General features: G+C 61.2%; 43 protein-coding genes and 1 tRNA gene. 12 read left to right on the top strand and 32 right to left on the bottom strand.

What is annotated here, in order from left to right; genetic code table 11:
* Positions 1 to 257: 257 nt before the first annotated feature.
* The 11 genes from ACK5NW_RS06640 to scpA form a co-directional block, all read right to left on the bottom strand.
* Positions 258 to 1,622 carry a TrpB-like pyridoxal phosphate-dependent enzyme gene (locus ACK5NW_RS06640; protein ID WP_416926305.1) on the bottom strand — a complete coding sequence of 455 codons (1,365 nt, stop codon included), beginning with the start codon at positions 1,620 to 1,622 and terminating at the stop codon, positions 258 to 260.
* Positions 1,623 to 1,744: 122 nt separating this feature from the next.
* The gene (locus ACK5NW_RS06645; protein ID WP_416926307.1) at positions 1,745 to 2,821 is read right to left on the bottom strand and encodes a serine hydrolase domain-containing protein; all 1,077 of its coding nucleotides are present in this window, start codon (positions 2,819 to 2,821) and stop codon (positions 1,745 to 1,747) included.
* A gap of 12 nt (positions 2,822 to 2,833) precedes the next feature.
* The gene (locus ACK5NW_RS06650) at positions 2,834 to 3,154 is read right to left on the bottom strand and encodes a DUF167 domain-containing protein (protein ID WP_416926309.1); all 321 of its coding nucleotides are present in this window, start codon (positions 3,152 to 3,154) and stop codon (positions 2,834 to 2,836) included.
* Positions 3,155 to 3,201: 47 nt separating this feature from the next.
* Positions 3,202 to 5,262, bottom strand: a complete 2,061-nt coding sequence (locus ACK5NW_RS06655) for an acetyl-CoA carboxylase biotin carboxylase subunit (protein WP_416926311.1) — start codon at positions 5,260 to 5,262, stop codon at positions 3,202 to 3,204.
* 128 nt (positions 5,263 to 5,390) lie between these two features.
* Positions 5,391 to 5,702, bottom strand: a complete 312-nt coding sequence (locus tag ACK5NW_RS06660; protein WP_416926313.1) for a cupin domain-containing protein — start codon at positions 5,700 to 5,702, stop codon at positions 5,391 to 5,393.
* Positions 5,703 to 5,712: 10 nt separating this feature from the next.
* Complete coding sequence (locus ACK5NW_RS06665) at positions 5,713 to 7,245, bottom strand: acyl-CoA carboxylase subunit beta (RefSeq protein ID WP_416926315.1); 1,533 nt, start codon at positions 7,243 to 7,245, stop codon at positions 5,713 to 5,715.
* Positions 7,246 to 7,322: 77 nt separating this feature from the next.
* Positions 7,323 to 8,135, bottom strand: coding sequence for a hypothetical protein (locus ACK5NW_RS06670; protein WP_416926317.1), 813 nt, complete (start codon positions 8,133 to 8,135; stop codon positions 7,323 to 7,325).
* On the bottom strand, positions 8,132 to 9,181 hold the full coding sequence (gene meaB, locus ACK5NW_RS06675; protein WP_416926319.1) for a methylmalonyl Co-A mutase-associated GTPase MeaB: 1,050 nt from the start codon (positions 9,179 to 9,181) through the stop codon (positions 8,132 to 8,134). Before meaB ends, ACK5NW_RS06670 begins: the two co-directional genes overlap by 4 nt.
* Positions 9,178 to 9,585 carry a type II toxin-antitoxin system VapC family toxin gene (locus tag ACK5NW_RS06680; protein WP_416926321.1) on the bottom strand — a complete coding sequence of 136 codons (408 nt, stop codon included), beginning with the start codon at positions 9,583 to 9,585 and terminating at the stop codon, positions 9,178 to 9,180. Before ACK5NW_RS06680 ends, meaB begins: the two co-directional genes overlap by 4 nt.
* Positions 9,582 to 9,875: a hypothetical protein gene (locus tag ACK5NW_RS06685; protein WP_416926323.1), complete on the bottom strand. Its 294-nt coding sequence runs from the start codon at positions 9,873 to 9,875 to the stop codon at positions 9,582 to 9,584. The genes ACK5NW_RS06680 and ACK5NW_RS06685 overlap by 4 nt, the downstream gene beginning before the upstream one ends.
* A gap of 83 nt (positions 9,876 to 9,958) precedes the next feature.
* A complete protein-coding gene (scpA, locus tag ACK5NW_RS06690) occupies positions 9,959 to 12,124 on the bottom strand; it encodes a methylmalonyl-CoA mutase (protein WP_416926325.1) in 2,166 nt (721 codons plus the stop codon).
* Positions 12,125 to 12,296: 172 nt separating this feature from the next.
* Here scpA and ACK5NW_RS06695 point away from each other — a divergent pair, with 172 nt between their 5' ends.
* Entirely contained in the window at positions 12,297 to 12,944 is a 648-nt protein-coding gene (locus tag ACK5NW_RS06695) for a GntR family transcriptional regulator (RefSeq protein WP_416926327.1), read from the top strand.
* Between the two features lie 39 nt (positions 12,945 to 12,983).
* Here ACK5NW_RS06695 and ACK5NW_RS06700 read toward each other — a convergent pair whose 3' ends face one another.
* On the bottom strand, positions 12,984 to 13,493 hold the full coding sequence (locus ACK5NW_RS06700) for a bacteriohemerythrin (RefSeq protein ID WP_416926329.1): 510 nt from the start codon (positions 13,491 to 13,493) through the stop codon (positions 12,984 to 12,986).
* 179 nt (positions 13,494 to 13,672) lie between these two features.
* Between ACK5NW_RS06700 and ACK5NW_RS06705 the strand changes: the two genes are divergently transcribed.
* A complete protein-coding gene (locus tag ACK5NW_RS06705) occupies positions 13,673 to 14,554 on the top strand; it encodes a peptidoglycan DD-metalloendopeptidase family protein (protein WP_416926331.1) in 882 nt (293 codons plus the stop codon).
* Positions 14,555 to 14,769: 215 nt separating this feature from the next.
* On the top strand, positions 14,770 to 15,714 hold the full coding sequence (locus ACK5NW_RS06710; RefSeq protein WP_416926382.1) for a formylglycine-generating enzyme family protein: 945 nt from the start codon (positions 14,770 to 14,772) through the stop codon (positions 15,712 to 15,714).
* Between the two features lie 6 nt (positions 15,715 to 15,720).
* Here the strand turns inward: ACK5NW_RS06710 and ACK5NW_RS06715 are convergent, their stop codons facing one another.
* From ACK5NW_RS06715 to ACK5NW_RS06745, 7 genes are all read right to left on the bottom strand, one after another.
* Positions 15,721 to 16,377 carry an alpha/beta hydrolase gene (locus ACK5NW_RS06715; protein WP_416926333.1) on the bottom strand — a complete coding sequence of 219 codons (657 nt, stop codon included), beginning with the start codon at positions 16,375 to 16,377 and terminating at the stop codon, positions 15,721 to 15,723.
* A 42-nt stretch (positions 16,378 to 16,419) separates the two neighbouring features.
* Positions 16,420 to 19,212: a DUF1631 family protein gene (locus ACK5NW_RS06720; RefSeq protein ID WP_416926335.1), complete on the bottom strand. Its 2,793-nt coding sequence runs from the start codon at positions 19,210 to 19,212 to the stop codon at positions 16,420 to 16,422.
* A 101-nt stretch (positions 19,213 to 19,313) separates the two neighbouring features.
* Complete coding sequence (gene dut, locus ACK5NW_RS06725) at positions 19,314 to 19,763, bottom strand: dUTP diphosphatase (protein ID WP_416926337.1); 450 nt, start codon at positions 19,761 to 19,763, stop codon at positions 19,314 to 19,316.
* Between the two features lie 39 nt (positions 19,764 to 19,802).
* Positions 19,803 to 21,044 (bottom strand): bifunctional phosphopantothenoylcysteine decarboxylase/phosphopantothenate--cysteine ligase CoaBC, encoded by a 1,242-nt coding sequence (gene coaBC, locus ACK5NW_RS06730; protein WP_416926339.1) that lies wholly within the window; start codon positions 21,042 to 21,044, stop codon positions 19,803 to 19,805.
* Positions 21,045 to 21,099: 55 nt separating this feature from the next.
* A complete protein-coding gene (locus ACK5NW_RS06735; RefSeq protein ID WP_416926341.1) occupies positions 21,100 to 21,819 on the bottom strand; it encodes a nitroreductase in 720 nt (239 codons plus the stop codon).
* Positions 21,812 to 22,273, bottom strand: a complete 462-nt coding sequence (locus ACK5NW_RS06740; RefSeq protein WP_416926343.1) for an acyl-CoA thioesterase — start codon at positions 22,271 to 22,273, stop codon at positions 21,812 to 21,814. Before ACK5NW_RS06740 ends, ACK5NW_RS06735 begins: the two co-directional genes overlap by 8 nt.
* Positions 22,270 to 23,205: a histone deacetylase gene (locus tag ACK5NW_RS06745; protein ID WP_416926384.1), complete on the bottom strand. Its 936-nt coding sequence runs from the start codon at positions 23,203 to 23,205 to the stop codon at positions 22,270 to 22,272. Before ACK5NW_RS06745 ends, ACK5NW_RS06740 begins: the two co-directional genes overlap by 4 nt.
* A gap of 195 nt (positions 23,206 to 23,400) precedes the next feature.
* Here ACK5NW_RS06745 and ACK5NW_RS06750 point away from each other — a divergent pair, with 195 nt between their 5' ends.
* Together ACK5NW_RS06750 and ACK5NW_RS06755 are read left to right on the top strand one after the other, a co-directional pair.
* Positions 23,401 to 23,949: a phasin family protein gene (locus ACK5NW_RS06750; protein WP_416926386.1), complete on the top strand. Its 549-nt coding sequence runs from the start codon at positions 23,401 to 23,403 to the stop codon at positions 23,947 to 23,949.
* Between the two features lie 361 nt (positions 23,950 to 24,310).
* Positions 24,311 to 24,541 carry a hypothetical protein gene (locus tag ACK5NW_RS06755; protein WP_416926388.1) on the top strand — a complete coding sequence of 77 codons (231 nt, stop codon included), beginning with the start codon at positions 24,311 to 24,313 and terminating at the stop codon, positions 24,539 to 24,541.
* Between the two features lie 21 nt (positions 24,542 to 24,562).
* On the opposite strand, the gene pmbA is transcribed toward ACK5NW_RS06755, so the two are convergent.
* Positions 24,563 to 25,939 carry a metalloprotease PmbA gene (gene pmbA / locus ACK5NW_RS06760; protein WP_416926345.1) on the bottom strand — a complete coding sequence of 459 codons (1,377 nt, stop codon included), beginning with the start codon at positions 25,937 to 25,939 and terminating at the stop codon, positions 24,563 to 24,565.
* A gap of 169 nt (positions 25,940 to 26,108) precedes the next feature.
* On the opposite strand from pmbA, the gene yjgA reads away from it, so the two are divergent.
* The 4 genes from yjgA (at position 26,109) to ACK5NW_RS06780 (ending at position 29,768) form a co-directional block, all read left to right on the top strand.
* Positions 26,109 to 26,801, top strand: a complete 693-nt coding sequence (yjgA, locus tag ACK5NW_RS06765; RefSeq protein ID WP_416926347.1) for a ribosome biogenesis factor YjgA — start codon at positions 26,109 to 26,111, stop codon at positions 26,799 to 26,801.
* A 43-nt stretch (positions 26,802 to 26,844) separates the two neighbouring features.
* Entirely contained in the window at positions 26,845 to 27,450 is a 606-nt protein-coding gene (gene mog / locus ACK5NW_RS06770; protein WP_416926349.1) for a molybdopterin adenylyltransferase, read from the top strand.
* 149 nt (positions 27,451 to 27,599) lie between these two features.
* Positions 27,600 to 29,462: a DUF1963 domain-containing protein gene (locus ACK5NW_RS06775; RefSeq protein ID WP_416926351.1), complete on the top strand. Its 1,863-nt coding sequence runs from the start codon at positions 27,600 to 27,602 to the stop codon at positions 29,460 to 29,462.
* 93 nt (positions 29,463 to 29,555) lie between these two features.
* On the top strand, positions 29,556 to 29,768 hold the full coding sequence (locus ACK5NW_RS06780) for a hypothetical protein (RefSeq protein WP_416926390.1): 213 nt from the start codon (positions 29,556 to 29,558) through the stop codon (positions 29,766 to 29,768).
* A gap of 55 nt (positions 29,769 to 29,823) precedes the next feature.
* Here the strand turns inward: ACK5NW_RS06780 and ACK5NW_RS06785 are convergent, their stop codons facing one another.
* The 8 genes from ACK5NW_RS06785 to serS all read right to left on the bottom strand — a co-directional run bounded on the left by ACK5NW_RS06785 (position 29,824) and on the right by serS (position 36,371).
* Positions 29,824 to 29,988, bottom strand: a complete 165-nt coding sequence (locus tag ACK5NW_RS06785) for a hypothetical protein (protein WP_416926353.1) — start codon at positions 29,986 to 29,988, stop codon at positions 29,824 to 29,826.
* A 159-nt stretch (positions 29,989 to 30,147) separates the two neighbouring features.
* On the bottom strand, positions 30,148 to 31,758 hold the full coding sequence (locus tag ACK5NW_RS06790) for an ABC transporter ATP-binding protein (RefSeq protein ID WP_416926355.1): 1,611 nt from the start codon (positions 31,756 to 31,758) through the stop codon (positions 30,148 to 30,150).
* 82 nt (positions 31,759 to 31,840) lie between these two features.
* Positions 31,841 to 32,893 carry an ABC transporter permease gene (locus ACK5NW_RS06795; RefSeq protein ID WP_416926357.1) on the bottom strand — a complete coding sequence of 351 codons (1,053 nt, stop codon included), beginning with the start codon at positions 32,891 to 32,893 and terminating at the stop codon, positions 31,841 to 31,843.
* A complete protein-coding gene (locus ACK5NW_RS06800; protein WP_416926359.1) occupies positions 32,886 to 33,317 on the bottom strand; it encodes a type II toxin-antitoxin system VapC family toxin in 432 nt (143 codons plus the stop codon). Before ACK5NW_RS06800 ends, ACK5NW_RS06795 begins: the two co-directional genes overlap by 8 nt.
* A complete protein-coding gene (locus ACK5NW_RS06805) occupies positions 33,314 to 33,655 on the bottom strand; it encodes a hypothetical protein (RefSeq protein ID WP_416926361.1) in 342 nt (113 codons plus the stop codon). The genes ACK5NW_RS06800 and ACK5NW_RS06805 overlap by 4 nt, the downstream gene beginning before the upstream one ends.
* A gap of 160 nt (positions 33,656 to 33,815) precedes the next feature.
* Complete coding sequence (locus ACK5NW_RS06810; protein WP_416926363.1) at positions 33,816 to 34,847, bottom strand: microcin C ABC transporter permease YejB; 1,032 nt, start codon at positions 34,845 to 34,847, stop codon at positions 33,816 to 33,818.
* Between the two features lie 82 nt (positions 34,848 to 34,929).
* Positions 34,930 to 35,020: transfer RNA gene (locus ACK5NW_RS06815), tRNA-Ser, on the bottom strand.
* A 46-nt stretch (positions 35,021 to 35,066) separates the two neighbouring features.
* A complete protein-coding gene (gene serS, locus ACK5NW_RS06820) occupies positions 35,067 to 36,371 on the bottom strand; it encodes a serine--tRNA ligase (protein ID WP_416926365.1) in 1,305 nt (434 codons plus the stop codon).
* On the opposite strand from serS, the gene ACK5NW_RS06825 reads away from it, so the two are divergent.
* Positions 36,370 to 36,537, top strand: a complete 168-nt coding sequence (locus ACK5NW_RS06825; protein ID WP_416926367.1) for a hypothetical protein — start codon at positions 36,370 to 36,372, stop codon at positions 36,535 to 36,537. The genes serS and ACK5NW_RS06825 overlap by 2 nt on opposite strands.
* Here ACK5NW_RS06825 and ispH read toward each other — a convergent pair.
* A complete protein-coding gene (gene ispH / locus ACK5NW_RS06830) occupies positions 36,529 to 37,587 on the bottom strand; it encodes a 4-hydroxy-3-methylbut-2-enyl diphosphate reductase (RefSeq protein ID WP_416926369.1) in 1,059 nt (352 codons plus the stop codon). The genes ACK5NW_RS06825 and ispH overlap by 9 nt on opposite strands.
* Positions 37,587 to 38,030 carry an FKBP-type peptidyl-prolyl cis-trans isomerase gene (locus ACK5NW_RS06835; RefSeq protein ID WP_416926372.1) on the bottom strand — a complete coding sequence of 148 codons (444 nt, stop codon included), beginning with the start codon at positions 38,028 to 38,030 and terminating at the stop codon, positions 37,587 to 37,589. Before ACK5NW_RS06835 ends, ispH begins: the two co-directional genes overlap by 1 nt.
* A 53-nt stretch (positions 38,031 to 38,083) precedes the next feature.
* Here ACK5NW_RS06835 and radC point away from each other — a divergent pair, with 53 nt between their 5' ends.
* Both radC and ACK5NW_RS06845 read left to right on the top strand, forming a co-directional pair.
* Entirely contained in the window at positions 38,084 to 38,761 is a 678-nt protein-coding gene (radC, locus tag ACK5NW_RS06840; RefSeq protein WP_416926374.1) for a RadC family protein, read from the top strand.
* Positions 38,762 to 38,927: 166 nt separating this feature from the next.
* The gene (locus ACK5NW_RS06845; protein WP_416926376.1) at positions 38,928 to 39,587 is read left to right on the top strand and encodes a Smr/MutS family protein; all 660 of its coding nucleotides are present in this window, start codon (positions 38,928 to 38,930) and stop codon (positions 39,585 to 39,587) included.
* A gap of 67 nt (positions 39,588 to 39,654) precedes the next feature.
* Here ACK5NW_RS06845 and ACK5NW_RS06850 read toward each other — a convergent pair whose 3' ends face one another.
* Both ACK5NW_RS06850 and ACK5NW_RS06855 read right to left on the bottom strand, forming a co-directional pair.
* Positions 39,655 to 40,935, bottom strand: coding sequence for a heme biosynthesis HemY N-terminal domain-containing protein (locus tag ACK5NW_RS06850; RefSeq protein WP_416926378.1), 1,281 nt, complete (start codon positions 40,933 to 40,935; stop codon positions 39,655 to 39,657).
* Positions 40,936 to 40,940: 5 nt separating this feature from the next.
* On the bottom strand, positions 40,941 to 41,713 hold a 773-nt coding region (locus ACK5NW_RS06855; protein WP_416926380.1), incomplete at its 5' end, for a uroporphyrinogen-III C-methyltransferase.

Consider the following 41,713-nt stretch of genomic DNA (forward strand, 5'->3'; position numbering starts at 1 on the left):
ATCAGGGTCAAGCGAACCAAAAACAGCGCAAAACGATGAGAAATTCAACGCTCGTTTCGCCATGTGAACATTCACGCGTCACCTCGCCCTGCAGCGGGGGTTGTGCAGACCTTCCCTAACTTGATTTATATCGCATAACCGCATGATAACCGTTAACCCGACACCGTCCGTTCACACGCCAAGGCCGCGCAACCAATCGTCCGGTAAGAAAAAAAACGGTTCAACTGGTCAAACCACCAATTGAACCGCCACGCCCCTCACCCCGCCACCGCCGGCAACCCCGACAGCGCCTGGGCCAGTTCTTTCTCGTCGTATTGCTCGTCCTTAAGCTGGCCTGAGAAATAGGCCTGGTACGCCCCCATGTCGAAGTGGCCGTGGCCGCTGAGGTTGAAGAGGATGGTCTCGGCCTTGCCCTCGCGCTTGCAGCGCAGTGCCTCTTCGATGGCACCTTTGACGGCGTGGTTGGCTTCGGGCGCGGGGACAATGCCTTCGGTGCGGGCAAACTGCACGCCCGCCGCGAAGCATTCGCCCTGGGTGTAGGCCACGGCTTCCATCAGGCCCAGTTCTTTGACGTGGCTGATCAGCGGTGCCATGCCGTGGTAGCGCAGGCCCCCAGCGTGAAAGCCGGGCGGGGTGAAGGTGCTGCCCAGCGTGTGCATCTTGGTCAGCGGCGTCAGGTGGGCGGTGTCGCCAAAGTCGTAGGCGTATTTGCCGCGCGTTAAGGTGGGGCAGGCGGCCGGCTCAACGGCCACGATGCGTGGCTTGGCGCCACCGCGCAGGCCGTGGCCAATGAAGGGGAAGGCGATGCCGGCAAAGTTGCTGCCGCCGCCGGTGCAGCCAACCAGCACGTCGGGCCAGGCGTCGGCCATCTGCATCTGCTCCATGGCCTCCAGGCCGATGATGGTCTGGTGCAGCAGCACGTGATTGAGCACGGAGCCTAGAGCGTATTTAGTGTCGTCACGCTGGGCGGCGATCTCGACCGCCTCGCTGATGGCGATGCCCAAACTGCCGGGGTGATCGGGCCGCTCGGCCAGCACGCGGCGGCCGTATTCGGTCTCGTTGCTGGGCGATGCCACGCAGCGCCCGCCATAGGTTTCCATCAGCGCGCGGCGATACGGCTTCTGGTCGTAGCTGACGCGCACCTGATAAATCGTCACGTCCAGGTCAAACACTTGCCCTGCCAGCGCCAGCGAGCTGCCCCACTGGCCCGCGCCGGTTTCGGTGACCAGGCGTTTGATGCCCGCCTCGGCGTTGTAGAACGCCTGCGGGATGGCCGAGTTGGGTTTGTGGCTGCCTGCGGGGCTGACACCTTCATACTTGTAGAAAATCTTGGCCGGTGTGCCCAGCGCTTTTTCGAGCCGGTGGGCGTGGAACAGCGGTGCGGGACGCCACAGGCGCAACACCTCACGCACAGGCTCGGGGATTTCGATTTCGCGCTCGATGCTCACCTCCTGCATGATCAGGCTCATCGGAAACAGCGGGGCCAGATCGTCGGGGGTAATGGGCTGCATGGTGCCGGGGTGCAGCACGGCGGGGGCGGGCTGCGGCAGATCGGCCTGGATGTTGTACCAAAACTTGGGCAACTGGCTTTCTTGCAGCAGGTACTTGGTGGGGGTGTTCATGGCGGGTCTCCTTTATCAATGAAACAGGTGAATGTTTACTAACAAAACAAGCCTTCAACGCAACAACCACAAGCGCTGACAGCTATTAAAAATATAGTTGATTGTAGCTTGCCGCATGATCCCTACCGATTGCGTACGGCACGCACAATGTCTTTGCGAATCAGGGTGATGGCCTGCCCGCGCGCCATGCTGGCGGCTGTGGGGGCCGAGGTGGCGACCACCACCAGCTCCAGCGCCGGTTGCACCCAAATCCATTGCCCGCCATAGCCCGCCGCCACCGCCACGCCCTGCCCCACCCACCAGCCGTAGCCATACGGCATGCCGATGGGTGCGCCGCCTGCACTGTGGCGCGCCGTGGCGGTGGCCAAAAAGTTGGCAGACACCAGGACACGCCCTTGCCACACGCCGCCCAGCCGAACCAGCTCGCCCAGCCGCGCCATAGCGCTGGCGGACAGCCGCAAGCCCAGCGCACCCAAACTGTGGCCTCGCGCACCTTGATCCCACGCCCAATCGGCGGTGGCCAAACCCAGTGGCGCAAACAAGCGCTGCGCCGCCCATTGGGCCAGCCCACCTGGCTGCGGGCGCGGTTGCACCCGCCGCGCCAAACCCACGGCCAACAGGTTGTAGGCCCCGTTGTCGTAGGCAAAGCGCTTGCCGGGCGCGGCCACGAAGGGGCGGCTGGCCAAGGCCAGCACGTCATCATCGCGCAGGCGCTGCGCCGTGGCGTCAGCGCCCCACCCCGCCTGAAGCTCTAGCAGATGCGCCCAGCGCAAACGCCGCACCCGCGCGTCCAGCGGCGCGCGCAGCAGCTCGGGCAAAGCCTCAGCCACCAGGCCGTCAATGCGCGGCACGTGGCCATCATCCAAGGCCGCACCAAACAGCAGGGCAACCACGCTTTTGGTGACCGACTGCACGGCATGCAAACGCTGGTCGCCCCAGCCTTGGCGGTCGTAAGCAAACACGGGCGCGCCGCCTTGCCACACACGCACGCTGCGGATGTCGGTCAACGTCTGATCCAGACGCGGCCTGAGTGCGGTCCACGCGATGGCACCGTCTCGCACACCCTTGGCCTGACCCAGCCCAGCGGACGTACCCAGCACGCTGGCGACCCCCGCGCTTAATAAACCACGCCTTGGCACCGTGGGCCTGGCGTGGCTGGTCTGCATCACGATGGAGGTGGTCGGATCAGGCTTTCGCATCAAGCCCTTGCATCAAGACTTTTTATCCTGCTTTTCTGCACCCGTCATCCAGATGCTGACCTGAGCCTGGGCCGAAGCCAGCGCTGAAGCGCTGTCAAAGTGCACGGCCAGTATTTTTTGCCGCCCGGTCTGGCCATGCAGCAATTGCACTTGCGCTTTAGGCACGGCAAAGGCACGCGCTGCCCATTCCATCAACGCGGCATTGGCCTTGCCATCGACCGGTGGCGCGCCCAGGCGCACACGCAAGGCAGCGCCGTGAGCGCCCGCCGCTTCGGTGCGCTTGGCACCGGGCGTGGCGTGAATGGGCAGCTTGAGCACATGTGCACCAGCCATGCATTCACCTCATCCATCTCACCCAACACCGCCGTTGAGCGCGCGCGTTACTCAAACTCGACGATGGCCTGATCCACCGTCAGGCTGTCGCCCTGTGCGGCGCTGACGGACTTGACCACGCCGTCGGCGCTGGCGAACAGCACGTTTTCCATCTTCATGGCCTCGATCACCGCCACGCGCTCACCGGCCTTCACCTCCTGCCCTGGCTGGACGGCCACTTGCACCAGCAGGCCGGGCATGGGCGAGAGCACAAACTTGCTCAAATCAGGCGGGGCCTTGTAAGGCATCAGGCGGTGCAACTCGGCTGTACGCGGGTGCATCACCAGCACATCGGCTTGCGTGCCGTTGTGCGCCACGCGAATGGCCAGCGGGTTCTTGCCAAAGCCGCGTGACATCTGGGCCGTGAAAGGCGTGCCATTGACCGCGCCAGTTACGCGCGCATCGCCCAGCAGCTTGTTCACCAGCAGCTCATACACCTTGTCACCTTGCGGCGTTTTCAGCGTGATGGCGGTGGGCTGGCCGGGTGCGGTTTCACCCACCTGCACCGGCACATAGGTGTTCTGCCCGCCTTCACCCAGCACACACACCACATATTCGCGGCGCGGCAGGCGCTTGTAGCCCTCCCAGAACTGGCCTTGCAAGCCGCTGGCACGGTTGCGGTAATACATGTGCAGGTGCACCGCCAGCGCCTGCAAAAAAGCTGGGTCATCGTGCGGCACGTCTTCGGCCTTGAAGCCCTGCGCGTAATGCTCCGCAATAAAGCCGGTGTTGAAGTCGCCCGAGACAAATTTGGGATGCGCCAGCAGCGCCGCCTGAAACGGAATATTGCTTTGCACACCGCGGATCACAAAACCGTTGAGCGCCTCGCGCATGCGGGCGATGGCGTCATTGCGATCTTTGCCGTGCACGATCAGCTTGGCGATCATCGAGTCGTAATACATCGGGATCTCGCCGCCATCGACCACACCGGTGTCCACACGCACGCCTTGGTTGGTGGTGGCCTGGCCCTGAAACAGGTTTTGCTCGGGCGGCTGAAAGCGCACCAGCCGTCCGGTAGAAGGCAAGAAGTTGCGAAATGGGTCTTCGGCATTGATGCGGCATTCGATCGACCAGCCCTCGCGCTTCACATCCTTCTGCGCGATGGCCAGCTTCTCGCCCGCCGCCACACGGATCATCTGCTCGACCAGGTCGATTCCGGTGATCAGCTCAGTCACCGGGTGTTCCACCTGCAAACGGGTATTCATCTCCAGAAAATAAAAGTCCTGATCCTTGCCAACCACAAATTCGACCGTGCCCGCGCTCTGGTACTGCACCGCCTTGGCCAGCGCCACAGCCTGCTCGCCCATCGCCTTGCGGGTGGCGTCCGAGATGAAGGGCGACGGTGCCTCTTCAATCACCTTCTGGTGGCGGCGCTGGATCGAGCATTCGCGCTCGTTCAAATACACCACATTGCCGTGGCTGTCGCCCAGCACCTGGATCTCGATGTGGCGCGGCTGCTCGACAAACTTTTCGATGAAGATGCGGTCGTCGCCAAAGCTGTTGCGCGCCTCGTTCTGGCAGGCCGTAAAGCCGTCCAGCGCTTCCTGGTCGTTAAAGGCCACCCGCAGGCCCTTGCCGCCGCCACCGGCGCTGGCCTTGATCATGACGGGATAGCCAATGCCCTTGGCGATCTCCACCGCCTTGCTGGCATCAGGAATCGGGTCGTTGTAGCCCGGAATGGTGTTGACCTTGGCCTCCAACGCCAGCTTCTTGGACGCAATCTTGTCGCCCATGGCCGCAATCGAATGCGCCTTGGGGCCGATGAAGGCAATGCCCTCGGCCTCGCAACGCTTGGCAAAGGCTTCGTTCTCGCTCAAAAAGCCATAGCCGGGATGAACCGCTTCAGCGCCGGTCTGCTTGCAAGCTTCGATGATCTTGTCGGCCAGCAAATACGACTCGCGCGACGGCGGCGGCCCCAGGCGCACGGCTTCATCAGCCATCTGGACAAAGCGCGCGTCCTTGTCGGCGTCGGAATACACCGCCACCGTGGCGATGCCCATCTTCTTGGCCGTGGCAATGACCCTACACGCAATCTCGCCCCGGTTTGCAATCAGGATTTTGGTGAACATTCTTTAGCTCCTTAGGCGATGGGGTGGCGTGTAGCAACCCGCTGCGCGGGCTGCGGCAGGCGATTTATCGAAACGGCCGCTGCGCGACCGCTTTCACCACGATTGGCTATGAGGATTTTGTTGAACATTTAAACGCTTCCTTCTTTCTCGATCACCAACACACGCGCTGCGCCTTGCGGGTGCGCGACGTGCTCGGTGCCTATGTCGGCATAAAAAATATCGCCCGCTTGCAGCCGCTCGGTGCATTCGTGGCCGTTTTGCTTGAAATGCATGCAAACCTCGCCATCCATTACGGCGAACACCTCTTCGCCGTCGTTGACGTGCCACTTGTAAGGCTGATCCGTCCAATGCAATTTGACGGTCACACCATTCATGGAGGCAATCGCCAGACTGCCCCAAGCGCGATCGGCCGTGAACGCTTTGCTGCGTATCGTTTTCATGGTGTAGCCGTTAGAGCGGAATATTCCCATGCTTGCGCCACGGGTTGTCCAGCTTCTTGTCTTTGAGCATGGCCAGGCTGCGGCAGATGCGCTGGCGGGTTTCGTGCGGCAGCACCACGTCGTCGATGAAGCCGCGCGCGCCAGCGACGAAGGGGTTGGCAAAGCGGGCCTTGTATTCGGCTTCGCGCGCGGTCAGTTTTTCGGGGTCGTCCTTGTCCTGACGGAAGATGATTTCCACCGCGCCCTTGGCACCCATAACGGCGATCTCGGCGTTGGGCCAGGCCAGGTTGACGTCGCCGCGCAGGTGCTTGGAGGCCATCACGTCGTAGGCACCGCCGTAGGCTTTTCGGGTGATGACGGTGATTTTGGGCACGGTGCATTCGGCGTAGGCGTAGAGCAGCTTGGCACCGTGTTTGATGATGCCGCCGTACTCTTGGCTGGTGCCGGGCATGAAGCCGGGCACGTCCACGAAGGTGACCACGGGGATGTTGAAGGCATCGCAAAAACGCACGAAGCGCGCGGCCTTGATGCTGCTTTTGATGTCCAGGCAACCGGCCAGCACCAGCGGCTGGTTGGCGACGATGCCGACCACGTTGCCGTCCATGCGCGCCATGCCGATGACGATGTTGGCGGCGTAGTCGGGTTGCAGTTCAAAAAATTCGGCGTCGTCTACCACTTTGACAATGGCTTCTTTGATGTCGTAAGGCAAATTGGGGTTGTCGGGCACCAGGGTGTCCAGACTCATATCGGCACGCTGAACCGGATCTTGCGTGGGGCGGTGCGGCGGTTTTTCGCGGTTGTTGGCGGGGATGTAGTTGAAAAAGCGCCGCAGCATCAGCAGGGCTTCGACGTCGTTTTCAAACGCCAGGTCGGCCACGCCGCTTTTGGTGTTGTGGGTGATGGCACCGCCCAGTTCTTCGGCCGTCACGCTTTCGTGCGTGACGGTCTTGACCACCTCTGGCCCAGTGACAAACATGTAGCTGGTGTCTTTGACCATGAAAATAAAGTCAGTCATGGCCGGTGAATACACCGCGCCGCCAGCGCATGGTCCCATGATCATGCTGATCTGCGGAATGACGCCCGAGGCCATGACGTTGCGCTGGAACACCTCGGCATAACCGCCCAGCGAGGCCACGCCTTCTTGAATACGCGCGCCGCCTGAGTCGTTCAGACCGATCACCGGCGCGCCGACCTTCATGGCCTGATCCATCACCTTGCAAATCTTCTCGGCATGGGCTTCGGACAAGGCACCACCAAACACAGTGAAGTCCTGGCTGAACACGAACACCAGCCGACCGTTGATGGTGCCGTAACCGGTGACCACGCCGTCGCCGGGAATGTGGGTTTTGTCCATGCCAAAGTCGGCGCAGCGGTGTTCGACAAACATGTCCCACTCTTCAAAGCTGCCCGCATCGAGCAGCACCTCGATGCGCTCGCGCGCCGTGAGCTTGCCTTTGCCGTGCTGGGCGGCAATGCGCTTGTCGCCACCGCCTAGGCGTGCCGCGACGCGCTTGCCTTCGAGTTGTTCCAGGATTGCTTTCATGAATATGGCCTTTGGAAAAATTTGGATTTTGAAAACATGGGGCTTGGCTCCTCAGTGGTGCGGTTCAGTGATGCAGCTCAGTGCGCCGCGTGGCGCTGGGCATAGCGGTGCGCAAACGCCGCCGCCGCCTGCACGGCCACGGTGTCACGGCCCCAGCGCCTGCTGCGCGGCAGGTGGCGCAACAGTGCCAGCTTGCGGCAAGTACGGGCAAACAGTTGGCTGACCTCGATGTGTTCGGCTTGCACCCAGTGATCCACATGCCAGTCCACCGTTTCGTTGTTCGCGGGCAGGTTCCACAAGCTGCTTTGCAAATACAGCAACCAGTCGCGCACCTGGGCTTCGGCCAGACTCATGATCTGGCGTGGGTCATCTTCAAAGTCAATCATGCCTGCCACGCGGGGGGTGCCACCACGGTCGTCCACCACCACGTTACGGGCTACGCATTGGCTCAGGTACTGCTGCTTGGCATGCAAGGCGCTTAGCAGTTGTGCGCCTTTTTGCCACAAGCTGAGCGCAGCGGGGTGGTGTCGGTGAATCATCTCGGCCAATTGGGTATTGCCCAGCCAGGTCATGACAAAGTAGTCGCCAGCCACGTGCAGCACCCGCGGCACGGGCGCGCCTGCCGCGCCCAGCACTTGCAGGCGATCAATTTCGATGGTTTGCCCTTGCACACCTCCCAAAGCCGGAGCCGCTGCCAGCATGGGTGTGCCCAGCAACCTGGCCAAGCCGCTCATCAACCTGTAGCGTGCCGGGTGGCGTGCCGGGCGTTGCCCCTTGACAATGACGCGCCCCACTGACGTGTCAAACACTTCAATGCGGTGCGCGCGCCAGCCGGATGAACGGGTAATGCGTGCCAGATCATCGGCGCTCAGGCGGGTTGGTGGCGTCATGCCGCCACCTCCTTGACGGTGCCCGCGCGAAAACCCGCCGCATCCAGCAAATGGCGTGCAGCCGCGGATGCAGGCAACGCCCCTTGCGCCACGCGCGCTGCCGTGTCTGCCAATTGGCCTTGCACCTGCGGGTGGGCGCGAAAGGCAGCTTTCAGCCCGCCGTCGATCAGCGCCCACATCCAGGCCAGGTTTTGTTTTTCGCGTCGCGCAGCCAGCCGCCCGTTGGCCGTTTGCAACTGGTGAAAGCGCTGTACGCAGCCCCAGAACTTGTCCAGCCCATCGCCCTTCAGGCCGCTGATTTGAATCACCTCGGGGTGCCACACCGCCGCATCATGGTGCGCGTGTTCAGGGTTGCCATGCATGCCGAAGATGCGCAGTGCCGACTGGATTTGCGCCCGCGCGCGGGTGGCCGCCGCCGGGTCGATATCAGCCTTGTTGATGACCACCAGATCGGCCAGCTCCATCACACCTTTTTTGATGGCCTGCAAATCGTCACCCGCATTGGGCAGTTGCAGCAGACAGAACATGTCGGTCATGCCGCTGACGGCGGTTTCGCTTTGACCCACGCCCACGGTTTCGACCAGCACCACGTCGTAGCCCGCCGCTTCGCACACCAGCATGGCCTCGCGCGTTTTCTCGGCCACACCGCCCAGCGTGCCACTGCTGGGGCTGGGGCGAATATAGGCATTTTCTTGCAACGACAGCCGCTCCATGCGCGTCTTGTCGCCCAAAATGGAGCCGCCTGAGACGCTGCTGGACGGGTCCACCGCCAGCACCGCCACCCGGTGACCCTGGCCGATCAGGTACAACCCCAGCGCCTCGATGAAGGTGCTCTTGCCCACGCCAGGCACACCGCTGATCCCTAGGCGCAGCGCATTACCGGTGTGCGGCAGCAATCCGGTCAGCAAGGCATCGGCCTGCTGACGATGGTCGGTGCGGGTGGACTCCAGCAGCGTGATGGCCTTGGCCATGGCGCGGCGTTGGGCGGCCACCTGGCCGTTCACAACGGCGCTGAGCAACTGGTCCACGACAGTCACTGCGCTCATAAGATCTCGAAAGCACGCCCATCAGGCAGGCGGTAGCGGGAGAAGTCGCGCACGTCGGTGGTCATCACGCGCAGCAAATTGACATCTTGAGCCAGCCAAACCAGGGAAGCATCCGCAAAATCCATCCCGGTGCGCGGTGGCGTGGTGTAGCGTGCCATCAGTTCAGCCAGGTCGGGCAAGCTGGAAACATCAAGTGGGTACACAATGGCCCCGCCCTCCGACACCCACCGCAGATACCGCTGAACGGCACGCACACCGAGAAAATGGGTCACCTCGACCACGCACGGCCATGTGGTCGTCAACTGCCAGTTATCGGCCAGCAGCGCGGTGTAATGCTGGTGCGCAAAATCGTCTTCATCAAATAACGCCAGCATGGGGCCTGTGTCGATCAACGCCAGATTCACGAATCACCCGCTTCCTGTTCCGGTCCGGGCCATGTTTGGCCGCGCCGCCTAGCTTCCTGGTAAGCCAGCCAATCGGCTTGGCTGGCCTCGTGCTTGGCTTTCAGCTTGGCTCTGATCGCTGCTTTGGCTGGCGAAAGCTGGCTGCCGATGCTGACCGATGGTTCACGCACCACATGCTCCTGCGCCTTGATCTTGAGCAGCAACTCATACGGGTTCTTGCGCCCCAGCGCCCGCTCCAACGCAGAGACGATGAACTGCGACTTGGTCACCCCCAAGCGTTTGGCAGTCAACTCTAACTCCTTTTCGAGCAAGGGTTCTAAGCGCACAGAAACAGCCATCACAGACTCCTTTGATGCAATACGGTATTACTGTATCACCTGCTGGCGCTATTGGCTTTCCTGATCTGCTCCAGCACATCCTTCGCACTGGCCGGAATGGGCGTGCCGGGGCCGTAAATGCCCTTGACCCCGGCCTGATACAGAAAGTCATAGTCCTGGCGCGGAATGACGCCGCCCACAAACACCACGATGTCGTCCGCGCCTTGTTTCTTCAGCTCGGCCATGATGGCAGGCACCAAGGTTTTGTGACCAGCGGCCAGCGTGCTGACGCCCACCGCGTGCACGTCGTTCTCGATCGCCTGGCGCGCACACTCCTCAGGGGTCTGAAACAGGCTGCCGATGTCCACGTCAAAGCCCAGGTCAGCGAATGCGGTGGCTACCACCTTGGCACCACGGTCATGCCCATCCTGGCCCAGTTTGGCGATCATCACGCGCGGGCGGCGGCCTTCGGTTTCGGCAAAGGCGGCGATCTCGCTTTTGAGCTTGTCCCAACCCTCGGCAGAGTCGTAGGCGGCGGCATAAACGCCAGTGACTTTTTGCGTGTCGGCGCGGTGGCGGCCGAAAACTTTTTCCATGGCATCACTCACTTCGCCCACGGTGGCGCGGGCACGGATGGCATCCACAGCGGCAGCCAATAAATTGCCGTGGCCGGTTTCAGCTATTGTTGTAATAGCTACAAGTGCAGCATCCACCTGCGCTGAATCACGTTTTTGCTTGATGCTTTTAAGACGCGCAATTTGTGATTCACGCACCTTGACGTTGTCCACCTCCAGAATCTCGACCGGGTCTTCGTTGGTCAGCTTGTACTTGTTGACGCCGACAATCACATCCTTGCCCGAGTCGATACGGGCCTGCTTTTCGGCGGCAGCGGCCTCGATCTTCAGCTTGGCCCAACCGCTGTCCACCGCTTTGGTCATGCCGCCCATGGCCTCCACCTCTTCGATGATGGCCCAGGCGGCATCGGCCATCTGCTGGGTCAGCGTCTCCATCATGTAGCTGCCGGCCCAGGGGTCGACCACGCTGGTGATGTGGGTCTCTTCCTGGATGATGAGCTGGGTATTGCGGGCGATACGGGCCGAAAATTCAGTGGGCAGCGCAATGGCTTCATCCAGCGCGTTGGTGTGCAGGCTTTGCGTGCCGCCAAAGACGGCGGCCATGGCCTCGATGGTGGTGCGCACCACGTTGTTGTAGGGGTCTTGTTCGGTCAGGCTCCAGCCGCTGGTCTGGCTGTGGGTGCGCAGCATCAGGCTCTTGGCGTTCTTGGGCTTGAACTCCTTCATGATGCGGCACCACAGCAGGCGGGCGGCGCGCATCTTGGCGATCTCCAGGTAGAAGTTCATGCCTACGGCCCAGAAAAAGCTCAGGCGGCCGGCAAAGGCGTCCACGTCCATGCCCTTGGCGATGGCGGTTTTCACATATTCCTTGCCGTCGGCCAGGGTGAAGGCCATCTCCAGCGCCTGGTTGGCCCCAGCTTCCTGCATGTGGTAGCCGCTGATGCTGATCGAGTTGAACCTGGGCATGTGCTGCGCCGTGTACTCGATGATGTCGCCGATGATCTTCATCGACGGCTCAGGCGGGTAAATGTAGGTGTTGCGAACCATGAACTCCTTGAGGATGTCGTTCTGGATGGTTCCGGCCAGTTGCGCCTGCAGTACGCCCTGCTCCTCGGCCGCGACGATGTAGCCCGCCAGAATCGGCAGCACCGCGCCGTTCATGGTCATGGACACGCTCACTTTGTCCAGCGGAATGCCGTCGAAGAGAATCTTCATGTCCTCCACGCTGTCGATGGCCACGCCAGCCTTGCCCACGTCGCCCGTGACGCGCGGATGGTCGGAGTCGTAGCCGCGGTGCGTGGCCAGATCGAACGCCACGCTCACGCCCTGCCCGCCCGCGGCCAGCGCCTTGCGGTAGAAGGCGTTGCTCTCCTCGGCGGTGGAAAAACCTGCGTACTGGCGGATGGTCCACGGCCTGCCCGCGTACATGGTGGCCTGCGGGCCGCGTAAAAACGGCTCGAAGCCCGGCAGCGTGTTGGCGTAAGGCAGGTCTTTGGTGTCGTCCGCCGTGTACAGCGGTTTGACCGCTATGCCGTCGGGGGTGGCCCAATTCAGCGCCTGGACATCACCGCCCGGTGCGGATTTTTGAGCGGCTTTGTGCCAATCGGCCAGTGTGGCAGATTTGAATTGCGGATCAGGATGGCTCATGGGCAATGCCTTTAATGGAACTGTCTTGGCAAGAACTGTTTTAGCAAGTATGGCGCAGCCTCTACACACAACTGCGCACAACACAAACCCGCCGTACAGATCTATCTCTAACTCATAATTATGAATTCAAAATAAGGTTTTCGTCTAGAATTTGCTGAAAATTTTTATTCTGATGACTGCCGCTGCCACCACTGCTCCGCTCTCTCCCCGCGCCCTGTACGAGGAAGTGGCCGAGCGCCTGCGCCAGCGCATCTTCAACCGCACGCTGGCACCGGGCGATTGGATCGACGAGATTCGCATCGCCCAAGAATGGGGCATCAGCCGCACCCCCCTGCGCGAGGCGTTGAAAGTGCTGGCCGCTGAAGGGCTGGTCACCATGAAGGTGCGGCGCGGTGCCTATGTATCAGAAAGCTCGCCCAAAGACTTGGCCGACGTGTACCACCTGCTGGAGTTGCTGGAAGCCGACGCCGCCGCAGCCGTGGCCCATCAGGCCAGCAGTGCCCAATTGGCCGAATTGCAAGCTCTGCATGCCAACCTGGAGGCCACCGTGTCAGACAGCCAGCGTTTTTTTGCCCTGAACGAAGCTTTTCACCTGCGCCTGCTGGAGCTGGCCGATAACCGTTGGCGCCTGCAAATGGTGCAAGATTTGCGCAAGGTGATGAAACTGCACCGCCAGCATTCGCTGCAAAAAGCGGGGCACCTGCATCAATCGCTGGCCGAACACGAGGCGTTGATGCGCGCTTTGACTACCCGTGACGGTCCCGCCGCCGCACAAGCCATGCGCCTGCACTTTCAAGGAGGGCTGGAAGCGGCCAGTTGAGCGTGCTGCATCCACCCGAGACTTTGAACTGTCGTTTCACTACCCAAACAGCCGCGCCCACCAGCTTTTGCGTTGACTGCGTTCGGCTTTCAGCTCTTGCAGCAACTCCTCCTTCATTTGCGCCACCTCCGCATTGCGCTGGCTTACCAGCATGCGCTGATAAGCATTCACCGCATCGACATAGCCGTGGTCTTCGTTGCGAATGTGGTTGAACAGCCAGCGCGACAGCATGCCGTGCAGCTCTTGCGTGACGTTTTCACCCGCATCAAAACGACTTTGCATCTCGGCCACCTTGCGCGTAAACAGCTCGTGCACCCGCTTGTGTGGGCCAGCAAACATGTAACCCGCGTTTTCCATCACGCCTTCTTCAAACGCAAAGTGCGAGATGGTGTAGTCGACCATCTCGGCAATCACCTCGCCCAGCGCCTCGCGGTCAGGCGTGTCACGCAAGGTATAAAGACGATTGATGTAATCCACGATGCGCCGATGCTGGACGTCAATTTCTTCGATGCCCGTGTTAAGTTCCGGCACCCATCGCAAGATGGCCATGTCACGTCTCCCTGGAAGTGGAAAAACAGACCAAAGTATCAAATTAAAACCCACGGCAATTCTTGATGCGGATCAGCTTCTGTCATATTGACAGCCGTCAATTTTGAACTCACCACAGTTTTATGCATCCATATTGATAGCTACAATTTCAATCTGGTATTGCATAAAATATTGATTGAATGCCTGAACTTATTCCCAAAACGCTGTGCAGCGGCCATGCCACACGCCGCCGCCTGTTGTTGGCTTTGCCGGGTCTGGTCAGTTTGTCCGCTTGGGCACGCAACGCCGAGCATACGGTGTGGCCGCGCGCATCGGCAGTGCCTGGTGGCGTGGCCCGGCTCGATTTGGGGCCTGCTGCCTCGCGACCTCAGGCGCTGGGTGACGACGATGTGCCGCTGCTGGTGGTGGGCGACGCCATCAGTTGGACGGCGTTGGTGGGCATCCCTTTGTCGGCCACGCCAGGCGAGGCATTGGTGCGTGTGCGATCCGGTGAGGAAGGCCGCACCCTGGACAACGTGGCCTACACGATTGCCCCTAAAAGTTACCGCACGCAGCGTCTGAAAGTGGCCCCCGGCAAGGTGGATCTTTCAGCGCAAGACCTGGCCCGACATGAGCGTGAGCGCGCGCATCAAAAAGAGGTGATGGCCACCTTCAGCGCACCGCCATCTGGTGACTTGAAAATGCAAGCACCCACGCCGGGGCGGCGTTCCGGCTCGTTCGGGTTGCGCCGCGTCTTCAACGGCCAGTCGCGCAACCCGCACAGCGGCATGGACATTGCGGCAGCCACCGGCACGTCGGTCGTGTCCCCCCTGCCCGCCACGGTGATCGACGCTGGCGATTACTTTTTCAACGGCCGCACCGTGTGGCTGGACCACGGTGGTGGCCTACTGTCGATGATGTGCCACTTGAGCCGCATCGACGTGCGCGTGGGCGAGCGCGTGCAAACGGGCCAGCACATCGCTGCCGTAGGGGCCACTGGCCGCGTAACCGGCCCGCACCTGCACTGGACGGTGTGTCTGAACCGCACGGCGGTCGATCCCGCCTTGTTTCTGGATGTTTGAATTTGGGCGGACGGTTTGACTGGATGCCATGCTGCCACGTTGACAGCGCCGCCCACCAATGCCAGCATGACCGCTTGACGCTTTAATCTCATTGCTTAACTGCACCCATGACCTTTTCATTTGTCCGCTGCACCCCTTTGGCTTTTTTGGTGGTTTTGAGTGGTTGCGGCTCGCTCTCATTGCCATCGCTGCAAGCCGATGGTTCATCCAGCCAGATGGTGCCGTCGTCCAGCATGACCGACAGCTTCGGCGTGCGCTTTCAACGCATTCCCGCAGGTGAATTCCTGATGGGCAGTGCCGAATCGCCCGCTGCCCTGGCGCAAGTTTTTCCGCACGCCGACCCGGAGCGCCTGACCGAGCTGACGGACGAAGCGCCCGTGCATACCGTGCGCATCACGCGCGATTTCTGGATGGGTGCCACCGAAGTCACCGTAGGGCAGTTTCGCCGCTTCGTTGAAAGCTCGGGCTATGTACCCGAATCGGTGCGCGACGGCACCGGTGCCTACGGCTTTAACCCCGACTACAACCCGCCCAACACCGAACGGGCTGATTTGTTTGACGGGCGCAACCCCAACTATTCATGGCAGCACACCGGCTTTGCGCAAACCGACCAGCATCCGGTAGTGAACGTCACCTGGAACGACGCCATGGCCATGGCCAAGTGGCTGAGCCAGCGCGAAGGTGCAACCTACCGCCTGCCCACCGAAGCCGAGTGGGAATACGCCGCACGGGCGGGCACACGCACCCGCTTTCCCAGTAGCGACAGCCCTGAGGTGCTGCTCACCACCGCCAACACATTTGACCGCGAAACCGCATTGCGCTGGCCGCGCTGGCGCGAGCAAGCTGGCCAGGGCAGCGACGGCTATCCTTTCACTGCACCCGTGGGCAGCTTTGCGCCTAACGCGTTTGGCCTGTACGACATGATGGGCAACGTGTGGGAATGGTGCGCCGACTGGTACGGCGAAGACTATTACGCCCAATCACCGACGGCAGACCCGCAAGGGCCGCCCGAGGGCGATGTGCGCGTGCGCCGTGGCGGCTCGTGGCACACATGGCCGCTGTATTCGCGCGTGGCGTTCCGCAACTGGAACACGCCCGAATCACGCCACCTGCTGGGCGGCTTCAGGCTGGTGCGGGAGTTGCCTGCGGGGTCACCATAAAACCCATCAGATGGCCAGCACGCGCAGCAGCCAAGTTTGCAAATCACGCACTTCTTCAAGACATACCGAGTGTCCCATCGGGTACTGATGCCACTCCACGCCATAGCCTTTCGCCAGCAGCAAATCGCGTGAAGCTGTGGCGCTGGCTGGCGGCACCATCTCGTCCTGGCTGCCGTGCGCCATGAAAATGGGCGTATTTTGATTGGCTGGGCTATGTTCAGCGGCCAACATATTTGCCAGCGGCAAATAGCCGCTCATGCCGACGATGCCTGCCAAGCGCTCGGGGTAGCGCAAGCCGGTCAGCAAGGCCATGGCACAGCCTTGAGAAAAACCACCCAGCACCATGCGTTCGGCCGGAATGCCGCGCGCCACCTCGCGGGCCAGTACTGCATTCACCTGCTGCTGGGCACTTCGTAAGCCTGTTTCGTCCTCTCGGCTGCGGTCAGGGTAAATGTCGTACCAGGCCGGCATGACGAAACCGCCATTGATGCTGACCGGCAAACGCGGCGCATTGGGAAACACCCAGCGCACCGGCCCCACGGATGCCAGGTCAATCTCGTGCACAAAAGGTTGGAAATCGCTGGCATCGGCCCCCAGGCCGTGCATGATGATGATAGTGGCACGGGGGGCAGCGCCGGTTTCAATGTCAATGGTGTTCTGCAATTCGTTCCCCCTGGGAATGAAGGTTTTCAATAGAGGTTCTGTTCAATCATCCAGCACCGTGGCAGAAAAATTCAAATCAGATTCTGGCTCGGCATGGCTTGGCGTTTGGTCACGGAGTGCCCCAATGGCTTTGTCAACCACTGCACCAACGTCCACTGGACGCAGATAGCGCGCGCGAATCAGTTTTTCACAAATACGCCGGGTCATGCTGTGCGGCCGCCCGCCTTGGCTCACAAACATGAATAAAGAACCATTGTCACTGTTCCACACCAGTTGCGCCCTGCGCCATTCACCACGCACCCGCAAATCCACCCAATCCCCTGCGCGCAAGCGCGCCAAAGTAGCGCGCACGCGCGCACCCGCATCTTCAGCGTTTTCCTCTGTTACGGCTGGTGCTTCTAAGTTCTCCGCGTTATCGGACTTCGCACTCACCCCCATATCCAGAGGAACAAAGCCTTTACTTTCGTCAATGATGTCTTGCTTTGATGGTTTGTTTTTCACCAACGGTTGCCCCAGCACCGGCACATCGTCAGCAGTCACTCCAGCCTCTTTGGCATTAACTGTCTGATTTTCTGATCCCGACACCATTGCACGCTGATTTTCAACATCCTCAGCCTCAGTCTCAAGCGGCGCAGGCTCCGAATCCAGACCCTCCTCAAAACCAATAGCCGCTAATTCAGAACGGCCCAACCAAGGTTGTGCTGCCGCTCGTGGCTTAATTTGTTCCAACGGCACAGGCGCCGAGTCAATGTCATCTACGTCGTCGACTTCAGCCATCAAGTGCGCGAAGCCAGAAGCCTCAACATCGCGTGCACTGCGCATACGCCGCAACCGCAGCACAGGATCGTGGTAGCGCATCAGCGCACCGAAGAATGCATCTGTTTCAGCCGCTTCCTTGCCCAGCATGTTCAAGCCGCGACGCAAGGACGAAACCACCCCTGGAACCACCTCAAACAGGCGTGCTGGCTGGCGTAAAGCAGCTTCGCTGCGCACGCTCCACAATAAATCTGTCACTACCGCCAAGTAGCCACCAGGGTCTAGCTGGCTGCGCTGTGCTGTCAGCTGCGCATGTGAGATAACCAACGACCAGTCCTGAAATAAAAAATCCACCACCCTGGACGGTACCCCGACCAGGTCAGAGCGCAAGCTGAATTCCCATGCAATTTTGTCGGCCAGGGATTGGCGATTCTGAGCAAATTGCATGGACTGCATGCCAGGCTCACTGGCACGCTTAGCGGCTTCGTCTTCGGCCTTCCATTGGGCCTGAAGGTTATCCACGCGCTGCGAGAAATGACTCTTACCCGGCGCAGAGACAGCATTCAATTCACGAACAGCCTCTCGCACCGGTACCATAAACTGCTCAAAGTTTTCCGCAAATTCGTCGTTGTATTTAAAGCTGCGCTGGGCAATATCTTCGATCAAACGGCGCGCAGGATGCGCGTCATCGCCAAAATAGCGAGGATCGGCCAACGCCATGCGCAGCAAAGCGGGTTCCATGGCCACGAACGCCTCTCGTACCGGAGCCAACACACGCCCGTCACCTGCTACCTGCTCAACCAGTGTACGCACCGCATCCATGCCCAGTACCTGGCTGATATTTTTGGCCTGAGACTTTAACCCCAACAATGTCTGCGCGCGCGCCTGCGACGAGGCTTGCTCACCCCACACTTGGGGTGACAACGGTGTTTCAACACTCACTGCACGAGCGGGTCGATCCACCACACTCAACGCTTTGGCACGCGCCATGGCGCGGCCAGCGGCTTGCTCGTCATATGAAGGCAACGACGACACCTTAGCCACCTGCGCCTGTACGTCGTCGTAATAGGCTTGCGATAACGGCTCGTCGTGTTCAGCCACCCATTGCGGCTGATACAAAAAGTCCCGTATTAATGCGCGCGACACCGAAGGACGAGTTTGAGCCAATTGGCTCATTTTTGGAAACAAGGCTCGTTGTTGGGATTTTTGGTTTTGTACCAACCCTGTTTGATCGACCGAACCTACGTCGCCACCAGATCCGTCGCCATCGCTGGCCACAGCATCACCTTTTTTGCCTTTGGCCGATGGCGGCGCAGTGCCCCCTTCGGTCAGCTTCAGGCGGTAACGCGCTTCCTCTACTCCTTGTGCTTCCAGCAAATCGCCAATGCTGTCGTACAAACGCACCAGTTCACGCCCAAAAGGTGTGGCTAAATGGCGCACCCAGTGCGAACGCACCTCGGGCGGGTCAGGCTGCTCATCCAGCATCTCCAGCAAGGTGCCGCACAGCACGTCCGGACGCAACGGATTGAGATCGGCGCGCACCACCGGCAGCCCCAATACGGAACTCATGAGCGAGTCCAGTCGCGACAGCGATTGCTCCACCATCGGCATGGCCACTTGCTGAAGGCGGGACGCTTCGACAAAGCGTGCCACTTCGGCTTCTTCAATCAAGGTCAAATCATTTTCGTCAACTGTGGCTGACGGCATCATGCGGCCCATTTCGCGCGCACTGGACAGCGCCGCACCGTAGGCCACGTCCACCTTGGCGGGCAAATCGCTGCGCCAGCCTGCGCGCCGCTTTTCCAGCGCCATGCGCGCATCCGACAACTGCAAACGCACCGCCACTGAAGACGTGCGCCGCTCGGCCTCGTCCAACGTCGTCAACGCCGACTCGGCACAGCGATCCACCATGGACGCAACCATGTGCACCGCTTCCTGACGCACGCGCTTGATTAAGGGGTTATTCGTACTGACCGGTTGCATATGATGCAAGGAAATTCGTTCGTCCGTCGCCCTTCCTGCGTTTTGATTGAATTTTGTGACAACGGTAACTGAAACTATATCGCTAACTTCAACCACTGCTTAACAAGACAGGTCAAAAGTGTCGAATTTGTCGGCTTCGCGTTCCATGATAAGAGGCTCTCGTCCATCGGCAAATCGGATGGATACCCCGCCCTTTATCAAGACCGTCCGGTCGATCCATAGCCGCCTGCCCCCCGAACAGAAGCAGCATCAAACTCGTCCACCACGTTGAACTGCGCTTGCGCCACGGGCACGATGACCAGTTGAGCAATGCGCTCCATGGGGTCGATGGTGAAGGCGTTGGGACTGCGGTTCCAGGCGCTGACCATCAGCTCGCCCTGATAATCGCTGTCGATCAAGCCGACCAGATTACCCAGCACGATGCCGTGCTTGTGTCCCAGGCCCGAGCGCGGCAGGATCAAGGCCGCGTAGCCAGGGTCAGCCAGATGAATGGCCATGCCGGTGGGCAGCAGTTGCCAGGCGTTGGGTCGCAGCGTGAGTGGCTCGGCGAGGCAGGCCCGCAAATCCAGCCCGGCACTGCCGGGGGTGGCATAGGCAGGCATTTGCGCACGCAGGCGTTCGTCAAGGATTTTGAGGTCAAGTTTCATCACACCAAGCGTAGCAGGCAGCGATCATTCCACCACGGCTCAGGCGGTGCTGCCGGAAACACGGCGCGCGATTTCGCCCACCAGTTGCTGCGCTAGGCGGCGTTTGCTGGCGCGCGGCAGCTCGACCACGCCTTCGTCGTCCACCAGTACCAGGGTGTTGTCGTCGCGCCCAAAAGTGGCAGGCCCCAGGTTGCCAACCAGCAAGGGCACGTTTTTGCGCGCGCGCTTGGCCTGGGCATTGGCAATCAGGTCTTCGCTTTCGGCGGCAAAGCCCACGCAATACAGCTCGCCCGACTGGGCGCGGGCGCTGTGGGCGATGTCAGACAAAATGTCCGGGTTTTCGACAAACGCCAGTTGCGGCGCGGTGCCACTGCCGTCTTTTTTGATCTTGTGACCGCTGGCGCTGGCGGGTCGCCAGTCGGCCACGGCGGCGGTTGCTATGAATATATGAGCATTCTGCGCGAGCTGTGCAGCAACTTCATGCATGTCCAGCGCAGACACCACGTCAACCCGGTTCACCCCGCGCGGTGTAGGCAAATGCACAGGCCCGGCCACCAGCGTAACGTCGGCTCCCGCCTCTTGCGCAGCCTGTGCAATGGCAAAGCCCATCTTGCCGCTGGAGTGGTTGGTGATGCCGCGCACCGGATCAATCGCCTCAAAAGTTGGCCCCGCCGTGATCAGCACACGCTGGCCCAACAACGCTTTAGGGGTAAAAAACGCCACCAGTTCTTGCAGCAGCTCAGTCGCTTCCAGCATGCGGCCTTCGCCCGATTCGCCACAGGCTTGCTCACCGTGCGCTACGCCCAACACGGTGGCACCGTCTTCGCGCACTTGCTCCACATTGCGCTGGGTGGCAGGGTGCGCCCACATTTCGCGGTTCATGGCCGGAGCCAACAGCAACGGCACGCGCTCGGCAGGTCGCGCCAGACATAGCAAGGGTAGTAACTCGCTCGCCCTGCCTTGCGCCAACTGGGCAATGAAATCAGCGCTGGCCGGGGCGACGATGATGGCATCTGCCTCGCGGCTTAAATTGATGTGCGCCATGCTGTTGTCTGCCCGCGCATCCCATTGCGAGGTGTACACGGGCCGCCCCGACAGCGCCTGCATGGTCACCGGCGTCATGAACTGGCAACCCGCCTCGGTCATCACCACTTGCACGGCAGCCCCGGCGCGGGTCAGCAAGCGGCAAAATTCGGCCGCCTTGAAAGCCGCCGCACCGCCGGTCAGACCCAGCACGATATGGCGTCCGCTCAACTCACCAGCAAGATCGTTCGCAGTCATGGCGGCAATGTAGCAGAGGGGCGTTCAAAAGAGGTGTTGAACAGCGCTGGCTGCGTCAATCCAGCCAACACGTGAATTCGTCTACCGCTTCACGCGGCGTGGTGAAGGTGTTGACCAGGGCCGATTCGTCCGCGTAACCCAGCGCCATGCCACACACCAGCATTTCGCTCTGGCCCGCGCCAATCAGCGGCATGATGATGCTGGAAAAACGCAGCCACGCCCCTTGTGCGCAGGTATGCAACCCACGCGCCCGCGCGGCCACCATCAGGCTTTGCAAAAACATGCCGTAGTCCAGCAGCGAGCCGCGCCCCATGGCGCGATCGACGGTGAACATCAAACCCACCGGCGCGCCAAACAAATCGAAGTTGCGGTGGTGCTGCGCGAACATGCCTGCCTTGTCGCCCTTGTCGATGCCCAGCAGACCATACAGCGTCCAGCCGTTGTGGCGGCGGCGGCTCAAATACGGCTCCACCCAGTGCGTGGGGTAGTAGTCGTAAGCATTCTGAAAATCTGCTTCCCGTTCAGGCTGCGCATGCAGCAGCTCGTGCGCAGTGCTCACTTGGCGCACCAGTTCGTCACGGGTCTGGCCTTGCAGCACATACACCTTCCAAGGCTGCGCATTGGCACCACTGGGTGCACGCGCAGCCACACGCAAAACATGCTTGAGCACCTGACGCGGCACCGGACGGGACTGAAACGCACGCACCGAATAGCGGCTCTCGATAGCCGCATCCACGCTGTCTGGATCGGCGATGAGGGTGTGGCGTTCATTCATGGGCCTTCACCCTGCCGGCTAACAAGGGCTGCAACACCGCTTTAAGCTGCGGCGGCAAGGGCACCGGGCGCTGGCTGGCGCGGTCGACATACACATGCACAAAATGCCCGCGGGCCGCCGTGGTCGGCGTGCCTTCGGCGAACAAGCCCACTTCATAACGCACGCTGGACGAGCCGATATGGGCCACGCGAATGCCCGCCTCGATGTTTTGCGGAAAGGCCAGCGGTGCAAAGTACTGGCATTGGGTTTCGACCACCAAACCAATCACTTCACCGTGCGTCACGTCCAGCACGCCCTGCTCGATCAAGTAGGCATTGACGGCCGTGTCGAACCACGAGTAATACACCACGTTGTTGACGTGGCCGTACTGGTCGTTATCCATCCAGCGGGTGGTGATGGTGCGAAAGGCGCGATAGGCGTTGCGCTGCTCGGGCTGAGGGCGTGGCGTGCTCATGGCCGCTGATTTTGCCAGCGCGCCCAATAGTGCGCAGCCACGCCAAATGTATTGACCTGCGCCTGGATGGTGGTTTCGATGTTGTGGCCATAGCCACCGGCCATGCACAAGGTCAAAGGCAGGCGGCGCACCCAGGCCCACTCCAGCACACGCCGGTCGCGCGCCAGCAAGCCATCGTGCGTCAATTTCAGGCGGCCCAGCCGGTCGCCTTCGTGCGCGTCCGCTCCGGCCAGATAAAACACATGCTGGGCTTCAAAGCGCTGCACCAGTGCATCCAGCGCCTGATCCAGCGCGACCAAATAAGCGTCGTCGCCCGTACCGTCGGGCAGGCCCACATCCAAATCGCTGATCGCCTTGTCAAACGGAAAATTCTTCTCGCCATGCAAGGACAGCGTGAACACCGAGTCATCCGCCGCAAAGATGGCCGCCGTGCCATTGCCCTGGTGCACATCCAGATCGATCACCGCCACGCGTGGGCGGCGTGTACCAGGGTGCTCGCGCAGGTATTCGCGCTGCAACACGCGGGCTGCCACCGCCACGTCGTTGAACACGCAAAAACCGCTGCCATGCGCAGCACTGGCGTGGTGCGTGCCGCCCGCCAGATTGGCCGATACGCCTTCAAGCAAAGCCGTGTGCGTGGCCTGCATCGTCGCCCCCACCGAGCGACGCGATCGCTCCACCATCGCCTCACTCCACGGAAAGCCAATGTCGCGTTGCGCCGACGCTGTCAGCGTGCCATCAACCACCGCAGCAATGTAATCAGGCCCATGCGCCAGCGCCAGATCGGCATCGCTGGCAGATGCGGCTTGCGCCAATTCAAGACTGCACACTTCGTTCAGCAACCGCTCACGCAAACGCGCGTACTTGCCCATCGGGAAGCGGTGTCCCGCAGGCAACGGCAACACAAACTGCGTGGAATAAAACACCTTCACTGCGCGTGCCCCAGGCTCTTCATGGCTGTACAACCCAAGTTAGAAAGCGGCATCTAAAAGCACCGGGATAGACCTTTTCGTATTGCAATCGTTCAGCCAGCCCCTAAAATTCAACCCATGCTGCGCCGCAACATAAATGCGGGGTGGCACAAAAGCCCTCACATATTCATCCATCTATTGATCTAGGAGATTTTTATCATGTTGACCCCTGAGCAAGTTTTGGCCTCCCAAAAAGCCAACATGGAAACCCTGCACGGCCTGACCACCAAAGCCTTTGAAGGTGTGGAAAAGCTGGTCGAGCTGAACCTGCAAGCCACCAAGGCCGCCCTGGACGAAACCGCCCAGCACACCCAAGCCATGCTGTCGGTCAAAGACGTGCAAGAGCTGATCGCCCTGCAAGCTGGCCTGTTCCAGCCCCTGGCCGATAAGGCTGCCGCTTACAGCCGTCACCTGTACGACATCGCTTCGGGCACCAACGCTGAATTCAGCAAAGCCTTCGAAGGCAAAGTGGCTGAAAGCCAGGCCCAGTTTGCCGCTCTGGTGGACAACGCTGCCAAGAACGCTCCCGCTGGTTCGGAAACTGCTGTGGCCATGATGAAAAGCGCCGTGGCTGCTGCCAACAACGCTTTCGAGTCAGTGCAAAAAGCCGTTAAGCAAGCCACCGACGTGGCTGAATCCAACTTCAACGCCGTGGCATCCAACGCCGCCAACGTGACCAAGTCGGCCACCGGCAAAAAGCGTTAATCAAGGTGTGAAAATTTCACTGCCTAGGCAGTGAAATTCATCATCTCCCAGCACCTGTCCACCGCTGCTTGGTTTTAAACTCAGGCGGTGGTCAGTGCAAAAGCTCAAGCACCAAGCAGGGACTTTTGCACTGGCATCTTCACGGTGCTTTAACGTTTGTCTCCTCGGATCCTTTCGACACCAATCAGGTTCAGGGATCCCTTCAAGGGCTGATCGCAAGATCAGCCCTTTTTTTACTTCACGATGACTTCAACCCGGCAGTTCGCTGTACTGCGTCTTGGCTTGAGCCTTATGCCATTTAACCTATAGATCCGGCCCTGTGAAGTCTTGAATTATTCTGATGATCCCCAGTGTATGTGGCATGGAAAAAGAAGACGCGAGATACCAGACGCTGGAGCAGTTGCACGAGAGGCGCAAGCAAGTTGTGAGGCTGCACAACAAGGTGATCAAAGTGATGCAGATCGCCTTTGGCAAAAGCGAGCTTCAAGAGCTGAACACCGCTCTTGCCGAAATTTCGATCCAAGGTGAGCGGCTACCGCCAGCGGTGCAGGTCTTTAGCGATGTCGAGGCCCCGCCAAAAACATGGCGCTGACAGGCCAGCCAGCGCCAACCGTCAATGCCCCGCCACCTTCATGCGGTTGATCAGCACGGAGCCAATGGTCTTGGCACCATAGGTGTACGCATCGGCCCCCACGGCGCTGATGCCCATCAGCATCTCGCGCAGATTGCCAGCGATGGTGATTTCCTGCACTGGGTAGGCGATTTCGCCGTTCTCGACCCAAAAGCCGCTGGCACCGCGCGAATAATCGCCGGTCACGTAGTTCACGCCTTGTCCCATCAGCTCAATGACGAACAGGCCCGTGCCCAGCTTGCGCAGCATGGCGGGCAAATCATCACCCGCACGGGTGCGGCGCGAATGCAGACGCAGGTTGTGCGAGCCACCAGCGTTGCCGGTGGTTTGCATGCCCAGCTTTCGGGCTGAATATGTGCTCAAAAAGTAGCCCTGCACTTTGCCCGCATCGACCACCTTGCGGCGTTGCACGCGCACACCTTCTTCATCGAACGGTGACGAACCTTTGCCGCCGGGCAAAAACGGATCTTCATCAATATCAATGTGACTCGGAAACACCGGTTTGCCCAGCGAATCCAGCAAAAACGAAGTTTTTCGGTACAGCGCCCCACCGCTGACAGCCTGCACAAAGCCGCCCAGCAAGCCAGCGGCCAAGGGTGACTCGAACAGCACCGGACATTCGCGTGTGCTGATTTTGCGGCTGCTCAGGCGGCTCAAAGCGCGTTCAGCGGCGTAACGGCCCACGGCTTCAGGGCTGGCCAAGTCACACGCATTGCGCTCTGAGCTGTACCAGTGATCGCGCTGCATACCGTCGCCCTTACCCGAGAGCGAGGCTATAGGTGCCACCGACAGGCTGTGGCGCGAACTGGCGTAGCCCCCCCGAAAGCCGTGCGTGTGCGCGCTGAAAAAATGGCTTTGCTGCGCCGACACGCCTGCGCCTTCGCTGTTGGTGATGCGTTTATCCACGTCAAACGCGGCCTGCTCGCACGCCAGCGCCATCTCAGCGGCTTGTGCGCTGGTGATGGGCCAGGGGTGGAACAAATCCAGATCGCGCGCCTTGGTCGCCACATCGGCCACATCGGGCAAGCCCGCCACCGGGTCTTCGGCCGTAAAGCGGGCGATGTCGTAAGCGGCTTGCACGGTGCGCTCGATCGCGGCGCGTGAAAAATCCGAGGTGCTGGCATTGCCGCGCCGCTGGCCCACATACACCGTCACACCCAGCGACTTGTCGCGGTTGCGCTCCACCGTCTCCAATGCGCCCTTGCGCACGCTGACAGACAGGCCCGACCCTTCTGAAGCCTCAGCCCCGGCATCGGTGGCACCCAGCTTTTTGGCATGCGCCAAGGCGGTATCGACCAGATCTTCAAAAAAAACACGCGAATAGCTGAAGCCCGCCTGGGGCTGAGAGATGTTGGGCATCGGCATATCATAGGCGCACCCCTGTGGCTTCACTGGATGCACCATGTTGCGCGCTCCCCCTCAAGGGAACATCGCCAGCAGCCGAACGCAGCCTGTCTGTGGCAACTGCTGAGGCGGCTCGGCTCCGCAGCGCTATTTGTTCACAAAACGCCACGCTTGAATTGTTGATATGTCCCGTAAACCCAAAAAAGGCTATTTCGTGCGCGGCCACTTCGTGGCCGAAGGCAGCGAGCTGGATATGCAGTTGCGCGAAGAGCAGCGCGCCGGTGGCCCCAGCAAGACCGAGTTAAAGGCCCAAAGCGCCGAGCTGCAAGATCTGGGCGAGCAATTGTTGAGCCTGCGCGCCGACCTCAAAGATCCGCTGGATCTGCCCACGCGCCTGCTGGACGCGCTGGACGAACTGGCCCGCATCACCAACTTTGAAGGCCGCCGCCGTCAAAGCCAGTTCGTCGGCAAGCAAATGCGCCTGCTGGGCGAAGAACAGATTGCGGCCATTCGCGCCGCGTTGGAAGTGCAGCAAAAAGGCTCTGCCAAAGACACCTTGCGCCTGCACGCCGCCGAGCGCTGGCGCGACCGCCTGATTGCCGAAGACGCCGCCGTGGGTGCTTGGGCCACACAATTTCCTGATGCCGACTTGCAGCCCTTGCGCGCGCTGGTACGCCAGGCCCGCAAAGACGCCCTGCCGCCCAAAGCCGCCGCACAGGCGCAGACCCAAGGGCGTGCTCCGCGCCAGGGCCGTGCTTACCGCGAGTTGTTCCAGATGGTGCACCAGGCGCTGGGGCAAGCCGAGGCGCGCACACCGCCCGTTCACCCCATCGACGCTGATGATGCGGGCTACACCAACGACTCGCTTGCCAGTTAAGTCCCCGTCCAATATCCATCGCTTTTATTTCGATCTCACTTTGATGACCCAACCCGTTCATGACCCCGTCCGCATCGGCATCGTCTCCATCAGCGACCGTGCCTCTTCAGGTGCTTATCAGGATCAGGGCCTGCCCGCTTTGCAAGACTGGTTAGGCCGCGCATTGCAAAACCCCATCACGTTCGAGCCGCGCCTGATCCCTGATGAGCAAGCCACCATCAGCCAAACCCTGATCGAACTGGTTGACGATGCCAATTGCGCTTTGGTACTGACCACCGGTGGCACCGGCCCAGCGCTGCGCGACGTCACCCCCGAAGCCACGCTGGCCGTGGCTGACAAGCTGATGCCCGGCTTTGGCGAGCAAATGCGCCAGATCAGCCTGGCCTTTGTGCCTACCGCCATCTTGAGCCGCCAGGTGGCCGTGATTCGCAAGCAGGCGCTCATCATCAACCTGCCCGGTCAGCCCAAAGCCATTGCCGAAACGCTGGAGGGGCTGAAAGACGCCTCAGGCCAACCCAAGGTACATGGCATCTTTGCCGCCGTACCCTACTGCATCGACCTGATCGGCGGGCCGTACCTGGAAACAGATGCGGCCGTCTGCAAGGCGTTCAGGCCCAAAAGCGCTATACGCCAAGCGCCCGTCGGCTGAAAATCTATCTCAACGTGCACGCCACCATGTCTGAAACACGCCTTTTTGCCCCTGAAAGCGGCCAGCCCTTGGCGTACATTGCTGACGAACCGCTGATCATTGAGCAAGCGCGGTGGTCCATCACCGCATTGACACATGAGCTGCAGGTCGTGCTTGCACTGCGATGCAGTGACCCCGCCAACAGCGCCTTTCGCACCGCACTCAGCGAGTTCAGCGACGATGGCCTGCTGCAACTGACCATCGCCGTACAAGGCGTGTACGACGGCGGCGTGCCGCGTGGCACCTTCCATTACGAAGACAGCAAAGACCCGCAAAACCACAAATACCTGCGCATCGAAGGGCTGGAATACGGCTTTGAGTTTTTTGGTGACATTGGTTTTGACGGTGAATGGGTGCTGGGCGAAGGTCGGTTCAAAGAAAAATACGGCCAGGGCGATGGCTTTGCCGTGCGTTTCGCCATTCAATTGAATCCGCTGGACTTGCACTGGCCGGATTACCAGTTCACGCAGGTGCAAGAGCTGTCGAATGCAGCGGTAGAGCATGTGCGCTCTGTCCTGCTGACCGGCAAAAAACCCAATCACTTGGGTGAAAAGGTCACGCAGTTCGGTGAAGACGTGTTTGGGCAGTGCGCACGTTTTACCCAATTACGCTCGCTGGACATTCACATGGGAGCACGCCTGAAAAACGAGCCGCTTTTGAATATTTCGCTGGACGGAATAAGGCCATTGACGCAGTTGCAACGCCTGGCAGTCTCTGGCCTGGCGCTGAAAGAAGTTCCGGCAGACATCACGAGCTTGCCGCTGACCTGGCTGTCGGTGGTGGATTGCGATCTGCAAACATTGCCGGAGGCGGTGTGGCAAATGCCCACGTTGGAAAACCTGATGCTCGATCAGAACGCGCTGACGCAACTGCCAGAAGCGCCCCACCTGCCCGCGCTGAAAACCCTGCGCATCAGCCAAAACGCACTCGCCACCCTTCCCCTGGCCTTTGCACGCTTGCCCGCTCTCAAGCTGATCACCGCCGAGGCCAACCCGCTGCAACATCTTGATCCGGCATGGAACAGCTTTGACGGGCTGGACATCGACATGGAAGATCGCCGCCGCCTACTCGATACCCGTTACCAAGGCCCCTCTCCCTTGGTGGAATGGGACGACACCGTTTACGCGGCAGAACATGACCCGCCATTACGAAAGCAGGCTCAAGAGGTATTGAACGCAAGGGTGCCAGACATCTATCGCCCGTGGCTTCAATCCATTTTGCTGAAGACACTGGCGTTTTACACCGACGACACCGCCGCCATGCCCGTGGGCGCGACGCGCTACGGCGGCAGGCCCGACTTGCCGCTGGACGTGCCGTATCCTGAATTTTGCGAAGAGCGCATTTGCAAGTACGAATTCATTGCGCAAATCAATCTGGCTGAACTGGCAGACAAGCAGAGCTTTCTGCCACGCAGCGGAACATTGTTTTTCTTTTTAAGCACTTTCCATGATCTGTACGGCAGCCACCCAAAGCATCCCGCTGCGCGAGTGATTTACGTCAAAGACAGCTCCACACTGGTCAGCGGCGAGCGTTTTCAATTTCCTGCAAGCGACTTCTTTGAGGCACCACACGATGGCGTGTACAAGGCTTGCGCCGTGCGGGTAGCCACTGAAATCACCGCACCCGATTTGTATTCCGTTTCCGAAAATCAACATCTCATTTCCCAGCCTTGGCGAGACGATCCGGAGTTTGAAAAATTTACCAGTCAGATCGGGATGGAAGAGCCGCTGTGGAAGACCCCGCGCTTTGCGATGCAAATCAACCCGCATGTCTTCACCCAGCACGACTCACCACAGTTGCAAGCCAGCTATCAAAAAGGCGGCGTACCAGAAGACTGGATGGTGCTGCTCAACGTGGCCTCGTGCGGCAGCTTCTGCTGGGGCGATGCCGGAGATTTGTTTTTCGTCATCCACAAAAGCGATCTGACACAAGGCGATTTCAGCAATGTGTTTGTCGGCCTGGAATCGTCGTGATGCAGTCAGTCAACCGCGGGCCACATCTGTTGAGGTGTGACACTGGCTCCATCCAACATCGTTTTTTGCTGTGCTCATTTTCATTCGCACCGTATGACAACTCCCACCGATACCCGCGTTGACCAACTCATGCCCGAAGTGGGCCAACTGATGGTGACCGCACTCAACTTTGACACGCTTGCCGCTGAAATTGATCCAGATGCTCCGCTTTATGGCGAAGGTTTGGGACTCGATTCCATTGACATTCTTGAAGTGCGCTGGTCGTGTCCAAAAATACGGCTTTCACGCTGCGCACCAAGTTGCTGAAGGTGGCGGCGGTGGTGACGCGCAACACGCGCCGTATCCTTCTGTACTTGGCCTCTCACTGACCCAGCGCACAGACCTTCATGCACGCCATCAGCCAGTTGCGCTGTCCCTTATCGACACGATAGTGCCTGGTCGGCGCGATGACACAAAAGCGGCTCGCAACCCAAGCCGGGGTGGGGGCCGATGCGAGCGCATCGCGCACGCCGCCGATCAAAACCATGGCTGCTGCCACCATCAGTACCTTGCTCGCTCACATCCGCGCCGCGATGACCCGCTGCATAGGGCTTTGGCTATATGCGTGAAATATCCGGATTAGGTTGAATGTAGGCGTATACAGCGCAAGAAACCTTTTTCCGACAGCCAATGGTCAGAGAAAACTCTACACCGCCGCCAGCAGCTTTTGCGTATAAGGGTGTTGTGGCTGGCCCAGCACCTGGGCTTGGGGGCCGCTTTCGACCAGCTCACCGTCTTTGAGCACCAGCACTTCATGTGCCATGGCGCGCACCACGTCCACGTCGTGGGTGATCAGCAAATAGGCCAGGCCACGTTCTTTTTGCAGCCCTTGCAGCAGCGCCAGCACCTGTTTCTGGATGGTGACATCGAGCGCGCTGGTGGGTTCGTCCAGCACCAGCAGCTGTGGCTCGACAATCAACGCGCGCGCCAGGGCGATGCGCTGGCGCTGGCCGCCTGAAAACTCATGCGGATAGCGCGCCAGCAAACCCACAAAGCGATCTTCAGGCAAGCCGACTTCAGCCAGCGCAGCGCGCACACGCTGGGCGCGCTCGGACGCGCTCAATTCAGGCGCATGCACGCGCAAGCCTTCACCAACGATTTCTTCCACCGTCATGCGCGGCGACAGCGACGAAAACGGGTCTTGAAACACCACCTGTGCCACGCGGCGCATGGGCTTGTCAGCGGCTGGGCGATACTGCCAGCGGTGACCAGCCAGCGCCAGATCGCCATCAACGCTGCGCGATGGCAGCAGGCCCAATGCGGCCTGCGCCAGGGTTGATTTGCCGGAGCCAGATTCACCAATCACCCCCAGCGTGCGCCCCGCAGCCAAGCTGAAACTGGCCCCTTGCACCGCTACGAACGCACCTTTTTTGAACCAGCCGCGCACGCCGGGCAGTGGTACAGGGTAAGTCACGCGCAGGTTTTCAGCTTGCAGCACCGGGGCTGCATCGGCATTGGGCGGGGTTTCAAGCACATCGCGTTCGGGCCGACTGGCCATGAGCTTTTGGGTGTAGGCGTGCTGTGGTGCGGCGAACATGGGATCAGTGGCGCCTTGCTCCACCAGCAGGCCATGCTGCATGACGGCCACGCGGTCGGCAAAGCGGCGCACCAGATTCAGATCGTGCGTGATCATCAGCACTGCCATGCCGTGCGCGCGCTGCAAGTCGGCCAGCAAGTCCAGAATCTGCCCGCGCAAGCTGACGTCGAGCGCGGTGGTTGGTTCATCAGCCAACAGCAGTTTAGGTGCGCAGGCCAGCGCCATGGCGATCATGGCGCGCTGACGCTGACCGCCTGAAAGCTGATGCGGGAAACTGCCCGCACGCCGCGCTGGATCAGGAATGCCGGTTTGGGCCAGCAATTCAATCGCAGCCTGTGCCGATTGCGATGGCGACAGCGCCCGCTTCAGGCGCAACACCTCGGCCACCTGTTCACCCACGGGCATGAGTGGGTTGAGTGCGGTCATCGGCTCTTGAAAGATCATGGCGATGTCGTCGCCGCGCAGGCCGCGCAACTGGCGTTCGGGTAAGGCCAGCAGATCGCGCGCAATCTTCCCATCGTTGAATAACGCCTGACCGCTCAGGTGCGCGTCGTGCAACAAGCGCAGCAGCGCCAGCGCCGTCACGGTTTTGCCCGAACCTGATTCACCCACCAACGCCAGCTTTTCGCCCGGTGCAATAGAGAACGACACGCCCTGCACCACCTGCTTGGCACCAAAGGCCACACTCAAGTTACGCACATCGAGCAACGGCGCGCTCATGTCGAAAGTCCTATTAATTTGATAGCTGCTGGCGCTTGTTTATCAAGCGTCAAAGGCCAATTTTCCTCGTATATGTAGCTCATCAGTCCACCTTGCGCGGATCAAGCGCGTCGCGCAGCGCATCGCCCATGAAGGTCAGCAGCAGCAGCGTGAGCACCAGCACGCCAAAGGTAGACAGCGATATCCACCAGGCGTCGATGTTGTTCTTGCCCTGACTGAGCAACTCGCCCAGGCTGGGGGTGCCCGGTGGCACACCCAGGCCCAGAAAATCCAGCGAAGTCAGCGCCAGGATGGCAGCACTCATGCGGAACGGCAAAAACGTGACCACCGGCGTCAGGCTGTTGGGCAGGATGTGACGCCACATGATCTGTCCGTTGGGCACGCCCAGAGCGCGGGCACCTTTGACGTAATCCAACTGGCGGTTGCGTAAAAACTCGGCCCGCACGTAATCCGACAGCCCCATCCAGCCAAACAGGCTCAGCAGCACCAGCAGCAGGCCAATGCTGGGCGACAAAATAGCGCTGAAAATGATGAGCAAATACAGCTCGGGCATGGACCCCCAGATTTCAATCAGGCGCTGCATGGTCAAGTCAAGTTTGCCGCCAAAAAACCCTTGTACTGCCCCCGCCGCCACGCCCAGCACAACGCCCACAGTGGTCAGCGCCAGCCCGAACAGCACGCTGACGCGAAAGCCGTAAATCAATTGCGCCAACAGATCGCGTCCACGATCGTCAGTACCCAACCAGTTGTCGCGACTGGGCGCGCTGGGATTCGGCTCTTTGGCAAAGTAGTTCAGCGTATCCGCTCCATAGGGGTTGGGCGGGAACAGCGCCCAGTTGCCGGGCTGGCTGAACTGGTGGCGAATGAAGGGGTCGAGGTAGTCGGTTTCGGTATCAAAATCACCGCCAAACACTGTTTCAGGATAGGTCTGCACCAGCGGCAAGTACCACTGGCCCTGATAGCGCACCAGCAGCGGTTTGTCGTTGCTGATGACCTCGGCAAGCAGGCTTGACACCACCAGCGTGCAAAACAGCACCAGGCTCCAAAAACCCAGCCGATTGCGCTTAAAACGCAACCAGGCGCGGCGCGCGGGCGACGGGCTGGGGGCAGAAGGCGCTGCTGCAACGTCAGCCATTCAAGCCCTCGGCCAGCAGATTCTGAAACGGCTGGCGGCTTTTGAAGCGGTAAGCACCAAAGTCGCGCTCGTCGGTGGTGAGGATGCGTCCATGACCCAGATGCTCGGCCAGCAGCACCAGCGAAGCATCGGCCAAATCCATGGGCAAATTGGCGTAGTGGGCCATCAGGTGCGCCATGCGCTCGGTTTGCGCAGCGGGCCATTGCCAGACGGTCACGCCGCCTGCGGCCACATCGCGCAGCAGCGCTTGTGCGGCGTCGGTGCCGATCCAGCGCGTGAGCAGGTGCGTGGCCTCGGTCAGCACCGGCCAGGTGGTCACCCAGCCTTGACTTTGGGTGCTTGACAGCGCCTGCCGCGCACGGCTGTGCCAAGCATCGCCCGCATCGACCAGGGCATAGAAAAAGCCGGCATCGGCAATGATCACGCGTCGCCTTTGGCGGGTTTGGCAGATTTCGCACCTGCGGACGGCGCGGTGCGATAAGAAGCGATTGGCTCATGCACGGCCAGCACACGACCTTGGTGCTTGACTCCCCAAGCCTCGCTCAACTGCGCCTTGTAACTGCTGGCCACATCACTGCGGCCACTGCGGCCCTGCCCGATAAAAGCCGACAAATGCGTCAACGCACCCCGCTGCGCCCGCATCTGCTCGTAATAATGCTGCACGCTGGTGCGCAACACCTCGCTTACACCCAAGCCCGTGGCCTCGGCCAAAAAGTTGAGCTGCTGCTCGGCCTCGCCTTCAAAACGTGCATTCACCCGCATGATCTAGTCTCTTGGAAACATCGCTGTCATGCATTGTATGACAATTAACTGATTGCAGATCAGGTCATGCCAGCAAGCGCCGTGCTCGGGCTTGCACCGAGCACCAGCGTTGTCTCCCGCCCAAAGAGAGTGGGGGAAGGCGCGCCAGCGCCACAGGGGGTTAATCGAATTTCACCCGCGGATCCACCCACACATAGCAAAGATCGCTGATCAGCTTCGTCAGCAACCCAATCAGCGTGAACAAAAACAGCGTGCCCAGAACGACCGGGTAATCACGCCGGATCACGCTCTCGTAACTCAACAGCCCCAACCCGTCGAGCGAAAACAGCGTTTCGATCAGCAGCGCGCCAGTGAAAAACGCGCCGATGAATGCCGCCGGAAAACCTGTCACGATGGGCAGCAGTGCATTGCGCAGCACGTGCTTGTACAGCACTTGCCGTTCAGACAGACCCTTGGCGCGCGCCGTCAGCACGTATTGCTTGCGTATTTCTTCCAGAAAACTGTTTTTGGTCAGCATGGTGGTCACTGCAAAGCTGCCCAGCACCATGGCCATGACGGGCAGCGTGATGTGCCACAGATAATCGACCACCTTGGCACCCAGACTAAGTTCGTCCCAATTGGCCGACGTCAGCCCGCGCAGCGGAAACCAGCCCAGTTGTCCGCCAAAAATCACCAGCAAGGCCACGCCCAGCACAAAGCCCGGAATGGCGTAGCCCACCAGCACCAGCAGTGTGGTCACCAAATCAAAGCGCGAACCCGCCTGCACCGCCTTGGCCACACCCAGCGGCACGCTGATGAGGTAGCTGATGAAAAACGTCCACAACCCCAGGCTGACAGACACTGGCAATTTTTCCTTCACCAACTGCCACACGTCCTTATTGTGAAAAAAGCTGGTTCCCAAATCAAACCGCGCAAACTGACCCAGCATCTGCACAAAACGCTCGGCAGGCGGCTTGTCAAAGCCATACAGCTTTTTGATTTCGTCCAGCCGCTTGTCATCCACCCCTTGTGCACCGCGATAACTCAAGCCCCCGCCCTCAGCCGATGCACCGCCCGCCCCCGCCTTGGCCTCGGCCAGGTATTGCTCCACCGGCCCACCAGGCACGAACTGAATCACCACAAAGGTGAGCAGCAACACCCCCAGCAGCGTGGGCACCATCAGCAACAGGCGTTTGAGGATGTAGGCAAACATGGATCAGCATTTTCCACTGCAATCTGGAAACTGAAGCACAAAATAAAAAAACCTAAGCAGATCAACTGCTTAGGTTTTTATCTGGCGGAGAAGGAGGGATTCGAACCCTCGATACGGTAAAACCGTATACCGGATTTCGAGTCCGGCGCATTCGACCACTCTGCCACCTCTCCTGCATATGTGTCGAGCCGGGCATTCTAGCAGGCGCGGCGGCGGTTTTTACCCAGCGGCGCGCACGGTGTCGTGGCCGCCCAGGTAAGGTTGCAGCGCTTTAGGCACACGGATGGAACCATCCGCGGTTTGGTGATTTTCCAGCACCGCCACCAGCGCCCTACCCACGGCCAGGCCGGAGCCGTTGAGGGTGTGTACCAGCTCGTTCTTACCCTGCGCATTTTTAAAGCGCGCTTGCATGCGGCGGGCCTGAAAGGCCTCGCAGTTGCTGATGGAGCTGATTTCGCGATAGGTGTTCTGCGCCGGCACCCACACCTCCAGGTCATAGGTTTTGCTGGCCCCAAAACCCATGTCGCCGGCGCACAGCAGCACCACGCGGTAAGGCAGCTCCAGCGCCTGCAAAACGGCTTCGGCATGGCCCACCATCTGCTCCAGCGCGGCGTAGCTGCACTCAGGGTGGGTGATTTGTACCATCTCCACCTTGTCAAACTGGTGCTGGCGAATCAACCCACGCGTGTCGCGCCCGGCGCTGCCCGCCTCTGATCGAAAGCACGGCGTGTGGGCCGTCAACTTGATGGGCAAATCGCTTTCGGCCAAAATTTCATCACGCACCAGGTTCGTGAGCGACACCTCGGAGGTAGGGATCAGGTACAGCGCCTCGCCCTCGCCTTCTTGCCCGCCTTTTTTGGCCGCAAACAGATCGGCCTCGAACTTGGGCAACTGGCCGGTGCCGCGCAGCGTATCGGCGTTGACGATGTAGGGCGTGTAGCACTCGGTGTAGCCGTGTTGCTGGGTTTGCACGTCCAGCATGAACTGCGCCAAGGCCCGGTGCAGGCGGGCGATCGGCCCGCGCATGAAGGTAAAGCGCGCACCTGTCAGCTTGGCCCCAGCTTCAAAATCCAACCCCAGCGGCTCGCCCAGATCAACGTGATCGCGCACGGCAAAGTTGAAGACGCGGGGGGCACCCCAGCGGCGTACCTCTTGGTTTGCAGTTTCATCGGCCCCCACAGGCACGCTCTCGTGCGGCAGGTTGGGCACGGCCAGCAGCAGCGTGTGCAGCTCGGTTTGGATCATCTCCAGCCGTGCAGCCGATGCGTCTAATTCGTCCTTGATGCTGGCCACCTGGGCCATCAAATCGTCAGCGCTTTCGCCCTTGGCCCTGCGTTGGCCAATTTGTTTGTTGGCAGCATTGCGCTGGGCCTGCAATTCTTCAGTACGGGTCTGGATGGTTTTGCGCTCGGTTTCCAGCGCGGTGAAGGCCGCTTCATCCAGAAAAGTCTGAGGATTTTTTCGGGTGGCCAGGCGCGTCAGCACGGCGCTCAAGTCTTTGCGGAGCAAGGTGGGGTCAAGCATGGCCGCCATTGTAGGCGGCAGCGTTTGGCGCGCCCGCCGTGTGAGCCGTATCACGCGGCTTGCGGCACCACTGATGGCACGCCAGAATTTATATGTCCAGCATGGCTTTGCCGCTTATCCACATTTCAATAACAGCTATCAAAAAATGAGCTTTCATTCAGCTTAAATGCTGCAATCCGGATTCGGCCGCCTCGTCCAACTTCAAACCCTTGGGCAGGGGAAACTTGATGGTTTCTTCGATGCCGTCGAGCTTGCGCACCGACACCGCACCCAAAGCGCGCAGGCGCTCGATCACCTGCCGCACCAAAATGTCGGGCGCTGATGCGCCCGCAGTCAACCCGATGCGCGCCTTGCCCTGCACCCATTCGGCTTGCAACTCGTCGGCGCTGTCGATCATGTGGCTGTCGGTGCCCAGCTTGCGCGCCACCTCACGCAGGCGATTGCTGTTGCTGCTGGTGGGGCTGCCCACCACGATCACCACGTCCACCTCGCCGGCCAGCAGCTTGACGGCGTCTTGCCGGTTCTGCGTGGCGTAGCAAATGTCTTGCTGCTTAGGCTCGCGCACCTGCGGAAAGCGCGCCTTGACGGCGGCGGTGATCTCGGCCGCGTCGTCCACGCTCAGCGTGGTTTGCGTGACCACCGCCAGCCGCTCGGTTTGCACAGGTTGCACGCGCGCCACATCGGCCACGTCTTCCACCAGATGGATGCCGCTGCTCAATTGCCCCATGGTGCCTTCCACCTCGGGGTGGCCCTTGTGGCCGATCATGATGAATTCATAGCCCTCGCGGTGCAGCTTGGCCACTTCGACATGCACTTTGCTGACCAGCGGGCAAGTGGCGTCGAACACCTGAAAGCCGCGTACTTCGGCCTCGTGCTCGACCGATTTGGGCACGCCATGCGCGCTGAACACCAGCGTGGCACCGGGCGGCACATCGGCCAAATCTTCGATGAAGATCGCGCCCTTGGCTTTGAGGTCGTTCACCACATAGGTGTTGTGCACGATTTCATGGCGCACATAAATCGGCGCGCCAAATTTGGCCAGCGCACGTTCGACGATTTCGATGGCGCGGTCAACACCAGCGCAAAACCCGCGTGGCTCGGCCAAAAGGACATGGGCCTCCACGCTCCGCACTGACGTGTCTGCGCTGCTCCCCGAGGGGGCCGCCTCCGCCTTGGGGCGACCCGGCGGCGCAGGGGTGTCCGCTTTGGCGATCATCACAGCACTCCGATCACATGCACTTCAAACGTCACCGGTTGACCGGCCAGCGGGTGGTTGAAATCCAGTTGCAGCGCGCCGTCATCGCGCACCGCCTGCACCACGGCGGCAAACTGGCCCTGGCCGTCGGGCGTGGGCAACTGCACCACTTCGCCCACCTCGTAGCGCTCGTTGGGATCGCCCATCTCGTCCAAATCCTTGCGCGCCAGCCACTGCACCATGTCCGGATTGCGCTGGCCAAACGCCTCGCCTGCAGGAATGTCGAAGCTGGTGCATGCGCCTTCAGCCAGGCCGATCAGGCGCTGCTCTACCGCAGGCGACAGCTCGCCGGTGCCCAGCGTCAGCGTGGCAGGCTTGCCGCCAAAGGTGTTGATGACATCGCCCTGCGGGCCTGCCAGGCGGTAATGCAGGGTTAAAAAAGCGCCAGGCGTCACGGTAGACATCGCTTGAATCCACACAATAGCTAAACTGCCCCGATTCTAGGGAAGCCACTGCCATGCCGCTGAAAGACCTGCCGCCCGACACCCGCCCGCGCGAAAAGCTGCTGGCGCGCGGCCCCGGCGCTTTGAGCGATGCCGAGTTGCTGGCCCTGCTGCTGCGCACCGGCACCGCAGGCCGCAACGTGCTGCAAATGGCACAAGAGCTGCTGGACGCCTTTGGCGGCATTGCCGGGCTGCTGCACGCCAGCGCGGCAGATTTAAAGCGCATCAAGGGCCTGGGAGGCCCGGCCAAACGGGCCGAGCTGGTCGCCGTGCTGGAGCTGGCCCGCCGCGTACTGGCCGAGCAGTTGAAGGCGCGCACGGTGCTGGGCAGCGCAGCTGCCGTCAAAGACTACGTGCAGTTGCACTTGGCCGCTCGCCCGCACGAAGTGTTTGCCGCGCTGTTTCTTGACAGTCAGCACCGCCTGCTGGCGCTGGAAGAGCTGTTTCGCGGCACCCTCACCCACACCAGCGTGTACCCGCGCGAAGTGGTGCTGCGCGCCCTGCACCACCAGGCCAGCGCCGTGGTGCTGGCGCACAACCACCCCAGTGGCAGCGTGCAGCCCAGCGATGCCGACAAAGCCATGACCCAAACCCTGCAAGCCGCGCTGGCACTGATCGACGTGCGGGTGATCGACCATTTGATCGTCGCCCCAGGAGTGGTGCTGTCGATGCGTGAACAGGGGGAAATATGACACTCCCCCCTGTGGCGCTGCGCGCCTTCCCCCCTGAGGGGGGACAACGCTGGTGGCCGGGGACACCCCGTCCACGGCGTTCGCGCATCACCTGCTCTGCGGCGCTTTTGGGGCCTGCTGCGCAAGCTTGCAAGCTGGACGCATTCATTCCTGCAGGCAGGCCGTCATGAAAACCAAGTCACTTCAGGACTTGAAGCATATTCGCACCCAACTGATCGAGGCCCAGGCGCGTGCGGCGCAGGCAGCGGCCGAGCGTGCGGCGGCGGAGAAAAAAGTGCAGGCCGGGCGCCACCTGTTCGCCCGCGCCGTTGGCCCCACGCAGCCGCTGCGCGCGCATGGCCGCGTGGTGCACACGCCCCAGCCCACGCCGCCCGTGCCGCGTCAGCGCCAGCTTGACGAACAAAACGTGCTGCGCGAATCGCTGTCGGACGAGTTCGACACCAGCACTTTGTTGCACGTGGACGAACACCTGAGCTTTCGCCGCCCCGGCATCGGCCCCGACGTGCCCGCCCGCCTGCGGCGTGGCCATTGGGCGGTGCAAGCTGAGCTTGACCTGCACGGCTTGCGCACTGACGAGGCGCGCGAGATGCTGGGGCAGTTTTTGCGTGAAGCGCAGCGTGCGGGTCTGCGCTGCGTGCGCGTGATCCACGGCAAGGGGCTGGGTTCGCCCGGCAAAGCCCCTGTGCTCAAAGGCAAAGTGCATGGCTGGCTGGCGCAAAAAAAAGAGGTGCTGGCCTTTGTGCAGGCCCGCCCACTGGAAGGCGGCGCAGGGGCCTTGCTGGCGCTGCTGGCGGTGCCAAAACGCCTGCGGCCCCAAAGCCTGTGAGTCCAGCGACGTTCAGACGATGGCCGCAAGCCCGGTGCCCCGTCCCAAGATCAATTCAAACACCCATTCAAATCAGCGCCGACTGTTTCCATGCCTGCGCGGCGGCAGCGGCGTCCCTGCGCCGCTCAGCCAGCTCGGCCAATGTGCGCCACGCCTGACGTCGCAAGCTGGGGTCTTCCAGCCCGTGCAGCGCCTGAGTCAGCAGCAATTGCGCACGTCCCCACAGTTCGCGGTGCAGGCAGGCCATGCCAGCCAAATAGCGCAGTACCGCATCGCGCGGATGCGCCTGGCTGGCCGCCTCGATGCGGGCCAGCCACACCTGGTCGGAGGCATCGCCAATGACCGCCATGCCCGCCTCCAGTACCCGAGCCATATGCACACGATCGGTTTCGCCCAATGCCTGAGGCTGCTCCAGCATGCGTTCCCACACCGGGCGCAGCCACTGGCGCACCACGGCATGGTCGCCGCCCAAGGCCAGCATGCGCTGGGCGACACGCAGGGCCAGCTCGGGCATGGCCCGCTCAGAAGCGCTGAGTGCGTTCCAGGCCTGTTGCAGTTGCGCCGGATCGCGGGCGTCTTGCATCCACTCGGTGGCCAAGCTGCGCAGCAGGCTGCGCGCGGCCTCAGGCGAAAATGCGCGGTGTTTGGCCAGCAAGCGGGCCGTCTCCAGCGCCTGCCCGGTGTGTCCAGCCTGGCGCGCCGCCCTGAGTTTGATGCGCAACGCCGCCGCGCGGCGGTGCGCGCCTTGTGGCAATTCGTCCAGACGCGCCAAGGCGGCGGTGGGGTCTCTGTCGCTGAGCGCCCAGCGGGCCGCACGCAGCAGCACGCCCTCGCGCAGCTCGGGCGCGTTGGCATGGTCGCTGGCCACGGCCAGCGCGCGCGCCACATGCTGCTCACGCGTGCTGGCGTCTTGCAGCGCGTGGGCGCTCTCGGCCAAGGCCATGTGGGCCAGCGCGCGCAGCGCGGGCGCATGGGCCGGGGCTTGCCCACGTTCGGTCAACGCCTGCTCCCGCGCCAGCGCGCCTTCGGCAGCCTTGCGCGCACGCAAAAAACGCCCGGCGCTGAACTGCACCATGGCATCCATCAACAGCGCATGGGTGGCGCGCTCGCGCTGCTGGGCACGCCACAGGCGGGCCTGGCGGGGCAGCTCCAGCAGCGCCCCCATGGCCCGCAGGGCCACGTACAGCCCGCCAAAAGCCAGCAACAGCAACAGCAGCGCCAGATTGACCGATATGTCCACCCGGCGCGGCGGCCAAAACACGGTGACGGTGCCCTGGTTATCGCCCGCAAACAGCGCCAGCGCCACCGCAATGGCAAACAGGCCAGCCAGCCACAGCGCCGCCCGCATGATGGCTACTGCCCCCCTGCCGGTGTGGCGCTGCTGGTCAGCGCCACGGCATGGTTGAGCGCCACCAGCGACTCTTGCGCGCGCGGCAAGGCCGCAGCCTTGGTCAGGCCCTGAATTTGTTGCAGCAAGGTGGCCGCAGCCTGTGTGCGGCGCGATGCGCGGTCAAACCAGTTGCCCAGGCCGGACTGGGCTGCGGCCAGATCGGCACGCGCGGCTTCGTACTGGCGCGCCAGTAAAGCCAACCGCGCGCCCTGCAAACGCAGTTTGAGGTTTTCGCGCACAAAAAACACCTGGCTGGGGCTGAGCATGGTGGCCTCGGGCCGCTCGACGCGGCTGACGCGCAGCAAACCAGTGGTTTCGTCGGTGACTGAGCGCCACCAACGCACCCACCAGCCGTCTTCGACGGCCGCATCATCCGATGCCTGTGCCGCGCTGCCAGATGGCTTGCGGCGAGGTTTTTGGGTTTCTGCACCGCCCACCTGGTTGGCCATAGGCAAGTCGTCCACCTGGCGCAGCAATTGGTCGATGCGCGCCAACAGGCCCGCCGTGTCGGGCACGACGGTGCTGCGCACACGCTCCAGATCGCGGGCCACGGCACGCGCCACGGGGGCCAGCCGGGGGTCGGCACTGCGTGACAAGCGCGTGTCGGCCACGCGCAGCGCGGCCAGCAAAGGTTCGACGCTGCCGGTCAGTTGCGTCTGGTCTTGCGCCACGCGCAGGGCCGCTTCCAGCTCTACAGCCAGGGTTTCATCGCGTGCGCGCATGGCAGCGTGGGCCA

It is taken from the genome of Ottowia sp. (assembly GCF_047975795.1).
In the GTDB taxonomy this organism is placed as follows: Bacteria; Pseudomonadota; Gammaproteobacteria; order Burkholderiales; family Burkholderiaceae_C; genus Ottowia.

What these genes read in the sequence shown, in the direction of transcription:
- ACK5NW_RS06640 (WP_416926305.1), bottom strand. Translation starts at nt 1,622, where the DNA reads ATGAACACCCCCACCAAGTACCTGCTGCAAGAAAGCCAGTTGCCCAAG.
- ACK5NW_RS06645 (WP_416926307.1), bottom strand. Translation starts at nt 2,821, where the DNA reads ATGCGAAAGCCTGATCCGACCACCTCCATCGTGATGCAGACCAGCCAC.
- ACK5NW_RS06650 (WP_416926309.1), bottom strand. Translation starts at nt 3,154, where the DNA reads ATGGCTGGTGCACATGTGCTCAAGCTGCCCATTCACGCCACGCCCGGT.
- ACK5NW_RS06655 (WP_416926311.1), bottom strand. Translation starts at nt 5,262, where the DNA reads ATGTTCACCAAAATCCTGATTGCAAACCGGGGCGAGATTGCGTGTAGG.
- ACK5NW_RS06660 (WP_416926313.1), bottom strand. Translation starts at nt 5,702, where the DNA reads ATGAAAACGATACGCAGCAAAGCGTTCACGGCCGATCGCGCTTGGGGC.
- ACK5NW_RS06665 (WP_416926315.1), bottom strand. Translation starts at nt 7,245, where the DNA reads ATGAAAGCAATCCTGGAACAACTCGAAGGCAAGCGCGTCGCGGCACGC.
- ACK5NW_RS06670 (WP_416926317.1), bottom strand. Translation starts at nt 8,135, where the DNA reads ATGACGCCACCAACCCGCCTGAGCGCCGATGATCTGGCACGCATTACC.
- meaB (WP_416926319.1), bottom strand. Translation starts at nt 9,181, where the DNA reads ATGAGCGCAGTGACTGTCGTGGACCAGTTGCTCAGCGCCGTTGTGAAC.
- scpA (WP_416926325.1), bottom strand. Translation starts at nt 12,124, where the DNA reads ATGAGCCATCCTGATCCGCAATTCAAATCTGCCACACTGGCCGATTGG.
- ACK5NW_RS06695 (WP_416926327.1), top strand. Translation starts at nt 12,297, where the DNA reads ATGACTGCCGCTGCCACCACTGCTCCGCTCTCTCCCCGCGCCCTGTAC.
- ACK5NW_RS06700 (WP_416926329.1), bottom strand. Translation starts at nt 13,493, where the DNA reads ATGGCCATCTTGCGATGGGTGCCGGAACTTAACACGGGCATCGAAGAA.
- ACK5NW_RS06705 (WP_416926331.1), top strand. Translation starts at nt 13,673, where the DNA reads ATGCCTGAACTTATTCCCAAAACGCTGTGCAGCGGCCATGCCACACGC.
- ACK5NW_RS06710 (WP_416926382.1), top strand. Translation starts at nt 14,770, where the DNA reads ATGGTGCCGTCGTCCAGCATGACCGACAGCTTCGGCGTGCGCTTTCAA.
- dut (WP_416926337.1), bottom strand. Translation starts at nt 19,763, where the DNA reads ATGAAACTTGACCTCAAAATCCTTGACGAACGCCTGCGTGCGCAAATG.
- coaBC (WP_416926339.1), bottom strand. Translation starts at nt 21,044, where the DNA reads ATGACTGCGAACGATCTTGCTGGTGAGTTGAGCGGACGCCATATCGTG.
- ACK5NW_RS06735 (WP_416926341.1), bottom strand. Translation starts at nt 21,819, where the DNA reads ATGAATGAACGCCACACCCTCATCGCCGATCCAGACAGCGTGGATGCG.
- ACK5NW_RS06740 (WP_416926343.1), bottom strand. Translation starts at nt 22,273, where the DNA reads ATGAGCACGCCACGCCCTCAGCCCGAGCAGCGCAACGCCTATCGCGCC.
- ACK5NW_RS06755 (WP_416926388.1), top strand. Translation starts at nt 24,311, where the DNA reads ATGGAAAAAGAAGACGCGAGATACCAGACGCTGGAGCAGTTGCACGAG.
- pmbA (WP_416926345.1), bottom strand. Translation starts at nt 25,939, where the DNA reads ATGCCCAACATCTCTCAGCCCCAGGCGGGCTTCAGCTATTCGCGTGTT.
- yjgA (WP_416926347.1), top strand. Translation starts at nt 26,109, where the DNA reads ATGTCCCGTAAACCCAAAAAAGGCTATTTCGTGCGCGGCCACTTCGTG.
- mog (WP_416926349.1), top strand. Translation starts at nt 26,845, where the DNA reads ATGACCCAACCCGTTCATGACCCCGTCCGCATCGGCATCGTCTCCATC.
- ACK5NW_RS06780 (WP_416926390.1), top strand. Translation starts at nt 29,556, where the DNA reads ATGACAACTCCCACCGATACCCGCGTTGACCAACTCATGCCCGAAGTG.
- ACK5NW_RS06785 (WP_416926353.1), bottom strand. Translation starts at nt 29,988, where the DNA reads ATGGTTTTGATCGGCGGCGTGCGCGATGCGCTCGCATCGGCCCCCACC.
- ACK5NW_RS06790 (WP_416926355.1), bottom strand. Translation starts at nt 31,758, where the DNA reads ATGAGCGCGCCGTTGCTCGATGTGCGTAACTTGAGTGTGGCCTTTGGT.
- ACK5NW_RS06795 (WP_416926357.1), bottom strand. Translation starts at nt 32,893, where the DNA reads ATGGCTGACGTTGCAGCAGCGCCTTCTGCCCCCAGCCCGTCGCCCGCG.
- ACK5NW_RS06805 (WP_416926361.1), bottom strand. Translation starts at nt 33,655, where the DNA reads ATGCGGGTGAATGCACGTTTTGAAGGCGAGGCCGAGCAGCAGCTCAAC.
- ACK5NW_RS06810 (WP_416926363.1), bottom strand. Translation starts at nt 34,847, where the DNA reads ATGTTTGCCTACATCCTCAAACGCCTGTTGCTGATGGTGCCCACGCTG.
- ACK5NW_RS06825 (WP_416926367.1), top strand. Translation starts at nt 36,370, where the DNA reads ATGGCCGCCATTGTAGGCGGCAGCGTTTGGCGCGCCCGCCGTGTGAGC.
- serS (WP_416926365.1), bottom strand. Translation starts at nt 36,371, where the DNA reads ATGCTTGACCCCACCTTGCTCCGCAAAGACTTGAGCGCCGTGCTGACG.
- ispH (WP_416926369.1), bottom strand. Translation starts at nt 37,587, where the DNA reads ATGATCGCCAAAGCGGACACCCCTGCGCCGCCGGGTCGCCCCAAGGCG.
- ACK5NW_RS06835 (WP_416926372.1), bottom strand. Translation starts at nt 38,030, where the DNA reads ATGTCTACCGTGACGCCTGGCGCTTTTTTAACCCTGCATTACCGCCTG.
- radC (WP_416926374.1), top strand. Translation starts at nt 38,084, where the DNA reads ATGCCGCTGAAAGACCTGCCGCCCGACACCCGCCCGCGCGAAAAGCTG.
- ACK5NW_RS06845 (WP_416926376.1), top strand. Translation starts at nt 38,928, where the DNA reads ATGAAAACCAAGTCACTTCAGGACTTGAAGCATATTCGCACCCAACTG.
- ACK5NW_RS06850 (WP_416926378.1), bottom strand. Translation starts at nt 40,935, where the DNA reads ATGCGGGCGGCGCTGTGGCTGGCTGGCCTGTTTGCCATTGCGGTGGCG.